A 56,466-nucleotide genomic window follows, 5' to 3' on the forward strand; every position below is an offset into this window, starting at 1 on the left:
AATCAGGTTGATAGGTTCGGGATGGAAGCACAGCGATGTGTGGAGTTGACGAATACTAATAGGTCGAGGACTTAACCAAATATATTTTCATATCAAGTTTTATCCAGTTTTGAAAGAACAATCTTTCATAGTCTAGTAATGATGGCAAAGAGGTCACACCTGTTCCCATGCCGAACACAGAAGTTAAGCTCTTTAGCGCCGATGGTAGTTGGGGGTTCTCCCCCTGCGAGAGTAGGACGTTGCTAGGCGAGTCATTAGCTCAGTTGGTAGAGCATCTGACTTTTAATCAGAGGGTCGCTGGTTCGAATCCTGCATGACTCATAGTAAAGCACTCAAACAAAATGTTTGAGTGCTTTTTTTATATGAAAAAATACACAAAAAATATTCAGAATAGTTAAACATTAACAAATGGTGCATAATAATATTTTTCAGGGGGTATAAAAAGATATACATTTTAATTTATTTTATGTAATTAATTTAATATAATAAAATGTAAGCGTTTCCAAATTATAGATATTAGATGAAGAGGTGAAGATTGTGGAGAAAATAATATTCAGTGATGTTGGGGAAGGGTTGCATGATGGTGAAATTTTGCAATGGTTTGTTAAGAGTGGAGATCAAGTAAAAAGAGATGAGCCACTCGTTGAAATTCAAACAGATAAAGTTGCTATTGAAGTTACTGCAACGAAAGAAGGCTATGTTCAGTCTACATTTGGGGATGTAGGAGACAAAATTATCGTCGGAGATGTATTAGTCGAATTAAAAACGAATGATCACAATGAAGAATTGCATAGTGAAAAAGAAGAACCATTCGTAAAAGAAGTGTCCATAGAACGAGAGCCTATCGTAGAACAACAAAATATAAAAGAACAACCTTTAGCACTACAAACACGTGTAAAAGCAGCACCGAGTGTCCGTAAACTGGCAAATCAATTAAATGTGAATTTGCAAAATGTTTCAGGGACGGGACCTAAAAATAGGATCACAAAAGAAGACGTTCGAAATAGTACGAATGGAAAGAAACAAAGTCATTCGAAGCAATCTGAAGTGACGACAAATACAATATCTCAAAGTAAGCCTACAGAACATCGTGAAAAAATTGTCGGTGTTCGTAAACAAATGTATCAAAACATAGCAATCGCACAAAGTACGATTCCTCATACGACAGCTATGTATGAAATAAATGTTACGGAGTTAATTAATTTAAGAGCAGACTTAAATCAATATGTTGAAAATCCAATGACATATTTACCGATTTTCGTGAAAATTGTTGATTTAGTGTTAAAAGAATATCCTATTTTCAATGCGAGAATTGATGAAGAGAAAGAAGAAATTGTTTATCAAAGTACTACGAATTTAGGTGTTGCGATGGCGACGAAACAAGGATTAATCGTTCCAGTATTAAAAGACGTACAAACGCAAACATTAGAAGAAATTGCGGTTAACTTACAGCAATTGACGACAGCTGGTAAAACGAATAAATTAACATTTGATCAGCTGAAAGGCGCAACGTTCTCAATTTCAAGTACGGGAATGAAAGGTGGTATTTATGCGACGCCAGTTATGACACCACCGCAAGTTGCCATTTTAAGCTTGCATGCAATGGTTGAAAAACCTGTTATTTTGAAAGATAGAGCGATTGGGATAGGAACCGTAATGGGTGCGAGTCTGTCATTTGATCATCGAATTATTGATGGTGAAGCAGTTGGCTTGTTTATGGATGCTTTCCAATCTTATATTGAAAATCCAAACAAATTGTTGTTGAAATTATAGGGGGTGACATGATGGAACTAGTAAAATGGCTAAATGAAGATGGTACTTTAACAGGGCAGTATGAATTACCATCAGATGAAATGTTAAAAACGATGTATGCGGAAATGAAACGTGGTCGTATGATTGATTCTAAAATGTATAAAATGCAAAGGCAAGGTAGAATGGCACTCGTTGCGCCTTTAAGTGGGCAAGAAGCGATTCAAGTAGCGAGTGCGCTCGTCTTAAAAGAAACAGACTGGATTGCACCGAGTTACCGAGATTCTGTAGCTACGATGTTGCATGGTGTCCCACTTGAAACGATTATTCGATATTTTAAAGGATATAGCGACGGAAATGAAATTCCTGAAAATGTGAATGTTTTGCCAATCCAAATTATTATTGCAGCACAATTACTACACGCAGTTGGAATTGGACTAGCATCTAAAATTAAAAAGGAAGATGTGAAAACAATTACATTTTTCGGTGATGGTGCAACGAGCCAAGGTGATTTTCATGAGGCACTCAACTTTGCGAGCGTGTATCAAGTACCTGTGATTTTTATTTGTCAGAATAATCAATATGCCATCAGTACACCTGTGCACAAACAAATGAATACAGAAACAATTGCAGAAAAAGCGAATGCGTACAATATGGCATATGAGTACGTAGATGGTAATGATGTTTTAGCTTGCTATGATGTAATGAAGCGAGCCTATGAGAAGGCGAATGAAGGTCCAGTCCTCGTTGAAGCCGTTACGTATAGACAAGGTCCTCATACGACGTCTGATGATCCGAAAAAATATCGTCAACAACAAGAAGAAATGAATTGGGCGGAAAAAGATCCGATCGTAAGGCTCCAACGATTTTTATTACAAAAAGGGCTATGGGATGAGCAATTTGAGAGTAGAATCGAGAAAACGGTTTCAGAAGAAATAGAAGAGGCTGTTTTGGCTGTCGAAAATACACCTGCTCCAACATTAGCCGAAATGCTTCATCATGTTTATGAAGATGTACCACTCGTTATTCAAGAACAAATTGATGCGTTAGGGGGAGCCTAGATGACACAGAAAACCATTGTAGAAGCGATCAATGAAGCACTTATGCAAGCGATGAAACAAGATGAGACGATTGTTATGCTCGGAGAAGATGTAGGAACGAACGGGGGCGTTTTCCGCGCGACGGATCGATTAAAGGAGACGTACGGGGAATTGCGTGTCATGGACACTCCATTAGCGGAATCAGCTATTATTGGGACAGCAGTTGGAATGAGTTTAAATGGCTTAAAACCGGTTGCTGAAATTCAATTTTTTGGGTTTGCCTATGAAGCGATGGATCAAATTGTCAATCAGGCTGCACGTATGAGATATCGTTCGAAAAGCAGATATCATGCACCACTTGTTATTCGAAGTCCTTACGGGGGAAACGTCAATACACCTGAATTACATGCAGATAGTTTAGAAGCGTCTTATAGTCATTCCCCAGGGCTTAAAATTGTCATGCCTTCTTCTCCATATGATGCAAAAGGATTATTGTTGAGCGCTATTCAAGATCCAGATCCCGTTCTTTTTTAGAGCCGATGAGTATTTATCGTTCGATACGAGAAGAAGTGCCGGATGAGTTTTATGAAGTACCGATTGGTAAAGCAAAAGTAGTGCAAGAAGGTACGGATGTAACGGTCGTTTCTTGGGGGCCTCCAGTCGTCCTTCTTAAGCAAATAATTGATAAAATGAAATCTAAAAACATATCGATAGAACTAATTGATTTACGAACTGTGGCACCACTCGATATTGAGTCAATTGTTACATCTGTTGAGAAAACAGAACGTTTATTAATTGTACATGAGGCGGTAAAAACGAATGGCATAGGAGCTGAAATCGCCGCATTAGTAGCGGATCGAGCGATTTTATCTCTCGTCGCACCAATTAAAAGAGTGACTGGGTACGATTCACCATATCCGGCTGGAACAATTGAAAGACAATGGATGCCGAATGAACAAAGAATTGTCGCAGCCATTGAAGAATTATTAACATACAATTAATTTTTTTGAAGAATAAAAGAAAAATTAACAATTAAAATTTTCAGAAAAACATTGACAAAAATTTTTAAGCTTGTTACGATGAGTGCGTTGTTCAAAAGGGAAGTCGAATTCGAGTGAGTCTTTCCGAGCAATGATTATTTTGACCACTCTTTTAAAGAGTTAAGGCCATACGGACAGCCGGGTCAACTGCCGCTTGGTGGAGCCATCCACCTATTGATTGAGTTAGAAGCTCAAGTTTTATAAGTTGGTTACTTTACAACCAGTGTGTATAAATGATACACATCAACTTGTGAAATTGGTCAATATGAGTAGTAAAAAGTAATTATTTGCTAATAGACTCTAAAACCATGATCGAATTTATTTCGAATACGAATCTTTTTAGATGATTTTCTGTTTTTTTGATGACGCCTAATTATGATTTTTTTCGGTATTTATAAATTCAAGAGCAAGTGATGCGTATGCATTACTTGCTCTTTTTTTGTTGGAGGTATGGCGTTGGAGAGAATAAAATTATATGGGTTTAACAATTTAACGAAAGCACTTAGCTTTAATATATATGATTTTTGTTATACACAAACGCTAGAAGAACAACGTGCGTATATTCAATATATCGACGAGCAATACAATGCAGACCGTCTAACTGTTATTTTAAAAAATGTGACGAATATGATTGGCGCGGAAGTATTGAACGTATCGAAGCAAGATTATGATCCTCAAGGTGCCAGTGTAACGTGTTTAATTGCAGAGCAACCAATTGCTACATACGGGGCAGATACGTTAGTTGCGCATTTAAATAAAAGTCATATTACGGTTCATACGTATCCGGAATATCATCCTGAAAATCATTTAGCTACTTTTCGCGTAGATATAGACGTTGCAACTTGTGGTGAAATTACACCATTATCGACACTCGATTATTTAATAGACTCTTTCGATTCGGACGTAATTACGATGGATTATCGCGTTCGAGGCTTTACGAGAGATGTTCACGGTAACAAGGTGTACATTGACCACCCGATTGACTCAATTCAACAATTTATTTCAAGTGATACACGACAGAAATATGATGCGATAGATGATAATTTGCAACGTGTTCACTTATACCACACTCGAATGCGTTTAAAGGAACTGAGCTTGGAAGAATATATTTTTAACCAGTCAATGGAGCAAATTTCACACTCGAAACAACAAGAAATGCTTCAGGCACTAACGATTGAAATGGATGAAATTTTCAAAGGGAAGGATGTTAAACGGTCGTGATCACAAAAGTAACGACACAGCAAAAAGCACCACTTTATGATGCACTAATAGGTTTTAAAGAAAAAAGAATTGTTCCTTTTGATGTACCAGGACATAAACGTGGACGTGGTAATCCGGAATTACTTCATTTTTTAGGACAAAAAACATTATCTGTAGATGTGAATTCGATGAAACCACTCGATAATTTATGCCATCCTGTATCGGTTATTAAAGAAGCGGAAGACATTGCAGCACAAGCGTTTAAAGCAAAAGCAGCTTTTTTTATGGTCGGTGGGACAACATCGGCTGTGCAAGCGATGGTTTTTGCAACGACGAAACGTGGAGAGGAAATTATTTTGCCGCGAAATGTTCATCGTAGCGTCATCAATGCACTCGTTTTAAATGGGGCTATTCCTGTTTATGTGAATCCAGACGTGGATGAACGGTTAGGTATTGCACTCGGGATGTCTTTGAAACAAGTAGAGGAAGCGATTCAAGAACACCCTCATGCGAAAGCTATTTTTGTGAACAATCCGACGTACTACGGCGTTTGTTCAGATTTGAAGGGTATCGTCGAACTAGCACATGAAGCCGGTATGAAAGTGTTAGCAGATGAAGCGCACGGGGCACATTTTTATTTTGGTGAGCATATGCCGATTTCTGCTATGGAAGCTGGAGCTGATTATGCAGCTGTTAGTATGCATAAATCAGGTGGTAGTTTAACGCAAAGTTCTTTTTTGTTAATGGGAGACTCCGTCAATGCCGATTACGTTCGACAAATTGTTAATTTAACGCAAACGACGAGTGCTTCGTATTTGTTAATGGCGAGCCTTGATTTATCAAGACGGCACTTGGCATTAGATGGCGAGGCAATTTTTTCACAAGTCGTCTCGTTCACGCAGTACGTTCGAGAAGAATTGACGAAAATCGGTGGTTATTACGTATTTGGTGAAGATTTAATAAATGGCGATAGTATTTATACGATGGATCCGACGAAACTGTCGATTCATACGCTTGATATTGGATTAGCTGGCATTGAAGTATACGACTTATTGCGTGATGAGTATGATATTCAAATTGAGTTTGGTGACTTAGGCAATATTTTAGCGTATGTGTCTGTTGGGGACCGTGAACGAGACATTGAACGACTCGTTGGTGCACTTGTCGACATCAAAAGACGTTTTTCTAAAGAGAAAAGAAATTTATTGCGTCAAGAATACATTGAGCCAATCGTTGCCTATTCGCCGCAAGAAGCTTTTTATCGTACGAAGCGCTCGGTTTTACTAGAAGAGGCTATTGGAAAAGCGAGTACGGAGTTTGTCATGTGTTATCCACCAGGCATTCCGATTGTTGCGCCTGGCGAAATGATTACAGAGCCCATTGTGCAGTATATTCAATATGCGAAAGAAAAAGGCTGTCAATTGACGGGGACGGAAGATTTAGACGTTTTAAAAATAAATATAATGGAGGACGAACATGGAATGTTGGTATAGCGAATTTCATACGGACAATGTAAAGTTCTCAATTCGTGTAAACGAACAACTTTATAGCGGGAAAAGTGATTTTCAACGGATTGATGTGTTTGAAAGCCCTGAATTTGGACGGTTTTTAACGTTAGATGGTTTTATGATGTTAACGGAAAAAGATGAATTTATCTATCATGAAATGCTCGTGCATGTACCGATGTCCGTACATCCAAATGTAAAAAAGTATTGGTTATTGGAGCTGGAGATGGAGGGGTTTTACGAGAGTTAAGTCAATATCCAGACATTGAAGCAATCGATCTCGTTGAAATTGATGAACAAGTTATTGACGTATGTAAAAAATATCTTCCACAAACGGCTTGTGGTTTTCAAGATACGCGTGTCCGTATCCATATTGCGGACGGGTTAAAATTCGTTCGCTCTGTTGAAAATACGTACGATTTAATTATCGTCGATTCTACCGATCCGTTTGGACCAGGAGAAGGATTATTCACGAAAGAATTTTACGGTAATTGTTATAGTGCTTTACGCGAAGATGGCATTATGGTCAATCAGCACGAAAGTCCGTTTTATGAAGAAGACTGCATGGCAATGCAACGCGCACATAAACGAATAACAGAAAGTTTTCCAATTAGTCGCGTGTATCAAGCACATATTCCAACGTATCCGTCTGGGCATTGGTTGTTTGGTTTTGCATCGAAAAGCTATCATCCAATTCGAAATCAGCGAAAAAACGACTTTAAAAAATTGAAAATTCAGACTAAATATTATAATGAAAATATACATAAAGGTGCATTTTACTTACCGAATTATGTAGAGGAGTTGTTACGAAATGTTGAGCAAAAATAATGTCCAATTTATCGGATGTGAAGCAAATTTTGAAGAAGCGACACACGTATTATTCGGTGCACCTTTTGATGGAACGACAAGCTATCGACCGGGAACTCGCTTCGGACCAGCAGCGGTCAGAATGGAATCTTTCGGGTTAGAGACATATAGTCCTTATCAACAAAAAGATTTAGTTGATGCATCAATTTTAGATAGTGGTGACTTAGAATTTCCTTTCGGGAATACTAAAAAAGTATTGGAACAAATTGAAGAGCGTACGACACATATTTTACGTGCAGGGAAAGTACCTATGATGATTGGGGGAGAACATTTAGTAACACTTGGAGCTGTAAGGGCGGCACATCATCAATACGAAAATTTACATATTATTCATTTTGATGCGCATACAGATTTACGAGACGATTACTTAGGAGAGCGATTATCTCACGCGACGGTTTTACGACGTTGTCATGATTTAGTAGGAGACGGTAAGATTTTTCAATTTGGTATTCGTTCAGGCGATCGTCCAGAGTTTGATTGGGCAAATGAAGGGCATACGACATTACAAAAATTTAATTTTGAACAGTTGCAAGAAGCGTTGCATACGATTGGCGATGCGCCTGTTTATTTTACGATTGATTTAGACGTATTAGACCCGTCTGAATTTCCGGGGACAGGGACGCCAGAAGCTGGAGGCGTTCGTTTTACAGAATTGTTGCACGCGATGATCAACGTTTGTACGTCCGTGAATGTCGTTGCGTGTGACGTGAATGAATTAGCACCTATTTATGATCCAACAGGTCGTTCGACGGCACTAGCGGGTAAAGTGATTCGTGAATTTTTACTAGCATTACAAAAATAGAAAAGAGGTTATTAAAATGGGAAAAGCGTTAATTATCGGATGTGGGGGAGTCGCTTCTGTAGCGATTCATAAATGTGTACAAAATAGTGAAGTATTTGAAGAGATTTGTATCGCAAGTCGCACGAAATCAAAATGTGATGCGTTAAAAGAAAAATTAGACGGGCGAGGAACGATTATTACGACAGCACAAGTCGATGCAGATGATGTAGACCAACTAATTGCGTTAATTCAAGACGTACAACCAGATATCGTTATGAATTTAGCGTTACCGTATCAAGATTTAACGATTATGGATGCGTGTTTAGCGACAAAGACACATTATATGGACACAGCAAACTACGAACCAGAAGATACAGCGAAATTTGAATATAAATGGCAATGGGATTATCAACAACGCTTTGAAGAAGCGGGGATTACAGCGTTATTAGGTTCAGGATTTGACCCAGGTGTAACCGGTGTTTTTCAGCACATGCATTGAAACATCATTTTGATGAAATTGAATACATTGATATTTTAGATTGTAATGCAGGGGATCACGGCTATCCATTCGCAACGAATTTCAATCCAGAAATTAATATTCGTGAAGTAACGGCAAAAGGTTCATATTGGGAAGAAGGAGCATGGATTGAAACCGAACCGATGGAAATTAAACGTGTGTATGACTTCCCGGAAGTCGGAGAGAAAGACATGTATTTATTACATCACGAAGAAATCGAGTCACTCGCTTTACACATTCCAGGAATTAAGCGCATTCGCTTCTTCATGACATTTGGAGAATCGTATTTACGTCACTTACAATGCCTTGAAAATGTCGGCATGACATCGATTGAACCGATTATGTACGAAGGAAAAGAAATCGTACCATTACAATTTTTAAAAGCGATGTTACCAGACCCAGCATCTCTTGGACCTCGTACGAAAGGTCAAACGAATATCGGCTGTATTTTCCAAGGAATTAAAAATGGCGAAAGAAAATCATATTATGTTTACAATGTGTGTGACCATGAAGCGTGCTACGAAGAAGTTGGTTCGCAAGCCGTATCGTATACGACAGGTGTACCTGCGATGATTGGGGCAAGCTTAGTTATGGACGGAACGTGGCAAAAACCAGGTGTATTCAATATTGAACAGTTTGACCCAGATCCATTTATGGAAGCACTTAATAAATGGGGACTTCCTTGGAAAGAAACAGAAACGCCGGAGCTTGTAAAATAATGAACATGAATGAGATTCAAACGCCTGCTTACGTTGTGGACGAAGCACTCATTAAAAAAAATGTAGCCTTACTTAAAACAATCATGGATGAAACGGGATGTAAAATACTATTAGCGCAAAAAGCATTTAGTATGTTTAGTTTGTATCCATTAATTGGACAATATTTGAGTGGGACAACGGCAAGTGGATTATATGAAGCGAAATTAGGACAAGAAGAAATGGGGAAAGAAAATCATATTTTTTCTCCAGCATATAAAGAAAGTGAATTTGAAGAAATTGTCTCACTTTGCGACCATATTATTTTTAATTCCTTTTCTCAAATGGAACGATTCGGACCTGCAGTGCTGCGCGCGAATAAAAAAATAGGTCTTCGTATTAATCCAGAACATTCGACGCAAGTCGGTCATGAAATTTACGATCCATGTGCTAAAGGCTGTCGTTTCGGTATTCGAGAGGAAGCTTTTGAAAAGGATAAATTACACAACGTATCAGGACTACATTTTCATACGTTATGTGAGCAAGATAGTTTGGATCTTTGGACGACTATTCAAGCAGTAGAACGTCGCTTTGGGGATGTGCTGTACGATATGGAATGGATTAATTTTGGTGGTGGGCACCACATTACAAAAGACGGCTATGATTTGGCATTGTTAAAAAAATGCATTACGTACGTACAACAAAAGTATAATGTCATCGTGTATTTAGAGCCGGGAGAAGCGATTGCGTATGAAGCGGGCTATTTAGTAACGACCGTACTAGATCGTGTGAACAATGATGGCGACATATTGATCGTAGACACATCCGCAAGTTGTCATATGCCGGACGTACTCGAAATGCCTTACCGTCCACCGCTTAAAAATAGTGGTGAGAAAAATGAAAAGCTCCATATGTATCAAATTGCGGGCCCGACTTGCTTAGCAGGTGACGTCATCGGCCATTATTCTTTTGATGAAGAAATTCAAGTAGGCACGCGACTCGTTTTTGAAGATATGGCCATTTATTCAATGGTCAAAAATAATACGTTCAATGGTATGGCCTTACCAGACATCGTTATTTTAAAAGAAGACGGCACGTGTCATGTACAAAAAAGATTTCAGTATGAAGATTTCAAAAATCGATTATCTTAATGAAAAAAAGTCGCGATTTCGCGACTTTTTTCACGTTTACAATATGATTTATGATAGGATGGAAACAACTGTGAAAAATGAGGAGCAATTTGAATGAAGAAATATACCCACGTACTATTCGATATTGATAACACTATTTTAAATTTTGATGCAACAGAAGAAGTGGCTTTATCAATCATTTTAGAAAAATACGGTCCAACATTAGATCAAGAACGATTACATCGTACGTACCAAAAAATTAATCGTAGCCTGTGGCGTGCTTATGAAAAAAATGAAATGACGAAAGAACAGTTGTTACATACACGTTTTTTTGAAACGTTTTATATTTATGACATTCGAGTAGATGGAGAAGCGCTTGCTAATGAATATCAACAATTATTAGCCAAGGGAAAAGATCCGGTCATTGGGGCACAAAAAGTGTTAGATACTTTGAAAAATATTCCGAAATACATCGTGACAAATGGTGTTCAACATACGCAACGTAGTCGTCTTCAAAATGTAGGATGGACGTCTTATTTTGAAGCGATTTATATTTCAGAGGAAATAGGATACCATAAACCACAAATCGAATTTTTTGATACCGTTTTTGAACGTTCACCTGAAATTGTGAAAGAGACGACGCTAATTATCGGAGACTCATTAACGAGTGATATCCAAGGTGGAATTACAGCAGGAATCGATACGTGTTGGATTAATTTCCATCATGAAGAAAATACGACAGCGATTCAACCGACGTATACGATGGAAACGTTAGAAGAAGTACTCCAATTATTTGCCTAATAAAAAAAGCTCGAAGTCATCACGACTTCGAGCTTTTTTATAAATAGTTACGCTATTTTTTGTTGTTTTTGAATTAATACTTTCAACATCGGTGGTGTAACAAGCGTCGATACGACAATTGCAATAATCATTGGCGTATAATATTCTTGTGAGAAGAGGCCTGCTTCAAATCCGATAGCAGAAGTGATTAAAGCGACTTCACCTCGCGAAATCATAGCTGTACCAATTAATAAAGAAGAGGACATCGAATAACCTGTAATTTTAGCACCGAACCCAGCACCGATGACTTTCGTAATGATAGCAACGAGACAAAGAACGATAATGAGCCAAATATGTTCACCGACACCGTTTAACGAAACGACTAAACCGATGCTCGTAAAGAATACCGGGATAAAGAGAACATTAACAGAAGGTAGTAGTTTTCCTTCGAGTTGTTCACGAATAGTATCGTTATTAGCGAGTGCTAAACCGGCAAAGAATGCACCGATGATATTGCTAATTCCCATAGCATCTGCAAACCATGAATAAAGGAAGCAAAGAAGTACCCCGTAAACGAGTGAAAAATCAGGAATCGGTAATTTCACAGCAATCTTTGTCACTATCGGTAATAGTTTGTGTAAGGCTATAATAACAGCAAAGAAAATAACTTGTTTTAGAAGCACGATTGAAATACTCGTATCTCCACCGACTGTTAAACTAATCATTACAGCTAAAATGATTAAGCCAATAATATCATCGGCAATTGCTGCACCAAGAACAGTGGCACTCTCTTTCGTATGCATGTAATTGAGTTCTCTGAATGTTTGTACGGAAATACTAACCGATGTAGCCGTTAGAACAACACCTAAAAAGGCGGCATGAAGAGTATCCATACCAAATGAAATCCCGACGATATAGCCGCCGATAAAAGGTAAGATGACGCCCATTGTTGCGACAGTTAGGGCAGAGCGTAAACTACTCGTTAAATCTTTTAAGTTCGTTTCTGTACCAGCAAAGAACATTAAGAAGATGACGCCGATTTCGCTAAATAAGTGTAAAAAATCATTCGTTTCTACAAGACCGAAAACAGCCGGTCCAATTAAAATCCCGGCAATAATTTCACCGAGTACGCTAGGTTGCCCGAAACGAGAGGCGATTGTACCGCAAATTTTTGCGGCAACAATAATGATGATTAGTTGTAAAATGAGCTCCATAAATACCCTCCTGAAATTGAAAGAAAATTCTAAAAATTTAACTGAAAATTGTTTATTGTTTGGCGATTCTGACAATATGTCGATAGTATGTATTCGTCGAAACTGTTTACTATTATATCATAATGTATGTAAGCTGTCTGAAAATGAACGACTCAAGGAAGAACTAAAAATTTGTCGAATAGAAATTTTATTTATTCTATATTAAGCATAAAAATTCATTTTATATATTTATTGAATGATATAAATACACGACTTTAATGTTCGGTATTCAAACGATTTATTTAGATTTAAGTATAAAATTGTTCGTGTATGAAAATACGAAAAAATGTCGAATTGTCGAAAATTGTATGAAGTACAAGATAGCAGTGCAATATAGCGATAAATAGAGTGGACTAAATTTTCGGAATTATTGTAATTATTTTACTTTTTATATAATGAGGTGACGTATTGACGGCGCTACAGTGAATTGATATTGTATATTTACAACAATATTATTTCCGATTGAGCTGAAATGATACTGCTATAATAGACGCGTGATTTATTTTCACAGAGGGGAAGTTGTTTATGACAGTAACAATCGAATTAACAAATGCTTTACAAATTGAGGCATTACGCAGCAATGGATTTACAAATGATGAAATTTTGTACAAATTGAAACGCCAACAATTGGCAGCATTCCAAGGGAAAGTAGCTAATATGGAATTTGATTCTTTACTTTCTTTATTTGAGAAAAATCCAGCACAATTTGAACGTGCGCTACGTACAGGCTATAAAGCAGAAACGATGACTACGGAAGCAGCAAAATTTTTATTACAATGCTTGTTCTCTGCAAAAGAAGGCGATCATTTTGTTATCGAAAACGGGGAAATAGTAATTAAACGATTAACGAATAAACAACGTGAGCAATTTAACGAGATTCTTCCAGAAACATGGAAATCTGTCGTTGCATAACGTATGATCTATATAAAAAAAGGAACGATGCTAATAAGCGTCGTTCCTTTTTTATATAGATTATTAAAATGGCTATACGGCGCGAACGAATGCCATAATAGCAACACCTGCAATAACGGTGATTGATAAACTTTTTGTCCAAATAGCGATGATGACCGTCGGAAGAAGGACACATAAATTGTTAAGGCGAATCGTCGTGAAGGTTGCCCCTTGAACAAAAATCGATTCAAATATAAGGGCGCTTAAAATACAAATTGGAATGTAAGCTAAAAATTTCATGACCGACTGAGGAAGTGGTGTCCTTTTAACGATTATAAAAGGAATGATTCGTGGGAGCCATGTCACGAATGCACATAAAAGAATAACGATAAACATAGAAGATGAAATCATCGATCTGTCCACACTCCAATCAATGCAACGATAATTGTACTAATAAGAATGGCAAGGTGACTCGGAAACAACTGAATCATTATGTACATACAAATCCCCATAAGGATAATTAACATCAAATAATGACGTAGACGAGATTTTGTGACGGTTTGTAAATTTAAAATTAATAAAGCGACAAACATAGCGGTTAGTGCAAAATCTAGTCCCCAACTTTCAGGATTCGGGATCCATTTTCCGACGAGCGCACCTAAAATAGAAGCTACAAACCATGCGCTATAAGCTGTTATATTTAAGCCATCCATCCAATTGCCTTTCAATGTTTCTCCTTGTGCTAGTTTAGTCATGGCGACACTGTATGTTTCATCAGTTAGTAGTGTACCGAAGCCGATGTTTCGAACAGTTGAATAGTGTTTAAAAGAAGGAGCAACCGAAAAAGCCATAAGAAAATGGCGCAAATTAACGATGAACGTCGTTAAAATAATGGCAGTCATCGGCGCACCACTTACGATTAAGCTACAAAAGATGAATTGAGCAGCGCCTGCATAAATGAGTAAAGATAATAATGTGATTTCTATTAATGATAAATGGGAAGCAATCCCGACAACACCAAAAGCGAAGCCGATGCTAATGTAGCCAATTAAAGTAGGTACACAATCTTTAAATCCTTCTGAGAACGTCGTTGTTTGTTGCAAATGTATCACACTCCTACGAATAGAATACAGAATTGTCAGAAAATTATCTAGCTATTATAATAGGTAGACAAAGTTCTTTTTATTTTGTACAATTGTGAAATATAGTTAAAGGAGGAATTCAGTATGAATATTTTTGAATTATTAGCGCAAGTACAAGCGATTACAGGCGGAAAATTTGGCTTGTCAGATTTATTGTCTGAAGAGTTTGTAGAAGAGCATACGAAGTTCTCATCGATTCCAGAGTTAATGAAAGCTTTACCAATCGATTTAAGTGATTTATCAACGCTTCAAAATTATAGCGAATCCGATTTGAATGAATTTGTAAAAGAACATTCATCGTACGATTCTTGGAAAGCTTTATTGCAAGCTGCTGTAACGTTTATTCAAAAGTAAAATAAAAGAGACGAGAACAAAATCCTCGTCAATAAGAAAAAACATGCACGATTTTATTTAAATCATGCATGTTTTTTTGTCTGTTCCATAGTTTTTTCGCCGACTTCTCCGTTCAAAAGAAACAGGCGTCGCATTCATACTATAAACTTAAAAAACACGCGATATGGAAGGGTAATTCCCGTATCGCGTATAAAAATAGAGGATGAATGTGTATTTTTATCCGAGCTTCTTACTTAAGTTAACCTACTTTTACGTAACGATAACGATCTTTAATAAATTTAACGAAAAATACACCTTTAGAATTTGCATCGAGAAAATCTTCAAAAACGAGTTCAGGTACACCGTAATATTCAAAGGCACCATCTTTAATAAATTCTACACGTAAAATCATCGGACTTGCTTCATAACCGATTGCTTTTATTTTTGTTGATTCTACAGGAATCATATTAGATAACATGTGTATTCCTCCTTCTTTATGAAAACGCTTTCATTTATTTAAATATAAAGTTTTCTATTCAAAATGTCAATTTTGTGACAGGAGAATTTTTCGACAAAAAAACACTTTCTAAAAGTCAGAAAGTGTTTGCTGAAAAGCGTGAGTAATTAATCTTGAAAAGATTGATCTTTTTCAATAACTGCATGAACAGCTTCATGAACAGCGTGTTCAAATTGATTGGCTTTTAATGCCATAACACCTTCAATTGTCGTCCCACCAGGTGAGCAAACTTGGTCAACTAATTCAATCGGATGCGTCTGACTTTCTAAAACCATTTTGGCACTCCCTAGTACAGCGTCTGCTGCAATTTGAAGAGCGATATTTTTAGGCATGCCTTCTTTAACGGCAGCACGAGCAATAGCATCCATGTATAAATAATGGAAAGCAGGAGAGGCACCAGCAATCGAAGAGAAAATACCGAACTGATCTTCTTCTAATTCAATCATTGAACCCGTTGCTTGTAAAAGTTGTACCGCTGCGTCTTTTTGTGGGGCAGATACTGCTTCTGCAACAGCATAAGCAGTCGTTGAATGATGAACGGCTGCATTCACATTTGGCATAATACGCATAACATTAGGATGGTTGAATAGACGTTGTAATGTTTCAATAGACGTTCCGGCAGCCATCGAAATGATTAATTGATGTGGTTTTAAGTGACCTTTCAATGTAGGGGCAAGTTCTTCTATTTGATGTGGTTTTACACCGATAAATAGAAAATCTGTTTCTAACGTTTCTTCTAATGTAGAAGCGACGTGAATCGCTGTTTCAGCAGCTAATTGTTTTGATTTCGTAATCGTACGGTTAAACCCGATTATTTTCTCGGCATTTGTTGAATCGCTCGCTACGATTCCACGGATAATAGCAGAGGCCATATTGCCGAGACCAATAAAACTGTAAGACATAATAAAAGACTCCTTTCAAATTCTTCACTAGTATAACGAAATGTAGGACAAATAGGTAGATTTCTGTATCAGAACGATTAAAATAGCCATAAATGAATTCGTGTCTTTTATGTGAAATCGTCAAATAGGATAGGACATTGTTCTATTTTTTGATATGATAGGAGTATTGAAAAGTGTCGTGAATGGAAGTCACTCGTTAAAAATAATGAAGTATTTGTTTTGAAAAGGAATGAAACACATGCGAAGTCATCAAAAGACAAAAAATACAGCGAGTCAACATATCGTTATGGATGAAACACCTACGTGGAGTAAAATTATCGCACAAACGATTAAAACCGGTATTATTAAGTCGAATTTAATTACGATGTTTGCTGGTTTAGCGCTTGCTATGTACACATATAAAGTGAATCCGTTAGACGAATGGCTCGCTGTTATATGTGCAATTATTGGAACCGGAGCTGTTATTGGCGGCGCGGGAGCATTTAACAATTGGTACGATCGAGATATCGATGCCAAAATGAAACGTACGCAAAAAAGACCAACTGTCACCGGAGAAATTTCACCGAATATGACGCTGATTTTAAGCGTCGTATTACTCGTAGCAGGAGTAGGCATTTTATTTGTCGCTTCTCCAATGGCTGCTTTACTAGGATTTATCGGTTGGTTTTTATATGTCGTTCCGTACACGATGTGGACGAAACGTCATACGGTTTATAACACCGAAGTAGGCAGTTTATCAGGTGCAATGCCACCTTTAATTGGTTGGGGTGTTGTGAGTAATGACATATTCCATCCAGCAGTTATTAGTTTGTTTATTATTTCTCTTATTTGGCAAATGCCACATTTTTACGCAATCGCGATTCGTAAAATGGAAGATTATCGTGCGGCGAACGTACCAATGTTACCCGTAGCAAAAGGGTTGCATAGAACGTATGTCATGACGAATGTTTATTTAGTTATTTTAACAATTTGCTGCATTCCACTCGGATTTTTAAGCATTGGATTAATGCTCGTAGCGATGATTTTAAGTGTATGTTGGCTTGTCATGAATATTTATGGCTATCGTAAGAAAGATCCTAAAAAATGGGCGAATATTTTATTCGTATATTCTCTTTTGCACATGGTTATATTATTCTCGACTGTCATTATATATGCGGTTATCGGTATTTATATGGAATTTTATGCGTAACGAAAGGAGCCGTAGCACATACGGCTCTTTTTTATACGTAATTATGTTCAAATCGTGAACAGAAAAAGAAAAGATTACTGATTTTATAAATAATTGTTTTCTTCTCAGTCTTTTCCATGGCATCATAAAATGGATAAATAAAAAGGAGTGAAGATCATGGAAACAATTCCAAATTGCCCGAAATGTGAATCGACGTACACGTATGATGATGGCTTGGCATTTGTTTGTCCAGAATGTGGGCATGAATGGACAGCCTTTGAACAAAAAGAAGCTGAAGAAGCTGCTCTAATTCGTGATAGTGTAGGGAATGTTTTGAATGAAGGAGATAGCGTTACGATTATTAAAGATTTAAAAGTAAAAGGCGCGACTTCGGATTTAAAAGCCGGAACGAAAGTGAAAAGCATTCGCTTTTGTGGTGATGTAGACGGACATGATTTAGAAGCGAAAGTAGAAAGTTTCGGAACGCTTTATATTAAATCAAAATTCGTTAAAAAAATTGTTCTAACAAAAAAACTTCGAAGTGATTCATTTCGAAGTTTTTTGTTTTTATAAAGAAGCGTAGTAAATCGTCATAGCGTCTGCTTCCGTAACGCTTGCGAAATTGCCGAACGTACCGAGGCGCATCGCACGGTCTATAATGATGTTCATCGTATTTTCTGTAATACCGTATGTTGATAATTTGCTAGGAGCGCCAATACTCGTCCAAAATTGTTCGAGTTTTTCGATGCCTTTTAATGCAACTTCTAAGTCAGATAAACCAGAAGTATCTACGTGGAATACACGAGTAGCAAGCTGACGGAAGCGGTTCACGTCTTCTTGTACGAAGTGACGCATCCAATTAGGGAATAAAATAGCGAGTCCGCCACCGTGTGGAATATCGTGCACAGCTGAAACAGCATGTTCTAAATTATGCGTAGCCCAATCGCCTCGGAATCCCATATTAATCATGTTGTTTAGCGCCATCGTACTGCCGTACATTAACGTTGCACGTGCATCAAAATCGTCAGGGTTTTTTAACACGTCAGGAGCTGCTTCCATAATCGTTATTAAGAGAGATTCACACATGCGATCTTGAAATTCAGTATGGGCCGTTGTATGGAAATAATGTTCTAATACGTGACTCATACTATCGACAATGCCATAAATCGTTTGGTCTTTCGGAACCGAAAATGTATAGCTCGGATCTAAAATAGAAAACTTCGGAAAGACGAGCGGAGACCCCCAGCCATATTTTTCTTTCGTTGACCAGTTCGTAATGACAGAACCTGAATTCATTTCAGAACCAGTTGCTGCAATTGTTAACACGACACCGAATGGGAGTGCTTGTTCTACTTTTGCTTTTTTCGTCACGATGTCCCAAGCAGGTGCTTTTGTATGGACACCTGCAGCTATTAGTTTTACGCAGTCGATGACAGAACCACCACCGACAGCTAATATAAAATCAACTGCCAAATCTCTGCATAGTTGAATCCCTTTTTCGACGGTTTCCACACGAGGGTTTGGTTCTACACCGCCAAACTCGATAATGTTGGCGTTCAAAGAAGAGAGTGTTTCGTATACGTCATCGTAAATACCATTGTTTTTAATACTTCCACCGCCGTAAACGAGCAAAATATTTTGTCCGTATTTAGGAATCTCTCTTTTTAATTTTCAATTTGGCCTTTACCAAAATGAAGTTTCGTTGGATTGTAGTACGTAAATGAATCCATAAAATCACTCCTTTTTTTCATCATAAGTAATAGAGTGGAATTGTTCAACTGAAATAGATGGAAAATTTTATCTACTATAAAAATAAAACGTACATTGTAATTTTTTCAAATTCATTGTATAACTAAGAAATGATGATAATCGGCGAAGGAAAGGGAAAATGATGAAACAATTATTGATTCAACTTATTTGGATCGTAATTATGATTAGTTATTTCATTTATTGCGATCTAGATATTTTTAAATTAAATGGGGTCATTACGACGATTTTACTAGGACTATGGGTTCTTGGTACGGCTATGATGATTACATTGTATCGAACGAAAAGAATGTAAATAAAAACGATCAAGAAAAATTCTTGATCGTTTTTTTGTATGGAAAAGTGATTCATTTTAAATAGCGGGCGTATAGTTATATGTCGTATTTTTTAATTGAATAAGAACGAGTAATTCATCTAAAGCATTTTCTAATTCTTCGATTGTCGTATTCGCATCAAGGAAATAAAGTTGTTCGTCTTTTACATCATATAACCGTTTATTTTGTGTTTGCATCATCATTTCCTCCTTGTCGCTTTTCTTAAATTATATATAAATAAACAGAAAATTTCAAACTTTTTTTGCAAAATAATTTGTAAATATTTCAAAGGAAATTTGTAAATAGAAAACGTGTATGTTAGAGTAGAAATATTTAAATGAAAATAGAAGAACGGAGTGATTTTTTGTCTCGGTTAGATATGGAAATGAAGCGGTTTTTGAAAAATGTATTTGAAGATTTACACGCGATGCCGGAAGTAGGTTGGCAAGAATATAAAACGACCGCCTATTTAGCCGACTTGCTGAAAAAGCAAGGCTTTCATGTTACAACATTTGAAGGCTCCACAGGATTGTATGTAGAAATAGGAAAGGGAAAAGAAATTGTCGGGCTTCGGACAGACATTGACGGTTTATGGCAACAAGTGAATGGGGAATTTAAAGGCGTTCATTCATGTGGTCATGATGCCCATATGACGATGGCAATCGGTGTACTATTTTTACTGCAAAAGACGTTGAAACCGAATGAGGGGAGAGTACGTGTATTATTTCAACCGGCTGAAGAAAAAGGAAATGGGGCACTTTCGTTCGTTGAAAGAGGGCTTGTAGATGATTTAAGTTTTCTTTTCGGTATGCATATCCGTCCCATTCAAGAAATGATTGAAAATACGTATAGCCCGGTCTTATATCACGGAGCGGCACGATTAATCGAAGGAACGATTTTTGGACAAGAATGTCATGGTGCTAGGCCACATCTCGGTAAAAATACAATCGAGATTGGTGCGAGCTTAGTAGCAGCACTTTCTCACATTCATATTGATCCGATGATTCCCTCTTCTGTCAAGTTAACGAGCTTCCAAGCAGGTAATGTTCAAAATGCGAATACGATTCCTGGTATTGCACATTTTACGATCGATGCACGTTCCCAAACGAATGAGGGGATGGAACAACTAATGCATCAATTACAATTAGCCATTTTAGGTGTAGAACAAGCACATCGCGCTCAAATTGAATTTGAAACGAAAGCGACGATTGTTGCGGCACAAGTAGATGATACAGCCAAACAATTAATGAAACAGTCTATTATTGAAGTTTGTGGTGTACGAGGACTCGCTGAAGATGTCGTAACACCGGGTGGGGAAGATTTCCATTATTACACGCTAAAAAGACCTTCTGTAAAAGCGACAATGCTCGGCGTCGGATGTGGAGCAACCCCGGGGCTACATGATCCGAATATGACGTTCCAATTCGATGGATTGTATCCAGCCATAGAGATTATGACACAAACAATTGTGAATGCACTTCGTTTCACAGCGCAGCGAAATAAGTCGACGGATGCGATTGTTTATTAAAAGAAACATACAATTCTTATATAGAAACGCAAAAAGAGACGCAGAACGAAAAGTTCTGCGTCTCTTTCAATGAAAGGATTACTTCGTTTTTTCTACTTCTTTAACAGCTGCGTACAATAGATCAAATAATTCTTCGATGCCTTCTTCTTCAATGCAAGAGAAAGCGACACGTAAATCCGTTTCACCTAATGCAATCGCACCAACACCGAATTGTTCAAGTGCTACTGGACGAAGCGCATCGGCAGAAACGGTTTTTAATTTCAAACACATAAAGTAACCTGAGTTGAATGGGTAGTAATCCCAGGCATCATCGTATTTACCACTATCTAAAACTTCTTTCGTTTTGAGTGCACGACGTTTCATAATGTCGAATTTTTCTCGTTTTTGTACGTCAAATTGATCGCTTTGTAATGCTTTTAAAACGAATGTTTGAGAAGGGTGTGGACCAGAAGAAATGGTTGCACGTATAATACCACGCGTTTTTTCTTCAAGTGCTTTTAGAACAGCGGCATCTTTTGCTGCATATGTGATGAACCCTACACGGAAGCCCCATACGTATTCTTCTTTCGTTGCACCGTCAATTTTTACGGCTAATACATTTTCATGAATGTCTGCTAATTGACCGAATAAAGATTGTGTAATCGAGTTTTCGAAAAAATAGTGAGAAGTAAGCGTCGTCTGTTACGGCTACAACGTTTACGCCTTCTTCAGCCGCTTCTTTGATTGCTTGTACGATCGCTTCTCCTTCTTCAGCAGTAGGAGTATAGCCTGTTGGGTTGTTAGGGAAGTTTAATAGAACAATCGCTTTCCCAGTTTCTGATTTTTGAGCAATAATCGTTTCTTTTAGTGCAGTTGCATTAAAAGAACCTTGTTGATCGTAAAGAGGATATGTAACGACACGAGCACCGCGGCGAATACCGAACACCATGTCATAGTTTTCCCAGTTCTTATCTGGAATGATTAAGGCATCGTTTGTATCTGCAAATAAATCTGCAATGATTGATAAACCATGTGTTAATGCATTCGTTACGATAGGTGTGCTAAATGATTTCCCTTGAAGTGAAGGGTTTTCTTTAAGCATTTTTTCGCGCCAAGCATGACGTAATTCAGCTTTTCCTTCTGGGGGTGCATATAAGTATAAATCTTTCGGTTCGTAAGCACTTAGCGTATCTTGAATTACTTTTAAATGCATAGGTTTGCCATTTTCTAAAGCTGTACCGATTGTTGCATTGTATTTTTTCGCTGATTTTGCTTCAGCAGATTGCGATAAAATGCCTTCAGTAGGGTAATATAATTCTTTCCCTAAGTTAGAAAGCATATGAAATACTTTCGGAGCTTTTTCTTGTAATGTGTCGTTTAATTGAGCTGCTAATTTATGCATAAACGTCGCCTCTTTTTCAATATTTTTGCAAAAGATTACGGAAAATAACGAACAGATAACGAAAAGATTGTACGATTTATTCGCATTTTCACACAATTTGCATGACTACATTCATCATAATGTCAAAAGAAAGGAAATGCAATCATATATATGAGAGAAAGAAGATAAAAATGCAAGAAACTACATTGGTTGTTCGAGTTCGTTAGTGAAAGAGCTACGTATGTTTTGGAATATGTAAAAGGGTTAGTATACATTCATTTTGACAAACTAAATGCGGTGACGTATATTATATATGAACATATAATCATATATGCACATAGGAGGTGTTTCGTATGGGAAATCACGATTTTTCGTCGCTGCATACGCCATTAGATGAAGAAACATTATTTCTCGTTTCTCAAACGTTTAAAGCGATTAGTGATCCGACGAGAATCCGCATTTTGTATTTGTTGTTTGAAAAAGAAATTACAGTAAATGAAATTGCACAAACGCTACAATTGAAACAATCGACGGTTTCTCATCAACTTCGTTTCTTGAAAAATATGAGACTCGTTCGCTCGAGAAGAGAAGGAACGAACATATTTTATAAACAAGCAGACGAACATGTGATGTTAATTTTAAAAAAAATGATTGAGCATGCCGCTCATTGCTAGGAGGAATTTTATATGGGACATCAACATAGTCACGGACATGACCATGCAGGGCATGATCATACGCATGGAGCAAATAAAAAAACGTTAATTATCGCGTTTATTTTAATTTCAGCGTACATGGTTGTAGAAGTTATTGGTGGGATTTGGACGAATAGTTTAGCATTATTATCTGATGCCGGTCATATGCTAAGTGATGCGATTTCACTTGGTGTTGGTATAGTTGCCTTTACGATGGCAGAAAAAGTAGCAAATAATCATAAAACATTTGGATACAAACGATTCGAAATACTTGCTGCTGTATTTAATGGCGTTACATTAATTGCCATTGCTATTTATATTTTTATTGAAGCGATTCGTCGCTTTAGAGAACCTGTGGAAATTGCGACACAAGGTATGATGATTATTGCGATTATTGGGTTACTCGTAAATATTTTAGTCGCATGGATTATTATGCGCGGTGGCGATACGAAAGATAATTTAAATATGCGTGCTGCTTTTGCGCACGTTATTAGCGATATGTTAGGTTCTGTTGGTGCGATTATCGCAGCCATTTTAATTATGGCATTCGGCTGGTCTTGGGCGGATCCATTAGCGAGTATTATCGTTGCCCTATTAGTATTACGAAGCGGTTTAGCTGTTACGAAGGATTCTGTTCATGTTTTAATGGAAGGTACGCCAATGAATGTTGATTTTGATCAAGTAGCTGCAACGATTTTAGAAGTAGAAGCGGTCAAAACGATTCATGATTTGCACATTTGGACGATTACGAGCGGGACGAATGCACTAAGCTGCCACATTGTCGTAGAAAATGATTTGACGATTGGCGAAATGCAACCAATTTTAAATGATATCGAACATCGATTGCTTCATCAAAATATTAAGCACATTACGATTCAATGTGAATCAAGTGATACACCACATCACGATGGGCTGCTTTGCGATTTGAATGAGGAAGAACATCATCATCATTAATTGTCGTACGTAACAACGATTTTCAGAACGATTCGTCGTTTTGAAAGTCTTTTTTTGTTTTTCATCGTGTATCGTTATGAAAATGTCAGAAGTTGTTCATATTCTATTCATCTTTCTTCGTTATACTGAACAGAGGAGAAAGGTGGCGCTTTGACGTGAAATTAAAATGGACAATGGCGATTGTAGCAACGAGTGTGTTGCTAACTGCTTGTAACCAAGCACAAACAGAAAAAGAAAATACAAATTCAAAAGAAACGCATTCTATGATGCATACGAAACAAAACGGTGCAATGGATCATGAACAGAAAAAACTTCAAAATAATACAGGTGAAAATACGTTAACTTTCCCAGCTGTATTGCAACCAGATGCTAAAAAAGGCAATCACGTAACGTATACGATTACTGCACAAACTGGTAAGAGTGAGTTGTTTAAAGGTCATCAAACGGAAACGTTCGGTTATAACGGCAGCTTATTAGGACAAACGTTACGATTAGAAGAAGGGCAAGACGTGACGATTCATTTGAAAAACAAATTGAAAGAAGCGACGACTTTCCATTGGCACGGTTTAGAAGTTTCGGGAGATGCAGACGGCGGTCCACATAAATTGATTGAAGCGGGTGGAGAACAAACAATTCATTTCAAAGTGACGCAACAAGCGGCGACTTTATGGTATCATCCACATCCAATGGGAAATACGGCACAACAAGTGTATAAAGGACTTGCGGGCCTTTTATATATTGACGATATGAAATCAAAAGCACTTGACATACCAAAAACGTACGGAGAAGATGATTTCCCAATCATTTTACAAGATCGTACATTTACGAAAGATCAACAGCTCGTCTATAAAGATGTAGCGAACATTGATGGTACTTACGGCGATACGATGATGATTAATGGCGTAGTGAATGCGGCACTTCATACGGATAAGAAACTCGTTCGTCTACGTATTTTAAATGGATCGAACGCACGAAATTATCACGTTCACTTTGATCAAAACATTGCATTCACACAAATTGCAACAGATGGTGGCTTTTTAGAAACGCCTAAAAAAATGTCTGATTTATTGCTAGGTGCAGGAGAACGTGCTGAAATACTCGTCGACTTCTCGAAAGTAAAAGGAAATTCACTAAACTTAGTAGATCAAGATGGCACGGTGCTGATGCCAATTCAATTATCAAAAAATGTCGTAACGTCTAGTGCAACGACGAAATTAAATACGATAAATACCGATGAAAAATTATATGAACAAGAAGCATCAAAAGTTGTGAAGATGGAAGGTATGGGAGAGAACGTTACAATCAATGGACAAAAATTTGACGAAAATCGTATTGATTTCACTCAAAAACAAGGGGCAACAGAAGTATGGGAAATTGAAAATGCGATTACAGATGAAGGCGGAATGATTCATCCATTCCACATTCACGGAACGCAATTCCAAGTGCTTTCTATTAACGGAGAGAAACCAGAAGCAAGTTTACAAGGATATAAAGATACGATTACGTTACAACCTGGACAAAAAGCAAAAATTGCTGTGACATTTCCTTATAAAGGAACGTACATGTTCCACTGTCATATTTTAGAACATGAAGATAACGGTATGATGGGGCAAATTCAAGTGAAATAAGTGAATTGTGTCTATTTCTTAAAAAATACTCCATTGTTCAAGCATATTTACGATGTATAATGTAGAAGAATAGTTATATGTTGAAGGAGAGAATGAAATGAAATCATTAAAATGGGGTATGATGACGTTTGCTATGTCAGCACTTTTATTAGCAGGTTGTGGAGAAGATCTGACACAGCCTCCAAAAGGTGAGATGTTAACGACAAATCATAAAGAGAAAGCAGTTATCGGTGATTACTGCTGGACAGTAGATGGCGAGAAGACGTGTGAAGAAGCAGACAAAACACCACAAGAAGCATTGAAAAAAGCAGAAGCAATTCCTGTAACGATGGAAACAGCTGTTAGTTTTAAAGTAGATTCAGATGACAAACCATCTGCCGCTAAACTTTCATGGGTGACAGAAAAAGGTAAAAAAGGTGAACAAAAAATGGATTCGACTTTATTCATCGCTCCGAAAGAAAAAGGGATTTACTATTATACGATTGAAGCAACTTGGGATGGATCGGGCGAAAATAAATTTGAAGGTACAGCCGAGTACAGCTATAAAGTAAAAATTCAATAAATGATATAAAAAAGAAGTTGGTTTTTAAACAACTTCTTTTTAGTACGTATTCATTCATTTTGAAATTTATTTACAAAAGGAAGTGCCATATGGCATCATAAAGATGAATTGCTAAAAGAAGGATGCGTGAACATGGAAAATAAATATCAAGTAAGCAACATATTAACGAATAAAAATACAGGCGAAGTAACGAAGATTTATGCTGTAACGAAAGATCGCCAACCATTTGATTTATTAGACGTCAGCATTTTTAAACACTTTAATATACTTACAATGGATGGATTGAAAGAAAAAATGGTTGAACATCATATTGAAGGAAATCTCGTTGAAAAAGGATTTAGTATTTCATTAACACTTGCAACACAAGCAGATGCGGACAAATTTATCGAGCATATTGCACCGCTTTATAATGATGTATTGCAATAAATGAAAAGAGGCTGAGACATATTGTTTCATACTTCAAGTAAAAAAGGCACTGTCATCTGACAGTGCCTTTTTTATTAGACTAGTATAGTACGCTAATCTGTTTTAGTATCATGCTTAAAATGCTAGCATGATAGGCTCGAATTCCGTCAATTGCTCAAGTTCAGTGTATGTGACGATTCGTTCGACGACTTGTGCATGTAAAGATGCTGCTTTCTTTTCAGCTTGCTGTAAGTTCGTAAAAGCATAAGCGAGTTCTTCGTCTTCAGTGTATGAAGCAAAGTGATCATAAAATAATTGTTCTTTTAAAATTAAATAATATTGAATGCAATCCATTGCTTCCATCTGAAACTTCCTCTCCGTTCATATAAAAAGACACAAAGATTAATTTAACATATTCAGAAATAAAAAGAAATATCGAAATGAAAGTTTCTTGAATAACGTGAAAAATTAGCGATATATAGAGTAGAAAGTATAGGAGGTGCTAAAATGGATTATTTTAATAAATTACGAGAAAAAAGAAGCATACGGAATACGTATAATACAAGTGGATTTGATGCGGAAGGCTATCATTTAAATGGAACGAAGTACGATTATGAAGGATTCGATGCACGAGGACTTAATCGTCATAATGAGACGCGTCAAATACTTGCTTCTAATAAAAAAATAAAAAAACGCAAAAGAACAAAAAAAGACACAAATCGTCTATGAAAAATAAACGTGTTGTAATACATCTCGCAGAGGAGGAAGTGAAGAAACACAAAATACCGAATCAGCCACTTGCTCAATCGATTCAACAAAAACTTGTCATTGTAGAAAAATTACAACAAGATGTCGCGTTGAGTAATGAAACGTTATCAAACAATCCTCCTTCATTATTAGAGCAAAAGTTAGTTCATTTAAAAAAACAAGCGGAGAAAACACAAAATGTGTATAATCGCCATCGTATTCTACCTCCAAGTGGACGTTTAAATGGACCATTCGATGAAAAAGGATTTAATGCTTTCGGCATGCACCGTAATGGAACACCTCTTGATACGGAAGGTTTTTCGAAAAAAGGGTACGATCAACACGGATTTGATCGACAAGGATACAATCAAAAAGGTTTGAATGAAAGAGGACAACAAAAAGAATAGATTTTTAAATAAATATAGTTGACACACTAAAAACTCCATGATAATATTTTAGTACATTAGTGATTTAGCAGACGAAAGTATTTAAAAACAGAGAATAGTTAGCAATCGAGGAGGATTTTTAGTATGAAACGTATATTTTCATTATTAGTACTATTAGTTGGTGTAATGGCTGTATTAGCAGCTTGCGGATCAAAAGAAGATGCCAGCGATAAAAAAGAATTAGTTATTGGGATTGACGATAAATTCGCCCCACTTGGTTTTAGAGATGATAAAAATGAAGTTGTCGGTTTTGATATTGATATGGCAAAAGCAGCTGCGAAAGAAATGGGCGTAGAAGTGACATTCCAACCGATTGATTGGTCAACGAAAGAATCAGAACTTGCGAGTGGACGTATTGATCTCATTTGGAATGGTTACACAATTACGAAAGAACGCCAAGAAAAAGTGTTATTTACGAAACCGTATTTAAAAAATGCACAAGTCATCGTGACATTGAAAGATTCTAACTTAACGACATTCAATGATTTAACGGATAAAAAAATGGGTGTACAAGCACAATCTTCAGCTCTTGAAGCATTCAATGCGAGCGACATTAGTAAAAAAGTGAAAAATGTTTCGGAATTCAAAGACAACGTATTAGCGTTAAATGATTTAAAAGCGAAACGTGTCGATGCGGTAGTGATTGATGAAGTAGTGATTGATTATTACATGACGCAACAAAAAAATACGTTTAAAGTTATGGACGAAAAGTTAGCACCGGAAGAATATGGTGTCGGAATTAAAAAAGGAAATGAAGCGTTACAAACAAAATTACAAAAAGCTTTAGATGCCATGATGAAAGATGGCACTTCAGCTGAAATTTCTAAAAAATGGTTTGGCGAAAATAAAGTAATCGATTAAATAATCACTACTTCACTTCAAAAGCGGAAGAGTTTCCAACATTGTCATTGGGAACTCTTCCATTTCTTTTTGTATCCGTTATAATGAATAAATGCGTCCGATTTTGGAAGTAAAAGAAACAACGTCTTAAAAGGAGGATTTATGATGGCAGATTATTGGTCATCCGTCATTTTACCGATGCTCGATGGAGCAAAAATGACTATTTTATTATTTTTAATCGCCATAATTGTATCTGTTCCACTAGGCTTTTTATTAACATTAGCAGTGAATAGTAAAATCAAGCCCCTATCATGGCTAGCAACGATTTACATTACGATTATGCGTGGTACGCCTCTATTACTTCAATTATTAATTATTTGTTTTGGTTTACCAATGATTCCAGGAATCGGAGAATATTTAGTTATTGATCGTTTTACAGCAGCGTGCTTAGGGTTTATTTTGAATTATGCAGCCTATTTTGCAGAGATTTTCCGTGGTGGCTTATTATCAATTGATAAAGGGCAATATGAAGCGGCAAAAGTATTAGGATTATCGAAAAGTCAAACGACTAGAAAAATCATTTTACCTCAAATGTTCCGTGTTGCATTGCCTTCAGTAGCAAATGAATCAATTACACTAATTAAAGATACAGCATTACTTTATGCTGTAGCTGTTCCAGAATTACTTCACTTTGCTGAAACAGCAGTAAACCGTGATTTCTCAATCATGCCTTACTTCATTGCAGGTGTTATTTACTTAATTATGACGATTATTTTAACGATTTTCTTCAAGTGGTTAGAAAAACGTTTTAGATTTGAATAGAAGGAGGTCTACAAATGCCAATTATTGATGTACAACATTTAAAAAAATCATTCGGCGACAATGAAGTGTTAACAGACATTACATTCCAAGTTGAAAAAAATGACGTCATTGCCATTATTGGACCTTCTGGTTCAGGTAAAAGTACGATGTTACGTAGCTTAATTCACCTTGAAGAAATTAACGGGGGAACCATTTCAATAGATGGCGAAGCGTTTGTTGAAAACGGTGTGTATAAAAAAGTAGACACTATTAAACGCGTAACATCAAAAATGGGTATGGTGTTTCAACAATTCAACTTATTCCCGCACTTAACGGTAAAAGGAAACTTACAATTAGCGCCTAAAATGCTAGGTGTAAAAGAAGATGTAGAAGCTCATACGAAAGATTTATTAATGAAAGTAGGATTATCATCGAAAGAAAATGCGTATCCGAAAAGCTTATCGGGTGGGCAACAACAACGTGTAGCAATTGCACGTGCTTTAATGATGAACCCGGATATTTTACTATTTGATGAACCGACGTCGGCACTTGACCCAGAATTAACGGGTGAAGTATTAAGTGTTATGAAAGAATTAGCTGAAGAACATATGACGATGATCGTCGTAACGCATGAAATGGGCTTTGCGCGCAGCGTTGCGAATAAAGTCGTCTTTATGGACGGCGGAGAAATCGTGGAAGCTGGAACGCCAGAAGAACTATTTGGCAATCCTCAACACGAACGTACAAAAGCGTTTTTAGCAAAAAATTTAAAATAATAAACGACGTCCAAAAATTTCTCGTAAACGTATTTTACGAGAAATTTTTATTTTATTGAATCCGTTTCATTCGAATGAATAACAATCGTATTGAATTAGATGGACTTTTTTCTAACATACGATGAAAAAATTCTATAAAAAAAGCATTTATTTCTATAAAACGTGTGTTGTACAATATAAATATGAAGAAGGAGGCTCTAAATATGGAAAAATCACAATTGATGAAACAAAAAATTGACGAGCTTTCAGAAATGCAAGCGAAAAATTTATTACTAGATTTATTTTCGGAGTTGGATGAGACAGATGAGTTGTGGTTTGAAGATCATTTAAAGCACCAACAAATTTTGCATACGAAAACTGTACATATCGTTTTTGGACGAACAGCTTCACAAAGTTTAAAGCAAGCAATTGATGAGCATGTCATCGCCTTTCCAGATGTCCTTTCAATGGGACCTATTCGTGAAGTAAATACGTGGAAAGGAATGGAGGCACGCTTTCATTGGTTTAAAGAAAACTTAACGGATCCGTACAATGAGTTTAAGAAAATGAAGCGTCATATGATGCAGTCATTTCGAGATTTGCGACGTATTACACCGGAACAAGAAGTTGTGTTATGGGTTTGTCCGAATGCAGCGGAACGAATTGGGGCAGCAATTGTTTTAGCAACTTTAGGGAATGTTCAAACGGTTAAATGGATTAATACGTACGAAGCGTATCGTCAAATCGAACAACATGATATTCCAGGATTCCCTAGAACAACAGGTGAAGTGACGCCCGAACTATTAAGTGAGATGAATAAACTTTCAATTGAAGCGTTGTCAGAGGAAGAAGTGGAAACGTTAAAAGAACAAGGAAATCATTGGTTAGAAAGTGACAGTTTATTGCGCTTAAAAGATGGCGAAGATGTTCAAATTTATGAAGTCGATAGTTTAGATGCCTTTATTATTGAAACGGTTCAAACGATGCAACAAGACGATTTCGTTTCTGCCGGTCTCGTACTCGGGGAAGTGTACGGTTCTTTAACAGATTATACAGGAGATGCCTTTTTTAGAATTCCGGTTACGCATGTTGATTGAAAAAAACATTCTTTCTGCTCAAGGAGATAAAGATGATATCGCTATTTGTGAAATTCGTTACGAACAACCGAAAGAAGATTCTATCCAATCGTAGCATTCATAGAGATTTATGGAGAAACAATGAAGTGCGAGTCATTGTATTTGTCACACGTTATCCATTGTCCGAATACGTGTTTATTGATATGATAAAAAAGAAATTTATATACGTTTAGAACAGGGGACTTAATTAATGAGTATTATCGTTTTACTCGTATTTTACTTAGTGTCAATTTCTTTAGGGATGCTCGCTATTTACTTAGGTGTACCAACACAATATGCGGTCGGTTTCTTTGCTGTTGTAGCGGTCGTATTAGTTGCAGGTTATTCTTATGTCATTACGTCTAGTAAAAATACGAAATTAATTATGCGTCTTATGCGCATGCAAAAATCAGATCCGATGTTCCAGTACAATATGGCTGTTATGAATGGAACGAAAGAAGACCAACTCGATGAAATCGAACGTGTTTTACGCAAAAACAAAAAAAGTAAAGATACAGTTGCAGACTTTCTTTTTAAAAAAGCATTGCTTGAAAACAACTTAACGGAAGCAAAATCTATCGTAGGTGGTATGAAAAAAAGTCCGTTAAAACGTTACAATCAAGCACAATGTGAGATTTTAATGGGCAAGTACGGATTGGCACGTGAAATTCCACAAACCGAACAATGGATGAAGCATTCAATTGAAGCCTTTATTGCTTACGAACAATGGGATCAAGCGAAATACATTGAAGAAATGGATGCTTCAATTGCGAAAGCGAAAGGCTTGTACCGTGTACAACAATTAGCATTAAAAGAAAGAGCGTTACGTGAGTGGCCATCGAAAAAACCTTCTCGAAAACGTTTTAATTAATAAAAAGGACATGAATAATTATTCATGTCCTTTTTTTATTTCCTTTATAAAAAGTTTGACTTTTCTGTTAATTCATTTTATTTTAGTAAGAGAAATAGAAGGAGAAGGGAATGACGAATAATGAAAGCAATCGAACAGTTGCCGACAACGGCAATTAGTGATGCGTTGAAAGGAAAAAATCATTTACCGGCATCGATTAAACCACTAGCTGCCCATTATCGATTGATTGGGAAAGCAGTTACTGTAAAACTGCCTATTTATGAAAATGGAGCTGTAATGGAAGCGATGCTCGTGGCTTCTCCAGGCGACGTTCTCGTTGTTGATATTCAAAATGATACGACACGTGCTATTGCAGGAGATTTTGTCTTATCTATGATGCAAAAATTAGGGCTCGCGGGTGTTGTTGTTTACGGGGCAATTCGTGATGTGGAAGCTGCTAAAAATCTCGATTTCCCTATATTTGTGACGGGTACAACGACTGCTGCTGGTGTGAAAAATGGCGGTGGTCAAGTGAACGTACCATTAACGATTGAAAAGACGACCATTCATCCAGGCGATTTAATTGTCGGGGATGCCGATGGGGTTGTCGTCGTACCAGCGATGATTGTAGACGAAGTGATGCTAGATGCAAAAGAGAAAATGGAAAAAGATACACTTCGTGAGCAAACGGTGTTAAAAACGACTGAAACGATCCAAGCACACTTGCGAGAAGTGACAAGTAAATTTTAAACCGATATACTTACTTTTGAGGTGTATGCAATGAATCGTCAAGGAATCATTTCGGTAACGATCGGATTACTTTTAGTTATCAGCTTATTTTTATTAAGTGGTGTACGTGTTAATAGCCTACTTTTTGGCCTTATGTTTATTCCCTTAACAATTGTCGGGCTTACGTTAGCGATTAAATCAAAAAAAGGGATATATATAATTGTCGGAGGACTTTTAAATGGTCTTCTTTTAATTTATAGTTTTCTTTTATTTTTAATTGGAATGAGTGCGTAGAGAACTCTTTCAGAAGCGGTGAGACGAATTCGTTTCACCGCTTTTTTAATGCGTATAGATTGGTTTTAATTCGATATGGTTTAAATTGGCATAGGTCATTGTTAGATGATAAAATTTTAATAAGAAAATGTTTAGGAGGGGTTTTATGGGCTTAATTAAAGCTGGTATTGAAGCGACAAAAGGGGTATTAGAAGACCAATATCGTGATTATTTTTATTGTGAAGGATTAACATCGGACGTACTCGTTAAAAAAGGGGTACGCCGTCAAACGAAACGTGGTACGAATAAAGGAAACGAAAATATTATTTCAAATGGTTCGATTATTGCGGTAAATGATGGGCAATGTATGATGATCGTCGAACAAGGGAAAGTCGTAGAACTTTGTCAAGAATCGGGCGAATTTATTTATGATACGTCTACAGAGCCTTCTATTTTTTACGATGGAAATTTCATGGATAATTTAAAAGAAACGTTTAAACAAATCGGGAAGCGTTTTACATTTGGTGGAGAACCAGCGAAGGACCAACGTATTTATTTCTTTAACACGAAAGAGATTATTGGCAATAAATATGGAACACCTGCACCGATTCCATTTCGTGTAGTCGACCGAAATGTCGGATTAGATATCGATATTTCAATTCGCTCTCACGGAGAATACTCATATCGTATTACGAACCCTTTATTATTTTATACGAACGTAACGGGAAATGTTGAAAATGAATTTACACGTGATACAATCGATGGACAATTAAAATCGGAGTTTATGACGGCTTTACAACCAGCTTTTGCTCAAATTTCAGCTCTCGGTGTTCGTTATAGTGAAGTACCTGCACATACGATTGAATTAGCAAATGCTTTGAATAAAGTATTATCAGATAAATGGCAACAAACACGTGGTATTCAAGTAGGAACAATCGGTGTGAGTACGATGAAGGCATCTGAAGAAGATGAACAAATGATTAAACAACTTCAACGTAATGCCGCTTTTCGTGATCCATCGATGGGTGCGGCACAAATTACAGGTGCGCAAGCAGATGCGATGATGAACGCAGCGAAAAATGAAAACGGTGCAATCGGTGGCTTTATGGGAATGGGTATGGCACAAAATGCTGGCGGTGTAAACGCGGGTGATTTGTATAAGATGGGTGCTCAAAATCAACAAAAAAATGAAGAACAAGCATCGAAAGACACCGGTTGGGCCTGTTCATGTGGCACACGTAATACAGGTAAATTCTGTTCGAACTGTGGGAAACAAAAACCTGAAAAAGTAACGTGGCAATGCTCATGCGGTAAAGAAAATGAAGGGAAGTTTTGTTCGGATTGTGGCAAAGCGAAACCAACAGCGACAACGTGTTCAAATTGTGGGTATGAAGTCGTTGGGAGTCAAATACCTAAATTTTGTCCGGAGTGTGGGCAAGCCTTTGAACAATAGGAGGCGAGTCGGATGAATGAACGACAACGAGTTGCGGAACAGGAAGAAACTCAAAATCAAGTAAAGGTGGATTTTGATACTGAGTGTCCGATGTGTAGTGCTTCTATTCAATTTGACCCTTCTTCGGGTAAATTAATTTGCCCGTACTGCGGCTACGAAACAGAGATTGCTGAACCAGATGTAGAAGATCAACGAACAGCACAAGAAATGGATTTTTCAGCCGCTGAAAAACGAGAAAGCTACAATTGGGGTGTCGATAAGAAAACGGTCATTTGTGAAGAATGTGGGGCAGAATTGATTTATGATGCACTGCAAGTAGCAGATACGTGCCCGTATTGTGGTTCTAATCAAGTAATGGAAGCTGCAACCGTAGATACACTTGCTCCGAATGGCGTTTGTACGTTTCAAATTACAGAAAAGCAAGCGGGTGAAAATTTTCAACGATGGATTAAAGGAAAACTTTTTACCCCGAGTGCCGCAAAGAAATCAGCTAAACCCGAATCTTTTCAAGGAGTGTATATACCGTACTGGACATTTGATTCTCATACGGTGTCTCATTACCAAGCGATGTACGGTATTGATCGGGTCGTGAAAGACCGAGAAGGAAATACGCGCGTGGAGACGAATTGGTTCCCAACATCGGGCATTTTCCAGCGATTCGTTGATGATGAGCTCGTTTTAGCTTCTACGCGCTATGATCGGTCGCTTTTACAAAAAGTTGAACCATTTCAAACGACGGACAACAAAGCGTACAAACCCGATTATTTATCGGGATTTTTAGCAGAACGCTACAGTATCGGTTTAGATGAAGGATGGACGATTGCACAAAATCAAATTCATCAAATGTTATCGTCCGAAATTTCGAGCCAAATTCGAAGGAGACACGGTGCGACGCACGTGATGAATTTACATTTTTCAACGACGCACGATCAAATTACGTATAAATATTTAATGTTACCGATGTGGTTGTCTTCTTTTCGATATAAAGACAATGTCTTTCAGTTTATGGTGAATGGACAAACCGGCAAAGTCGGAGGGAAAGCACCTATTTCGCCATTACGTGTGACAATTGCGGTAATTTTAGCGACAATCGTCTTCATTTTATTGTATATGTACACGCAAAATTCTTGAACTTTGATACAATAGAAGAAACTGTGAAAAGGAGTTATCCCTTTGATTTTGTTTAAACGTATTTTCTTTTCGATTTTAGCGATAATGGGGCTCGTTCTAACAATTATTTCATTTGATCATCTAACGACAGAGGCGAATCAAATCATGCATTTAACGGCAGCAGCATTGTTAGCAATTGGCGTAGCTCAAGTTTACTTTACTTTTGATAAGAAGAAAAAATAATTAGTATGTGAACAGCTTATTCTCAAAAAGAATAAGCTGTTTTTTTGTTTTCTCCTCTTTATTACGCTTTTTCAAACAAATTATCTCGACAAAGAAACAGCTCCTGTTTAGACAATGAATACGTTTAACTAGATAGAATTAGGAAACAACGCTCGATGGAAAGGACGTTTTTTTAAAGTGTATTAAGAGAACGAGCGTATGTTTCTGTTCCAATCTTTTACAAAATTGTGTAAAATAATAGTTATATTCGTGTTTTAATTAGTATTTTACGTTTATTAGGGGGATGGGTATGAATACAATTACAGCTTTAGAGATGAATGCTTTACGCATACCAAACGAAGAAAGTTTAGAGTTTAATGGGAAAATCTATACGTGGAAACAACTCGATGAAGAAGCGAATCGTTATGCTAAAGGGTTAATGGACCGCGGTGTAAGAAAAGGGGATCACTTTGCCGTCTATTTACGTAATTCGGATCATTTTGTTATCTTGAGCTATGCGATTTGGAAAATTGGGGCGGTACTCGTACCCATTCACTATCGGTCGGCATTACCGGAAGTTATACACATATTAGAAAATGCACATATTATGGGGGCAATATGTGAAGAAGAGTATGTAGACATAATGCAAAAAGCAAATGAGCAATTGACGAAGCCGCTTCGCTTAATCATTCATCGTGGGGACGTTGAACGAGAGCATATGGAACCGTTAAAGGTACTACGAACAGATTCAATAAAAGCGAATGGTACGCATCTACAAGCGTCAGACTATGCAGAATTATTATACACACAAGGCACACAGGTCATCCAAAGGGTGCTTTATTTACACATAGTCAAGTAATGGACGGAGCGGTCATATACGAGCGAATAAGTTTAATGACTCGTGGAGATTGTTATGCGGTAAGCGTTCCATTATGTCATGGTTTAGCACTCAACGCAATCGTTCTGATGGCGGCTGTCGTAGGTGGAAAAATATGCATTCAAGAAAGCTTTGATGCAGATGAAATTTTAACATGGATGCAACAAGAACGTGTTACACACTTTTTCGGTGTTCCATCCATGTACGTGGCTTTGACAGAGAAAAAGACAGCCGATATGCAGATGCCGTCGATGAAAGTCATGTGTTACGGAGCAGCACCTATGCCTATACCGCTTTTAGAAAAAATGATGGATACATTTCCGACCGTTAAATTTTTCAATGCGTATGGCACGACAGAAAGCGGTCCGACGGGACTTGTCCTTTTACCATCCGTTCAGGCAACGAAAAAAGGAAAGACAGGTAAGCCGATGCCTTTGACAGCTGTACGTATCGTCAATGATTATATGGAAGAAGTAGCTCCGGGTGAGCAGGGAGAAGTTATGATTAAAAGTCCAGCGATGATGACGGAATATTATAATGATCCAGCTGCGACATTTACGATGATGAAAAATGGTTGGCTATTTACGGGTGATCTCGCTATAGCGGATGAAGAAGGGTATATTTCTATCGTCGGACGAAAAGATAATACGATTATTTCAGGTGGCGAAACGATTCACGTCGTAGAAATCGAACAGCTGTTAAATGAACATCCGAAAGTGAAGGATCTCGTCATTATGGGTGTACCAGATCCTTTATGGGGGGAAATGGTTGTCGTTACCGTCGTGCCGGTAGAAGGCAGTCCTCTAACGGAAGAGGAATTAATCGCATATTGTAAAGAGAGAATGGCAAGTTATAAAATTCCGAAACGCTTCGTGTTTATCGACGAATTACCACGAAGTACGTCTGGAAAATTATTAAAAGACCATTTAAAAGAACGCATTATGAAATAAAGGTAAAAAGCTACGAAACTTTTCGTAGCTTTTTTCGTTTAGTTGAAAGATGTAGTAAAATAAATGAAATGAATAAATGAAATGAACGAGATAAAAGGAGTGACAATCATACGTGAAAACGATTTTTAAACTACTCATCATGATTTTAATTGTCACATTAGGCTATCGGTACATTACGACAACGTATCCGGATTTTATGCAAGAGACAAAAAGCATCTTGCAAAAAGCGAAAAGTGATGGGGAAAGTTTAGTTGAAAGTGTGGAGACGACTATTGATTCTTACAAAGAAGATACGGCGACCCCTGAAAAAATTAAAGTAGACACCGTTAAAAAAGTAACGACACTTCCGAGTGAATACGATGCAGATTGGGTCGTTTCACATGACCAATACACGAACTTTACGTTGAAGTTAGAAGATGAACAAGCAGGTTATGCTACAGGGAAAGGTAGAAAACTTTTAGGTATTACTATTGGAGAAACGACAGCGGAGCAAGTGAAAAGTAAATGGGGAACGCCTTTAACGAGTATGCAACTAGGCATTACAAATTATCGCTTTGCGGATGAAGATGCAAAAGAGCAACTCATCTATAAACGAGATGGCTATTATATTTGGTATTTTATTGATTTGCACAATGACTCTAAAGTACGCGCTGTGAAATACGTTGCTGTTTCCCTTGAAAATACTAAAAAACAATATTACGTAACACCGAGTGATGCATGGCGTAATGGGGAAGAGAAACTTATGGTGTTATTAATGAACCAAAGTCGTGTAGCGGCAGGGTTACAGCCACTTATTTATGATAAAGGGTTAACAGAAGAAACGCGTGCGCACAGTCAAGAAATGGCAGACAAACATTATTTTTCTCATACAGGATTTAACGGCTCTCAACCGCAAGATCGTATGAAGGCAGCGGGATACACGAACGAGCGATTGTATGCGGAAAATTTAGCGTACGGACAAGTTAGTACGATTTTCGCACATGAAGGCTTGATGAATAGTTTAGGCCATCGAGAAAATATTTTAAGAAAAGAAGCAACACATGTCGGAGTCGGTATTGCATACGATACCGAAAATAAACCGTATTATACGATTAATTTTTATACGCCGATGACAAACTAAAAATAGCTAAAGAGTTGGAACTGAACCACGAAAGTGAAACAGTGAAAAAGACACTTCTTTTAAGCAGAATGTGACGGACGCTTTCCTGGGGCATGGCAGAGGCCTCCTCGTTCGCAAGCTCACTGCTGAGGTCTTCTGCTTATGCTTTTCCCCTAGGAGTCGCCGTCAAATTCTTATTAAACCATCTTTTTCCGATATTGTACTGGAGAAAGGTGGTTTAACTTTGCCAATTTTGTTTCGTATGAATATACTTGTTTTTTTCATCAAAAAACACCTCCAAAGATTTTATACCCTCGAAAGTGTCTTTTTCTTTTTATGTTGTCTCAGATTTTTAGGTCCGTTCCGTTCAACTTCATAAAGTTGAGCTCTTTTTATTTGCTTAATCGTTTTAACACGTATTCAAACTATGATACAATAAAAATAAATAGTCTTTTTAAACTATCATCCAAAGAAATAAAAAGGTCTAAAGTAACTGTATGGGTGGGATAATGGATGGATGTAATACAAGCACAACGTGAAGCAAGAGAATTAATGGTCAATACGCAGTACATATTGAAAAATAAAGATGAACAACTATTTGATGATTTTCAGCCAGCATGGGGGAAAATGCGTGTCATTGCAGCGCGTAAGCAACAGCATTGCTCTACGTGTAAAGAAGCGATTCCATATATGGCACCGATGAGTGTATTTTTAGCGATTTCGGAAGAAGATGGTCATTTTCATCGTCAAAATATGTGTGCATCGTGTATCGTGACACAAAGAAGAAAAACGTCAGAGTTTATTTTAAAGCAAGTAGATGGACCGAGCTATTCGGATGATTTTATTTTGGATCAGACGCATCTACGACATATGACGATTGACCAAGCGACAAATATTGCGGCACAAATGAGAAAAGATGCGATTTATATTCGAGAACACATTTCGATGAATATTATCGCAAGAGATGGTTTGTATTTGTATGAAACAATTATGGCAACGACTTCAAAAACGAAGCATTATTGTCATCGTTGTAGTGCCATCGTACCGCCAGAAGAAACGACTTTTTCCATTCCGACGAAGCAAAAACATCTTCATCGTGCAGAATACCAATATTTATGTCAAACGTGTGCGACAAAATCGATTCGGGCTTCTCAAAAAAGAATCGATCAATATAAACGGGAGCAAAAATTATAAATAGTAGCGTATTTCATGCTATTCATTTCTTTATTTTTAAAACATCGTATTTTTGTACGATGTTTTTTTGATTTCTCTTCTCCCTCTTTTTTGGAATAAAATAAAGAACATTCTGAATAATCGGTATTTTAATTTTTAAATTGTAATTAATTGGATGTTAGAATTATTTACATCAAAAGTAGATTTATTTCATGCTAGATAGAGATGAAAACGCTTTTAATATTCGATTATATGTATAATATCATTCTATTTTTAGCATAAATAGCATAAAATAATAGAAAAATGCGAATAAAATAGATAAAATATTCAAAAAACGATTGACTCTTTTGTTTGAAAACGTAAAATAGGAGTATGAACAAATGTTAGGAAACATTACATTGATTAATTAGATTTCCTGACATATCGAAAGGGAGATGTATATGGATGAAGTAATGTACTTGATGAACAGTCTTTGGACGATGGTCGCAGCTATTTTAGTTATTTTTATGATTGCAGGATTTATTTTATTAGAAGCAGGATCACTTCGTATGAAAAATGCGGGGCACGTTGCGGGTAAAACAATTTTCACTTTCGGACTTTCATCACTCGTTTTTTGGGCAGTTGGTTATGCATTCATTTTTGGTGGAAATGCGAATTTCTTTACAGGTATGACAAACTTCTTTTACGGTGGAGAATTGACAGAAGGTGATGGATTAGCGGCAACTGTATTTTTCGTTTTCCAATTAGCTTTTGCAGGAATCGCCGTAACGATTGCATTAGGTGGTTTTGCAGAACGAGCGAAATTTTCTGCATACGTTATTTTTACGATTCTTTTCGGTATTTTAGTTTATCCAGTCATTGCTCATTGGATTTGGGGGGGCGGTTGGTTAGCAGAACATGGTAAACAAGACTTTGCTGGTTCGACAGTCGTCCATTTAACCGGAGCGATGGCAGCGTTAGCCGCAACTATTTTATTAAAACCGCGTATCGGTAAGTTTAATAAAGATGGTTCTGCGAATAAATTTGCAGGGCATAACCAAGTGTATTCGGCATTAGCTGTACTCATTTTATTCGTTGGATGGTTAGGATTTAATGCGGGTTCAACAGTCGCGGTAGACGGTGCATTTTTTGGCTATGTCGCACTTAATACCGTATTAGCTGCATCAGCTGGAGCCGTCGCAGCTACATTTATTTCATGGGTCGTACTTGGTAAATCTGATATCCCAACGATTTTAAATGGGATGTTAGCGGGGCTTGTTGCTATTACAGCTTCTTGTGCATTCGTTGACGTTTGGGCATCGGTTATCATTGGGTTTATCGCAGGCGTCATTACATTTTATGCAGCACGTTTCTTAGAAGCAAAACAAATTGATGATCCCATTTTCGCTGTATCTGTACACGGTATTCCAGGTGTATGGGGTACGTTGTCGACAGGCTTCTTCGCAACAGGTGCTTTAGCTGAATCAACGGGTGTAGGACAAGCAGGACTTTTCTACGGTGGTGGTTTAGAACAGTTATGGGTACAATTTATGGGCGTCGCTGTTTGTGGTGTGTACGCATTCGTTGTCGCGTTTGGTATTCTTTGGGCTATGAAAAAAGTCATGGGTGGTATTCGTGTGAGTGAAGAGGAAGAAATTATGGGTCTTGATATTTCAGAACACGGTAGCTATGGGTATCCGGAACATATGTCTGGTGAAACGACATTTACGAAAAATGACAAAAAAGACGATATACCGAGTGAACCAAAATCCGTATAATACAACTATAAACGAATAAAGAGGTATCCTTTTGGATGCCTCTTTTTCGTAAAGGAAGTGATATATTGAATACGAATTATGTTAGCGTATCGAAAGAAGTTTTTTGGGGAAAATGTCAGTCAATTCAACAGTTGAATGACTACCATGATGCGCAGATGAAACATGTAATTGATGTGACGTTACAACAAATGGATGCAGCTCCGCCTTGTGAATTTTCTTTGTTTATTACGGGCAGCGGCGGTCGAAGAGAACAAGGTTTTTTTAGTGATCAAGATCATGGATTGATTTTTGAAAATCCGGAAGAGCACGCTTATTTTTTAGAGTTTGGCATACGGTTCTCAAACAATTTAGCAGCAGCAGGCTATGTGTATTGTAAAGGGGGAATTATGACGTCTAATACGATGTGGAACCAATCTTTAACGGATTGGCATGATCAAATTGGACGCTGGCTCCATTCAGCAGAATGGGCAGATGTACGCTATGCACAAATCTTCTTTGATGCACGTGTCCTTTATGGAAAGACACAATGTATGGAAATTTTAAAAGATAAAATAATCGTATTAACGAAAGATAACCCGTATTTAATGCATCGATTCGTTGAAAATATGATGCATATTAAACCTTCTTTAGGGCCTTTCGGTCAACTTTTAACAGAACGTTACGGGGCGCATCAAGGGGCGTTGGATTTAAAATATACAGCATTTGTACCGTATGTGAATTGTGTGCGTATACTCGCTCTTCATAACGGTGTGAAAGAAACGTCTACGTTAGAACGTATTGTAAAATTACAGCAACAAGAACCTATTTTAAAAGGGGCTGCCATTCAATTTGAACAGTTGTTAACATTACGCTTTTTATATAGTAGAAAAGAACACGAGACAGAACGTCATTTTATATCGTTGGACCAACTAACACCATCACGTCGTAAAAATTTGAAGAATATCTTAAAAAATATACGTAAAATTCATAACAATCTTATGAAGCGTTTTTCGTAAAGGGTGAAGTATATGTATGTATTTGAAAATTTTTCACAACTCGTTCGAACGTTAACTGGAAGAAAAGATTCTGATACGATTAACGACATACAAAGTTTAGGGCAACGTGCTTTTTTAAGAGATTTACAAAAGCGACCGGCGAATCCTAATAGTTCGCTTCAAACGCCTCTTTTGCAATTAGAACTCGTCATATTTGATATAGAAACGACCGGATTTCGTCCACATAAAGGCGATGAAATCATATCGATTGGTGCAGTGAAAATGAAAGGAACGAAGCGACTCGCAGAAACGTTTTATACCGTCGTAAAACCAGAGAGGAAAATTCCTCGGAATATCGTTCAATTAACAGGAATTGATGAGAAATTGGTAGCCAATGCGCCATCTTTGAGAGAAGCGTTATATCGTTTCGCGCAGTTTACGGAAGGGTGTACGCTCGTAGCACATCATGCGAATCACGAACGTACATTTATGAAGCATTATTTTCCACTAGCACTAAATACGCCATTTCAGCAGCGTATTGTGGATACGGCATTCATTATTCAAATTTGTGAACGAAATGCGTCATTAATTACATTAGATGATGTGTGTGAACATCAACAAATTAAAATTGAAAATCGGCATCATGCGCTAGGAGACGCAAAAATGACCGCTATTTTATGGGAACTGTATGCACAAAAAGCAACATCGATTGGCTGTGAAAATTTACAAGATATTTACGAACGTTTCGCAAGAATTTAGCTTGTAATATATGTTTTAAGTTTACTTTTTTCTATTTCGTGTTATAATTCTTGTATCATCTAATTTGTAGATGTGTTTTTGAAAATTGATACAAGGAGTGGATAATATGTTAAATGTAACCGTCTCAAAGGGTGAAAAACATTATATCGTGGATTATGTTTCGGATAATTTAATTAGCCAAATGGAACATACAACTGAATCATTTTTAGAAAGTATTTATACATTAGGAAGAAAAATACATTTAAACGATGTTCATTTTGAAATTCCGAAAGAATTGGCTAATAAAGTGACGGCCTTTTTAAAAATTGAATTCCCAGGCGAATTGTACGAGCATAAAATCTCAGTCGTTTAATATATTGCTGCGTAGCCATAAAAAAACAAATTATTATTCTGAAGGGTTGAACGGAAATGCAGATGATGTGCTTTGCACTGAATACGATAGCTATTGATCATGTCGAAAGTTGAGTTGTTCATTTCGATAGGTTGATAGCTATTTTTCGTTGTAGACAAATAGTAGGCATCAATCTAATGCATACAATCCTATTAATATACATATTTTTCTTATATATATATATTTCTTTCGATTATTGGAGATGATGAGATGGATCAACGAATAGAAAGAGAAAGTACCGTATTTGAACAAGAAGAAAAAGAACAAGGGGAAGCCTTTCGATAAGATTTTTTAGAGAAAATGGGGTAAGGGGATCGAGCGTTCAATACATTTCTTAAAAAAATTCTTCGTTACAAACGAAGAGGAGCGTAAACGAATCCAAATGAACTGTACGTATTCGGAGACGTTAAGTGATTAGGATAAAAGAATCTATAAAGCAAAATTAAAGCAATTTGAACAAAGCGATGACATGTCCAAACACTTTCCGGTTATAATCGCGTTATTAATGGTCATGGTTGTGCTGCTTGCGATTCTTTCTAAAAGTGTCATAAAAAGTAGCGACGTTATGCCGCTCGCTATATTCGGAGTGGAATAGAGATACAGGGATTTATATCAATGTATTATATAGAATATGTATTTAAAGAAAAGCATCCAAGGAGGCTTTTCTTTCGGATAAATTGAAGAAGGTACTCTAGAACTTATTAGTTTTTGTATACAAATACTGACAAAAAAGAATATAATGGATACGATACATAGAGAAAGATAAGGGGATGTATATGGAAAAACAGCGTATTATTTTATTTAGTTATATCGTGACGTTTATTTGTGGCATTTTATTTGTCTTAACCGTAGCGAAAGCACCGATTTCTCATTCTGGAGAAGCGGCGAATCAATGGGCTTCACCGGCGATGTGGTTAGCAATCATCATCTTAGTGTTATTATTCGTTATTGGGCTCGTTTTATACATAGTAGCAATGGACGCAAAAGGGATTCATATTATTTGGAAGTTAGTAGGCATCGTTGTCTTTGCTGTGTTAGGGATCATTTCAGCAATCGATGCAATGGGGAAAGAATCGTCAACACTTGGCATGACGTTGTACGTTTTAACAGCGCTGATTGTTTTAAGTAATCTCGTTGCAGTGTTCTTACTAATGAAAAAAGAAAAAAGAAGTACATATGGTAGTTATTCATCGTACCGATAAAAAAACGCACAAGCTTATCGCTTGTGCGTTTTTTTAAAGTTCAGCACCAAATACGTTTCCGGGTTGTACAACTTCTCGTGAAATCGTAATTGCACCGAATCGGCGTAAGTGGACGATACATTCAGGGGTAGAATTGATGATTTTATCAATGTAATAATCTTGTTTCGCTTCTTCGATTCCCATACCGTTAAATTCATCACGAAGGGCATACATATAAACGTTTTTTTCATCGTTTGTCAAGACGCTAGGATTTTTGGATGTTTCCATACTATTAACTCCTTTAAATCAATCTATTTTTAGTATATCACACGTAAAAGAGAACATTGAATGAACATTTTATACGTATATTGCAATTTTAACCTGCTCTTTGGTAGAATAGTCAAGACGATACAGTTCAATTTAAGCTGTCGTATAGATTATAGATCATTTCAGGAGATGACAATATGAAGAAAAAATCTTTATTCGCTGCGGTTGCATTATCAGCTGTAATTTTAGCTGGTTGTGGAGAAAAAGCTGTTACATCTGAACAAGTGAAAGAATCAGCTGTAGCTGACTTTGCTACTGAGTACTTACAAGATGCGAAAAAAGCTGACGAAAGTGGCTTAATCGTAATCGAAAGTGCGACAAACCAATACTTATACTTTAAAAATGCAGAAGGCGAAGCTGTAAAAATTAAAGATATGAAATTTACGAAAAAAAGTGATACACGTAACTCAAACTACCGTGTAGATATTACAACAGAAGCTGCTAAAGATGCAGCTGATGGTGATGCGGTATATGAATTCCAAAACGCTAAAAACTTAGAAACACTTGATATTTACGTAGATGGTAAAGAAACACCTGTTTCTAAAGTATACGCAAACCACTAATATTCGTTTAATCAAAGGGGATCCAATCGGATTCTCTTTTTTTATTGAAAGAAAGGAAAATCGTATGCATAGCCGAAGCGCGGTAGTCTTAGTAGAAAATAATAAAGTGGCACTAATCAAACGAAGAAAAAACGGACGCACGTATTATACATTTCCCGGTGGTAAAGTAGAAAGCGATGAAACGATTGAAGAAGCGGCCGTGAGAGAAGCGTATGAAGAGTTAGGTGTACACGTTCGCATTGGTGAATGTGTTTTAGCATTGCCGTATAACGGGACGCAGTATTATTTTACGGCAACGAAGGAGCATGGTGTTTTCGGAACGGGACAAGGCGAAGAATTTCAACATCAAAACGCCCACAACTCGTATGAAGCGGTATGGTTATCACTTGGTGAAATCGCATCGATTGACCTTATCCCACTAGAAATGAAGCCGTGGTTAGCAAGATTAAATTAATATGAGTGAAATAAAAAAATCCTAGCGTGCAGTTTATGCATTCTAGGATTTTTTCGTGAAGAAATGGTTTAATGGAAATAATCGTACGTATTTTTTGATAATAGGGCGATGGTAACGATGATAAATAAAATACGTACGTAGCCACTTCCGTGTTTTATCGCAAACTTCGTGCCGACAATGGCACCGAATACTTGTGCAGCCCCCATGGCAAGTCCGTATACGTAATTGATTTGTCCTAATGAAGCGAACAACAAAAGTGCGGCGATATTACTGCCGAAGTTTAAAAAACGTGCGCTCGTAGCGGCTTTTAAAAAGTCGTAGCCGATCATTAAGAAAGCGAAGATGAAAAACGAACCTGTTCCGGGTCCGAGAAATCCATCGTACGCTCCGATGAAAAAGACGACGATGCAAAAAATAGCGTATCGTTTTTTCGTTAATTTTTCATATGTTGAAATCGTACCCCAATCTTTTTTCAATAACGTATAAATTAAAACGATGACAAGCATAATGAGCATTAAAGGTTTCATCACTGTCGGGTCCATTAAGTGAACGGCATAAGCACCTAAAAGCGAGCCGACAAAAACGATTGGAAATAATTTTTTGACAGAGGAAATGTCTAAGTTTCCAGAGCGGTAGAACGTAATGACGGACGTCAGAGAGCCCATTGTGCCTGCTAATTTATTTGTAGCGACGGCTGCTGCAGGTGAAAGACCAGCGAAGAGAAGAGCAGGCAAGCCGATTAGACCCCCGCCCCCAACGACTGAATCGATAAAAGCGGCTAGAAATCCGAATAAAACGAGTATGAGTAACAATTGAAAATCAATATCTATAAACACATTCCCATCCCTTTCTTATGTGTTACTACCGTAATAGTAACATAGTATGTTATGATTGAACATAATAATATTTTAAAAGGAGGACGCTATGGAACAATTAATTATGCAACTCAAAAATATGGGGTTTACGGAATATGAAGCAAAAGTGTTTGTTTCACTCGTCGAACTAGGAATTGCGAGTGCTTCTGACGTTAGTAAACATTCTACAGTGCCACGTGCACGAGTGTACGGCATTTTGGACCAACTAGTAGAGAAAGGTATCGTATTCAAAGTCGAACGTGAAAAAGCGACGTTGTACAATGCAATCGCTATTGATTTGTTGATTGAGCAAACAGCTCAAAATTTTGAACGTAATTTACAGAGAGCAAATGAACAATTGAAACAACTCGAACGGAAAAAGAAAGCACCAGTCGAACCACAAGTACGGTCGTTACAAGAGAAAGAAACAATTGTACAGTATTGTATTCATTTACTTGAAAAAGCTCAACATACGATTTTAATTTCGATGTGGGGAGATATGTATGAGACGCTTCAACCGCATATCGAGAAAGCGAATGAACGGATTGGTGTGAAAGGTTTAACGATTCAAGCAGAGCATACGATTGAATCGATTGATCACCATCGTTCCACGACGTATACGAAAACAGCGATGAATCCGCATTGGTTTATTATTTCAATTGACCATGAAGAATGTTTGTATGGGTCACCCGTTTCTGAAAGGAGTTCGGCTTTTTTAACGGATGATCCGATGCATGTGTACATTTTAGAAGATTATATTTGGCATGATGTGTTAGTGAACCGATTAGTGAATCGTATGGATGAAGAAACAGACAGTTGGATTAAGGAAGAAAGAAAGGCATTCTTTAATCAAAAAAACCGCTAACGAATTCGTTAGCGGTTTCTTGCTTAGAAACCATTTTGTTTTTGGAACTGGGCAAGTAGTTGATCTAATTTTTCTTTTTCTTTTAAATATTGTTCAGGTGTTACAGACGTATCATTTAATAATGAGGCTAGGCGAGTGATTTCTTGTTGAATCATCTCTTTTGTAATTTGTTCTGTCATCATGTTAACTCCTTTATGTGTATGTAACGTAATTGTACTATTAGTCTCATGTTCTGTCATCTTAGAATAATGGTTGCAAATTCGTGACAATGTGTATTTTTCGTCGCTATTTTAAAGTGAGTTATGCTATTGTTAAATGGATAGAAAGTGAAGGTGTTCGATAGATGATGGAAGGTAAATTAAACTGGTTTGGTTTTATTGGTGTATTTGTAGGTTTATTTTTATTAGCACAACCATTTGAATCTTCACTGCGCGTTAGTGCCTTATCGAATTGGTATGCAGTAGGTGCAGGATTTTTCATTTATTTCATAGGTGTCGTATTTTCAACATTCGGCTTCTTGCGTGAAAAAACGAATTTGCGATGGATTAATATGATCGGAATTTTCGTCGGTTTAGCTATTTTATCTGTATTTATGTTTTAATAATGTGTAGAACGAGAAGTTACTTAGTAGATAAGTAACTTCTTTTCCTATTGTCGGAACAATTTTTAGAAGAGGGTGACTCAAAGGTGAGTAGGGAAGAACAAAAAAGAGAGCGCCGAAATAACATTATTGCAGTCGCTAAAAAACAGTTTTTATTACACGGTATGCAAAATGTGCAGTTGCAAGATATTGCGAAAGATGCGGGTGTGGGGATTGCGACATTATATCGTTATTTTCCAAATAAAGATCAACTCATTATTGCGGTTAACAATGATATTATGCAAGAGATGACGAATACGATTCATCAGATTGTCAGCGAATCTTTGACAGCTTTTGAACAATTAGATCGTTTACTAACATATTATATAGACTTAGCGGATGAGCCTGCGCATCAATTCGTTAAATTTTTTAAGACGTTTGAAATTTATAAAGACGAAGTATTAAATGATTCTGAAAATTATCAAATGTTTTTACATATCCGAAGAAATTTTGCAGATGTTTTATTACAATTAGTGGAAAATGGACAGCAAGATGGCTCTTTTCGAAAAGACATCGATTTAGAAGTGTTCGTATTTACAGCAGTACAAAATGTTAGTTACTTCGTTTCAGAAGCGGTGCTAGTAGAACATGATCCAACATTAACCGTTGATTTGAATCCGAAAAAGCAACTGCAACTTTTGAAAGATATGTTTTTACAATATGTAAGACCTTAAGTTTGACTTGTGTACGAAAAACATGGTACTTTTAATTATGAAAAGTGATAGTTGACTATCACTTTAATAAGGAGGAAATAAATTATGTCTCGATTATCAGGTAAAGTTGCAATTATTACAGGTGCTGCTCAAGGCATGGGTGCTTCTCATGCGAAAAGATTTATTGAAGAAGGCGCGAAAGTCGTTCTTACAGATTTAAACGAAGAAAAAGGTTTAGCATTCGCTAAAGAATTAGGCGAAAATGCACTTTTCGTTAAACAAAACGTAGCTTCAGAAGAAGATTGGAAAAATGTAATCGCGAAAGCGGAAGAAACATTCGGCCCAGTAAATGTATTAGTAAATAACGCTGGTATTACGTATGCGAAAAGCATTTTAGATTTATCTTTAGATGATTACATGAAAATTGTAAACATCAACCAAGTTTCTGTATTTTTAGGTATGCGTGAAGTAACAGCTTCTATGCAAAAAGCAGGTGGCGGTTCAATTGTCAACATTTCGTCAATTAACGGTTTAGTTGGTGGTGCAGTAGGTTACACAGATACGAAATTTGCTGTTCGTGGTATGACAAAAGCAGCAGCTCTTAACTTATCTGGATACGGTATTCGCGTAAACTCAGTACACCCTGGCGTTATCGCAACACCAATGATTATGCAAGAAGATGCAAAAGATAAAATTGAAGAATTCGCAAAACATATTCCATTAAAACGCGTTTCTCAACCAGAAGAAGTATCACAATTAGTTGTATACTTAGCTTCTGACGAATCAAGCTACTCAACAGGTGCAGAATTTGTTGTAGATGGTGGACTTACAGCTCAATAAGATCGTCTATATATAAAAGAGAAGCTATAGGCTTCTCTTTTTTGCGTAAAAAAACCTTCTCACTTTTTATAAGTGGGAAGGTTTTTCACTAATCTTTTTTAGGTATGAAAGGAATCTTATACCAAATGTTAACGAAGAATGATGTAATTGGCTCCATAATGAAGCGAATGCTCACGATAATACTTGCTGCAATGAAGCCTACGACGATTCCACCGAGTACATCACCAGGATAATGGTTTCCTACATAAATACGAGAAAAACCTGTTAAAAGGCCAAATAACACGGCTAGCGTGCCCCATTTACGGTGACGTAATAATAAACCGAATGCAATACCAAGTGCGCCAGCTGTATGATCACTCGGGAAAGAAGCATCGGCGTCATGTGGAACGAGTAAATTGATGTCTGCATGTGTAACGAATGGGCGTGCTTCAAAATAGAAGTGCGCAATAATTACATTAATCACGATTGCTAAAACACCTGCAATCCCTGCATACAATGCCGATTTTTTCGTATATGTATTTCCGAAGAGCCACATGCAAGCAAGAATCACCGCAAAAACGAGTAGTGCGCCGTTTGTCGTAGCAATCATGAACTTATCTAAAAAGGTCGTCCCATCTCCAGCGAGTCCATTAATTGACTTTAATAAATCGTAATTCAAAACATAACCTCTTTTCTAAAGTATATACAATCACTCAGTTTAGCATATACATTGCATTTTGCAATAAAGTAAACGAAACTGTCATAGGAAAAGTTTCTATGGAAGGATTGTTTCTTTTTGAGGATCATGTTTTTTAAGCAAAATGACGAATAAACTACCGAAAAGACAAAAAATACCGGCAAGGACAAAAGTGGAAACGTATGAATTTGAAAAGCTATACAATAAACCGCCACCATACGTTGCGACTGCTGCACCTACTTGGTGAAAGGCAACCATCCATCCGTACATCATCGCCGATTTTTTCATGCCGAATTCACGGCGTGTTAAGCCAATCGTTGGTGGAACGGTGGCAATCCAATCTAAACCGAAGAAAATAGAAAAAATAATGAGTAACGGAATCGAATTTTGTTCTAAGGCAAGAGGAAGTAATAAAAGAGATAAACCGCGGAAACCATAATAAATAAAAAGCAACCATCGATTGTCAAAGCGGTCGCTTAACCAACCTGATAAAGTCGTCCCAATCAAATCAAAAATACCCATAAAGCTTAGCATCGATGCGGCTAATACAATTGGAATACCGTAAGACATGCAAAAGCCGATAAAATGTGTACCGACAAGACCAGTCGTTGATAAGCCACAAATAAAGAAGCTACTAGCTAATAACCAAAAGGCACGGCTTCTCATACCTTCCATTAAGGAGAGCCAAACGAGTTTAAAAGGATTAACTTTTTTCTTCGTAGAAGTTGTCTTTTGTTGTTTTTCGATGTAGATGTTTCACCTAAAGCGTTCGTCCCGATTTGTTCAGGCCAGTCTTTCATGAAAAGGAGCAACAGTAAAAGTGTGACGATGCTTAAAAATAAAATAAGACCAATAGCATAGCTCCAATTATAACGAGCGATTAACGTCGCGAGAACAGGTAGTAAGACGAGCTGTCCCGTCGCGGTAGCGGCTGTGAGTATTCCGACTGCGAGCCCGCGTTTTTTAACGAACCAACGATTGGCTACTTGCGTACTTAAAACGGTTAAAAATAAACCCGAACCAATGCCGATCATAACGCCCCAAATGAGAATCAAATGCCATGTTTTCGTCATAATGAACGTTAAGCTCAAACCGACGGCTAAAAGTGCCATTGAATAAATCATCATTTTCTTTAGTCCAAATCGTTCGACAAATGCGGCCATAAAAGGACCTGAAAAGCCGTATAAAAATAAGCCGACAGCAAAAGCGAATGAAATCATCGAGCGACTCCAACCGAATTGTTGTTCAAAAGGCTCGATAAAAACACCAGAAGAAGAACGGATAATTCCAGCGACAATAATCGAGAAAAAACTAATCGCTAAAATAATCCAACTGTAGTGCATCTTTTTCATCATATGTATGCCTGCTTTCTTAAAAAATAGTATATGAAGAAAATATTATTAGATAATTCAAAATAATTCAATATTTATTTTTAAAAGTTTATTTTATAGGTATAAAAACTTAATTTGAGGGTATATGTCTTTTGTCGGACTTTTTCTCCTAGAAAAATTCAATAAACAGGTAGAGAAGAGTTAACTTTTTTCGACGATTAGTGTTATTATGAATTACGTTATCGATACATGTGAATTGTTCATCGGCTCACATGGAAGCAACTAGAAATGTTACATGGAAGGAATGTACCCATTTGAACTATAAATATAAACTCGCAACAGCAACACTTTTAGCTTTAACGACTATGACTGCACCTACAATGTCTCATACATACGCTCAGGCGGAGACAGTGAACGAAGTAACTAAACAACAAGTAAGTGATGCACTGACTTCAAATGCTTTTTTGAATAGCATTGCAAATGATGCTGCAACGATTGCAAATGATGCCGGTTTGTATGCCTCTGTTATGATGGCACAAGCAGCGCTAGAAAGTAACTATGGTCGAAGTGGGCTAGCAAGTGCACCTAACTTCAATTTATTCGGAATTAAAGGGCAATACAACGGGCAAAGTGCGTCTTTCTCTACAAAAGAACAAACGAAAGATGGCGATGTGTATCAAACTGTTGCCAATTTCCGTCAATATGCCTCATATGAGCAATCCCTGCAAGATTATGCAGATTTGCTATCAACAACACCTTATTATGCCGGTACGTTAAAAGCGAATACGATGTCATATAAAGACGCATTAAGTGTTCTTCAAGGAAAGTATGCGACAGACCAACAATACGCTTCGAAACTACAAGATGTGATCGATACGCATGATTTAACACGTTTTGATCAAGTAGCGGGGAAAACAATCATTACGAATGAAGATGGGACGACAACGACAAACTACGTAGCGAAAAAAGTGATTGCTGTCGTGCAAGGGGATTCATTGTCACGCATCGCTAAAACGTATGATGTAACAGTCGAACAGTTGATGGAATGGAACGGTTTGAAATCAACATTGCTTGCCATTGGAGATGAGTTGATCGTTTCGATTGATTCGAATTCAAAAGAAACTGTCGCGACAACAGTAAAAGAGCCGGTTGCGGCAATCGTTGAAAAGAAACCGGTTTATAAAGCAACGAAGAAATACAAAGTGAAACGTGGCGATTCATTAACGAGTATTGCGAAAAAACACCGTGTTTCTTCGGATGATTTAAAAGAATGGAATGAGTTAACGACTGCTAAATTAACGAAAGGTCAACAGTTAATTGTAGCGATTAAGCGTGTAGATACGAAAAAGGCGACTAAAAAATCATCTCCAGCTAAAGTAGAAATCGTGAAAAAAGATATGCCTAAAAAAGAAGCGAAAATTAAGCCACGTTATTATACGGTCCAACAAGGTGATTCTTTAGCATCTATTGCACGTGCTTTTACGACGACAGAAACGAAATTAAAACAATTAAATGAATTAACGACGAGTCTTGTGTACACAGGACAAAAAATAAAAATTCAATAGTAAGCCTAAAGCGAGAATTTTCAACGTTCTCGCTTTTTATTTTCTTTTTTAATAGCGAAAAATACATATTTTTTTGAAATAGGCATGTATAGCCTATAATAGAGATAAAAGAAAAAATGGTAGGTGATGATATGGAAGCAGAACGACGGAAAGACGTTCGTTTTACGAGAGATGTGCGGAAATATGATGCACGTGGATTTGACCGAAGAGGAAGGCATGAAAACCAAACGCCGTACGATGAAGATGGTTATGACGTGAGTGGCTACGATTTTGAAGGATTCAATCGGAATGGATTTAATCGTAGTGGCATTCATAAAAATGGCACCGCATTTAATCGTCAAGGTTATGATGTAAGAGGCTTTGATCACAATGGGTTTAATCGTAAAGGATACAATGTATCTGGATTTAATTCAGAAGGCTTTGATGAATATGGCTACAATGAACAAGGTTTCAGTTTGTCTGGGAACCACCGGAACGGAACTTTTTATGACGAAACTGGATATGATGTACATGGATTTAATCAACAGGGGTTTAATCAATTTGGTTATGACATGTCTGGCTATGATGCAAAGGGTTTTAATAAAAAAGGGTATAACGAAGCGGGATATGATGCAAGAGGCTTCAATAAAAAAGGACGTCATACGAATACGACGAAATTTGATGATGAAGGATACAACAAAAAAGGCTTCAACAAAGCAGGTTATAATCGAGCCGGTTTTAATAAAAAAGGGTTTAATGAAGCAGGGATTCATGAAAATGGGACAACGTATAATAAGAAAGGTTATGATGTGCGTGGATTTGACGCGCTTGGCTACGATAAAAAAGGATATAACGAAGACGGATTCGATATGTCTGGTTATAATCAGCACGGCTTCAATACATCTGGCATCGATCGTTTTGGGTTTGCAGAAAATGGTTTCTCAGAAAATGGCTTACATCGAAATGGGACATTTTGGGATGAAGCAGGTTTTGGTAAAGATGGCTACAATCAAAGTGGGTACAATCGCGATCATTTAGACAGAGGTGGCTTCAATGAACAAGGCTTTAATGAAGCGGGATTCGATGCGTCTGGCTATGATGCATTAGGCTATGCGAAAGATGGCTACAATCGAACAGGATATAATGAAGATGGATTCGATCGGTTAGGCTATGATGACGAAGGGTTCAATGAACAAGGCTTTAATGAAATGGGTTACGATCGTCGGGGGTATGATGCAGCAGGGGACTATCGACCATTTATGCACGATTATTTATCAACATATCATTATACGTTAGCCGATGTTACTTTTGAAACGATTGAATGGAAACACATTTTATGGCAGTTTTTTGAATTAGAACAGCCTTTTTACGTGTACGATCAAGAGAAGAGAATGGAATGTGTACAGCAACTCACACAAAATATCGTCGTAGAATTGCTGCGGATTGAACCGTACAGTAAAGGATTTGCACATCCGACGATTGCACTTGATTATTTAAAACGACGCCGAATCCTAACAGAAAAACAATATAAATTACTCATTTTCATGCAACGCAATGAGCATGTAACGCCGATCCATATTCATAATTTACGGAAAATCGTATTCCAAAAAATCGCAAAAATAAATCGAATATAACGAATAAGCCCTCGAAATCAAAAAAGATTTCAAGGGCTTATTTTAATAGTTTACATATTTATATTATGTAAACTATTAAATGCGAGTTGTCCAATTAAGCGGGGCTTCTAATCGACCGGTTTGCATATTTGTTAACGTATCATATAAAAATTGTGCGGTTTCTCCGATTTCTTCATTATGAATAATAAGTTCTTCTCCTTGCCAAAGAAGACGTCCGACAGGCGAAATGACAGCAGCTGTTCCGGTGCCGAATACTTCTTCGAGCGTACCTGCATCATGTGCTTGAATAATTTCATCAATGGTAATGGCGCGTTCTTCAATCGGGATATTGTTTTGTTTTAATACGTGAATCATCGATTCCCGCGTAATGCCAGGAAGAATACTGCCTGTTAAAGCGGGCGTGATGACTTTCCCTTCTATTTTGAAGAAAATATTCATCGAACCGACTTCTTCTACGTATTTATTTTCCTTGCCATCTAACCAAAGTGTTTGAGAAAAACCACGCGCATGCGCTTCTTTTGAAGAAATTAAACTAGAGGCATAATTGCCACTTGTTTTAGCTTCGCCAGTCCCGCCAACTACAGCACGTACGTATTTTTCTTCAACCATAATTTTGACAGGATTAATGCCTTCTTTGTAGTAAGAACCGGAAGGGGACATAATGATAACGAACTGATATTCCGTCGATTCATCGACGTCTAAACTCGCCTCTGTCGCAATAATGAAAGGGCGTATGTAAAGCGATGTACCAGGTTGCTGCGGAACCCAATCACGGTCAATTGAAACGAGTTGTTTTAACGCTACAAGTGCAAATGTTTCATCGATTGGGGGAATGCAAAGCCTTTCAGCAGAGCGATTTAAGC

At 37.2% G+C, this 56,466-nt stretch carries 62 protein-coding genes, 1 tRNA gene, 1 rRNA gene and 5 pseudogenes; 53 read left to right on the top strand and 16 right to left on the bottom strand.

The window, feature by feature from the left end; genetic code table 11:
* Window positions 1-131 precede the first annotated feature (131 nt).
* The 13 genes and pseudogenes from rrf to KSHG_RS00320 all read left to right on the top strand — a co-directional run bounded on the left by rrf (window position 132) and on the right by KSHG_RS00320 (window position 11,325).
* Window positions 132-248 (top strand): 5S ribosomal RNA (gene rrf, locus KSHG_RS00265).
* A tRNA-Lys gene (locus KSHG_RS00270) sits at window positions 249-321 on the top strand. It abuts the rRNA gene before it with no gap.
* Window positions 322-537: 216 nt separating this feature from the next.
* Entirely contained in the window at window positions 538-1,773 is a 1,236-nt protein-coding gene (locus KSHG_RS00275; RefSeq protein WP_010300173.1) for a dihydrolipoamide acetyltransferase family protein, read from the top strand.
* A gap of 11 nt (window positions 1,774-1,784) precedes the next feature.
* Window positions 1,785-2,810: a pyruvate dehydrogenase (acetyl-transferring) E1 component subunit alpha gene (gene pdhA, locus KSHG_RS00280; protein ID WP_010300177.1), complete on the top strand. Its 1,026-nt coding sequence runs from the start codon at window positions 1,785-1,787 to the stop codon at window positions 2,808-2,810.
* Window positions 2,811-3,790: pseudogene (locus KSHG_RS15700) on the top strand (alpha-ketoacid dehydrogenase subunit beta). It begins immediately after the preceding gene.
* Between the two features lie 489 nt (window positions 3,791-4,279).
* Window positions 4,280-5,050 (top strand): adenosylmethionine decarboxylase, encoded by a 771-nt coding sequence (gene speD, locus KSHG_RS00290; RefSeq protein ID WP_042231194.1) that lies wholly within the window; start codon window positions 4,280-4,282, stop codon window positions 5,048-5,050.
* Window positions 5,047-6,522: an aminotransferase class I/II-fold pyridoxal phosphate-dependent enzyme gene (locus KSHG_RS00295; RefSeq protein ID WP_010300185.1), complete on the top strand. Its 1,476-nt coding sequence runs from the start codon at window positions 5,047-5,049 to the stop codon at window positions 6,520-6,522. Before speD ends, KSHG_RS00295 begins: the two co-directional genes overlap by 4 nt.
* Window positions 6,506-6,784 (top strand): hypothetical protein, encoded by a 279-nt coding sequence (locus tag KSHG_RS19315; RefSeq protein ID WP_315970489.1) that lies wholly within the window; start codon window positions 6,506-6,508, stop codon window positions 6,782-6,784. The genes KSHG_RS00295 and KSHG_RS19315 overlap by 17 nt, the downstream gene beginning before the upstream one ends.
* Window positions 6,742-7,362 (top strand): polyamine aminopropyltransferase, encoded by a 621-nt coding sequence (gene speE, locus KSHG_RS15705; RefSeq protein ID WP_315970490.1) that lies wholly within the window; start codon window positions 6,742-6,744, stop codon window positions 7,360-7,362. Before KSHG_RS19315 ends, speE begins: the two co-directional genes overlap by 43 nt.
* On the top strand, window positions 7,346-8,203 hold the full coding sequence (gene speB / locus KSHG_RS00305; protein WP_010300188.1) for an agmatinase: 858 nt from the start codon (window positions 7,346-7,348) through the stop codon (window positions 8,201-8,203). The genes speE and speB overlap by 17 nt, the downstream gene beginning before the upstream one ends.
* A 16-nt stretch (window positions 8,204-8,219) precedes the next feature.
* Window positions 8,220-9,418, top strand: a pseudogene (locus KSHG_RS15710) (saccharopine dehydrogenase family protein).
* The gene (nspC, locus tag KSHG_RS00315) at window positions 9,418-10,545 is read left to right on the top strand and encodes a carboxynorspermidine decarboxylase (RefSeq protein WP_010300190.1); all 1,128 of its coding nucleotides are present in this window, start codon (window positions 9,418-9,420) and stop codon (window positions 10,543-10,545) included. Before KSHG_RS15710 ends, nspC begins: the two are co-directional and overlap by 1 nt.
* 93 nt (window positions 10,546-10,638) lie before the next feature.
* Complete coding sequence (locus tag KSHG_RS00320; RefSeq protein ID WP_010300192.1) at window positions 10,639-11,325, top strand: YjjG family noncanonical pyrimidine nucleotidase; 687 nt, start codon at window positions 10,639-10,641, stop codon at window positions 11,323-11,325.
* A 47-nt stretch (window positions 11,326-11,372) separates the two neighbouring features.
* Here KSHG_RS00320 and KSHG_RS00325 read toward each other — a convergent pair whose 3' ends face one another.
* Entirely contained in the window at window positions 11,373-12,518 is a 1,146-nt protein-coding gene (locus tag KSHG_RS00325) for a cation:proton antiporter (RefSeq protein WP_010300195.1), read from the bottom strand.
* Window positions 12,519-13,082: 564 nt separating this feature from the next.
* On the opposite strand from KSHG_RS00325, the gene KSHG_RS00330 reads away from it, so the two are divergent.
* Window positions 13,083-13,469 carry a hypothetical protein gene (locus tag KSHG_RS00330; protein ID WP_010300198.1) on the top strand — a complete coding sequence of 129 codons (387 nt, stop codon included), beginning with the start codon at window positions 13,083-13,085 and terminating at the stop codon, window positions 13,467-13,469.
* A gap of 72 nt (window positions 13,470-13,541) precedes the next feature.
* Here the strand turns inward: KSHG_RS00330 and KSHG_RS00335 are convergent, their stop codons facing one another.
* Together KSHG_RS00335 and KSHG_RS00340 are read right to left on the bottom strand one after the other, a co-directional pair.
* Window positions 13,542-13,859 carry an AzlD domain-containing protein gene (locus tag KSHG_RS00335; protein ID WP_010300200.1) on the bottom strand — a complete coding sequence of 106 codons (318 nt, stop codon included), beginning with the start codon at window positions 13,857-13,859 and terminating at the stop codon, window positions 13,542-13,544.
* A complete protein-coding gene (locus KSHG_RS00340; protein ID WP_010300202.1) occupies window positions 13,856-14,551 on the bottom strand; it encodes an AzlC family ABC transporter permease in 696 nt (231 codons plus the stop codon). Before KSHG_RS00340 ends, KSHG_RS00335 begins: the two co-directional genes overlap by 4 nt.
* Window positions 14,552-14,674: 123 nt before the next feature.
* On the opposite strand from KSHG_RS00340, the gene KSHG_RS00345 reads away from it, so the two are divergent.
* The gene (locus KSHG_RS00345) at window positions 14,675-14,944 is read left to right on the top strand and encodes a hypothetical protein (RefSeq protein WP_010300206.1); all 270 of its coding nucleotides are present in this window, start codon (window positions 14,675-14,677) and stop codon (window positions 14,942-14,944) included.
* A 238-nt stretch (window positions 14,945-15,182) separates the two neighbouring features.
* Here the strand turns inward: KSHG_RS00345 and KSHG_RS00350 are convergent, their stop codons facing one another.
* The gene (locus KSHG_RS00350; protein ID WP_010300209.1) at window positions 15,183-15,401 is read right to left on the bottom strand and encodes a KTSC domain-containing protein; all 219 of its coding nucleotides are present in this window, start codon (window positions 15,399-15,401) and stop codon (window positions 15,183-15,185) included.
* A 146-nt stretch (window positions 15,402-15,547) separates the two neighbouring features.
* Window positions 15,548-16,342 carry a pyrroline-5-carboxylate reductase gene (proC, locus tag KSHG_RS00355; protein ID WP_010300210.1) on the bottom strand — a complete coding sequence of 265 codons (795 nt, stop codon included), beginning with the start codon at window positions 16,340-16,342 and terminating at the stop codon, window positions 15,548-15,550.
* Between the two features lie 238 nt (window positions 16,343-16,580).
* On the opposite strand from proC, the gene cyoE reads away from it, so the two are divergent.
* Both cyoE and KSHG_RS00365 read left to right on the top strand, forming a co-directional pair.
* Window positions 16,581-17,531, top strand: coding sequence for a heme o synthase (cyoE, locus tag KSHG_RS00360; RefSeq protein WP_010300214.1), 951 nt, complete (start codon window positions 16,581-16,583; stop codon window positions 17,529-17,531).
* Between the two features lie 156 nt (window positions 17,532-17,687).
* Entirely contained in the window at window positions 17,688-18,083 is a 396-nt protein-coding gene (locus tag KSHG_RS00365; RefSeq protein WP_010300216.1) for a zinc ribbon domain-containing protein YjdM, read from the top strand.
* On the opposite strand, the pseudogene KSHG_RS15715 reads toward KSHG_RS00365, so the two are convergent.
* Window positions 18,078-19,240: pseudogene (locus KSHG_RS15715) on the bottom strand (iron-containing alcohol dehydrogenase). The gene KSHG_RS00365 and the pseudogene KSHG_RS15715 sit on opposite strands and share 6 nt — an antisense overlap.
* A gap of 158 nt (window positions 19,241-19,398) precedes the next feature.
* Between KSHG_RS15715 and KSHG_RS18170 the strand changes: the two are divergent.
* Window positions 19,399-19,572, top strand: coding sequence for a hypothetical protein (locus KSHG_RS18170; RefSeq protein WP_154646857.1), 174 nt, complete (start codon window positions 19,399-19,401; stop codon window positions 19,570-19,572).
* A 57-nt stretch (window positions 19,573-19,629) separates the two neighbouring features.
* On the opposite strand, the gene KSHG_RS18175 is transcribed toward KSHG_RS18170, so the two are convergent.
* Window positions 19,630-19,788 (bottom strand): hypothetical protein, encoded by a 159-nt coding sequence (locus KSHG_RS18175; RefSeq protein ID WP_187119957.1) that lies wholly within the window; start codon window positions 19,786-19,788, stop codon window positions 19,630-19,632.
* 182 nt (window positions 19,789-19,970) lie between these two features.
* Here KSHG_RS18175 and KSHG_RS15720 point away from each other — a divergent pair, with 182 nt between their 5' ends.
* Window positions 19,971-21,119: an amidohydrolase gene (locus KSHG_RS15720; RefSeq protein ID WP_010300222.1), complete on the top strand. Its 1,149-nt coding sequence runs from the start codon at window positions 19,971-19,973 to the stop codon at window positions 21,117-21,119.
* A 78-nt stretch (window positions 21,120-21,197) separates the two neighbouring features.
* On the opposite strand, the pseudogene KSHG_RS15725 reads toward KSHG_RS15720, so the two are convergent.
* Window positions 21,198-22,500 (bottom strand): annotated as a pseudogene (locus tag KSHG_RS15725) (aminotransferase class I/II-fold pyridoxal phosphate-dependent enzyme).
* Window positions 22,501-22,832: 332 nt separating this feature from the next.
* Between KSHG_RS15725 and KSHG_RS00395 the strand changes: the two are divergent.
* The 5 genes from KSHG_RS00395 to KSHG_RS00415 all read left to right on the top strand — a co-directional run bounded on the left by KSHG_RS00395 (window position 22,833) and on the right by KSHG_RS00415 (window position 26,741).
* Window positions 22,833-23,153 (top strand): ArsR/SmtB family transcription factor, encoded by a 321-nt coding sequence (locus KSHG_RS00395; RefSeq protein WP_010300231.1) that lies wholly within the window; start codon window positions 22,833-22,835, stop codon window positions 23,151-23,153.
* 12 nt (window positions 23,154-23,165) lie between these two features.
* On the top strand, window positions 23,166-24,125 hold the full coding sequence (locus KSHG_RS00400; protein WP_010300234.1) for a cation diffusion facilitator family transporter: 960 nt from the start codon (window positions 23,166-23,168) through the stop codon (window positions 24,123-24,125).
* 173 nt (window positions 24,126-24,298) lie between these two features.
* Complete coding sequence (locus KSHG_RS00405; RefSeq protein ID WP_147630465.1) at window positions 24,299-25,753, top strand: multicopper oxidase family protein; 1,455 nt, start codon at window positions 24,299-24,301, stop codon at window positions 25,751-25,753.
* A 97-nt stretch (window positions 25,754-25,850) separates the two neighbouring features.
* Entirely contained in the window at window positions 25,851-26,315 is a 465-nt protein-coding gene (locus KSHG_RS00410; RefSeq protein ID WP_010300240.1) for a hypothetical protein, read from the top strand.
* 132 nt (window positions 26,316-26,447) lie between these two features.
* Complete coding sequence (locus KSHG_RS00415) at window positions 26,448-26,741, top strand: hypothetical protein (RefSeq protein ID WP_010300244.1); 294 nt, start codon at window positions 26,448-26,450, stop codon at window positions 26,739-26,741.
* Between the two features lie 114 nt (window positions 26,742-26,855).
* Here KSHG_RS00415 and KSHG_RS00420 read toward each other — a convergent pair whose 3' ends face one another.
* The gene (locus KSHG_RS00420) at window positions 26,856-27,083 is read right to left on the bottom strand and encodes a hypothetical protein (RefSeq protein WP_010300246.1); all 228 of its coding nucleotides are present in this window, start codon (window positions 27,081-27,083) and stop codon (window positions 26,856-26,858) included.
* Between the two features lie 144 nt (window positions 27,084-27,227).
* On the opposite strand from KSHG_RS00420, the gene KSHG_RS15730 reads away from it, so the two are divergent.
* The 21 genes and pseudogenes from KSHG_RS15730 to KSHG_RS00535 all read left to right on the top strand — a co-directional run bounded on the left by KSHG_RS15730 (window position 27,228) and on the right by KSHG_RS00535 (window position 45,243).
* Window positions 27,228-27,449, top strand: coding sequence for a hypothetical protein (locus KSHG_RS15730; protein ID WP_010300249.1), 222 nt, complete (start codon window positions 27,228-27,230; stop codon window positions 27,447-27,449).
* 38 nt (window positions 27,450-27,487) lie between these two features.
* On the top strand, window positions 27,488-27,874 hold the full coding sequence (locus KSHG_RS17280; protein WP_010300252.1) for a hypothetical protein: 387 nt from the start codon (window positions 27,488-27,490) through the stop codon (window positions 27,872-27,874).
* Between the two features lie 123 nt (window positions 27,875-27,997).
* The gene (locus KSHG_RS00435) at window positions 27,998-28,774 is read left to right on the top strand and encodes an amino acid ABC transporter substrate-binding protein (RefSeq protein ID WP_010300257.1); all 777 of its coding nucleotides are present in this window, start codon (window positions 27,998-28,000) and stop codon (window positions 28,772-28,774) included.
* A 141-nt stretch (window positions 28,775-28,915) separates the two neighbouring features.
* Window positions 28,916-29,575 (top strand): amino acid ABC transporter permease, encoded by a 660-nt coding sequence (locus tag KSHG_RS00440; RefSeq protein ID WP_026022464.1) that lies wholly within the window; start codon window positions 28,916-28,918, stop codon window positions 29,573-29,575.
* A 14-nt stretch (window positions 29,576-29,589) separates the two neighbouring features.
* The gene (locus KSHG_RS00445; RefSeq protein ID WP_010300263.1) at window positions 29,590-30,330 is read left to right on the top strand and encodes an amino acid ABC transporter ATP-binding protein; all 741 of its coding nucleotides are present in this window, start codon (window positions 29,590-29,592) and stop codon (window positions 30,328-30,330) included.
* Window positions 30,331-30,533: 203 nt separating this feature from the next.
* Window positions 30,534-31,406 (top strand): DUF1835 domain-containing protein, encoded by an 873-nt coding sequence (locus KSHG_RS00450; protein WP_010300265.1) that lies wholly within the window; start codon window positions 30,534-30,536, stop codon window positions 31,404-31,406.
* 229 nt (window positions 31,407-31,635) lie between these two features.
* A complete protein-coding gene (locus KSHG_RS00460) occupies window positions 31,636-32,295 on the top strand; it encodes a hypothetical protein (protein ID WP_010300268.1) in 660 nt (219 codons plus the stop codon).
* 120 nt (window positions 32,296-32,415) lie between these two features.
* Window positions 32,416-33,024 (top strand): RraA family protein, encoded by a 609-nt coding sequence (locus KSHG_RS00465; protein WP_010300270.1) that lies wholly within the window; start codon window positions 32,416-32,418, stop codon window positions 33,022-33,024.
* A 30-nt stretch (window positions 33,025-33,054) separates the two neighbouring features.
* The gene (locus KSHG_RS00470) at window positions 33,055-33,297 is read left to right on the top strand and encodes a hypothetical protein (RefSeq protein WP_010300272.1); all 243 of its coding nucleotides are present in this window, start codon (window positions 33,055-33,057) and stop codon (window positions 33,295-33,297) included.
* Between the two features lie 145 nt (window positions 33,298-33,442).
* A complete protein-coding gene (locus KSHG_RS00475; protein ID WP_010300274.1) occupies window positions 33,443-34,729 on the top strand; it encodes an SPFH domain-containing protein in 1,287 nt (428 codons plus the stop codon).
* A gap of 12 nt (window positions 34,730-34,741) precedes the next feature.
* A complete protein-coding gene (locus KSHG_RS00480) occupies window positions 34,742-35,860 on the top strand; it encodes a hypothetical protein (protein ID WP_010300277.1) in 1,119 nt (372 codons plus the stop codon).
* A 42-nt stretch (window positions 35,861-35,902) separates the two neighbouring features.
* Window positions 35,903-36,082: a hypothetical protein gene (locus KSHG_RS00485; RefSeq protein WP_026022465.1), complete on the top strand. Its 180-nt coding sequence runs from the start codon at window positions 35,903-35,905 to the stop codon at window positions 36,080-36,082.
* Window positions 36,083-36,395: 313 nt separating this feature from the next.
* A pseudogene (locus KSHG_RS18615) lies at window positions 36,396-37,414 on the top strand (class I adenylate-forming enzyme family protein); the annotation flags it as partial.
* Window positions 37,415-37,501: 87 nt separating this feature from the next.
* On the top strand, window positions 37,502-37,888 hold the full coding sequence (locus tag KSHG_RS18620) for a class I adenylate-forming enzyme family protein (protein ID WP_328285313.1): 387 nt from the start codon (window positions 37,502-37,504) through the stop codon (window positions 37,886-37,888).
* A 112-nt stretch (window positions 37,889-38,000) separates the two neighbouring features.
* Complete coding sequence (locus KSHG_RS00500; protein WP_010300286.1) at window positions 38,001-39,008, top strand: CAP domain-containing protein; 1,008 nt, start codon at window positions 38,001-38,003, stop codon at window positions 39,006-39,008.
* A 492-nt stretch (window positions 39,009-39,500) separates the two neighbouring features.
* Window positions 39,501-40,181 (top strand): hypothetical protein, encoded by a 681-nt coding sequence (locus KSHG_RS00510; RefSeq protein ID WP_010300289.1) that lies wholly within the window; start codon window positions 39,501-39,503, stop codon window positions 40,179-40,181.
* Between the two features lie 419 nt (window positions 40,182-40,600).
* Window positions 40,601-41,917, top strand: a complete 1,317-nt coding sequence (locus KSHG_RS00515) for an ammonium transporter (protein WP_010300291.1) — start codon at window positions 40,601-40,603, stop codon at window positions 41,915-41,917.
* Between the two features lie 65 nt (window positions 41,918-41,982).
* A complete protein-coding gene (locus KSHG_RS00520) occupies window positions 41,983-42,912 on the top strand; it encodes a DUF294 nucleotidyltransferase-like domain-containing protein (protein WP_042231281.1) in 930 nt (309 codons plus the stop codon).
* Between the two features lie 12 nt (window positions 42,913-42,924).
* Window positions 42,925-43,650, top strand: a complete 726-nt coding sequence (locus KSHG_RS00525) for an exonuclease domain-containing protein (RefSeq protein WP_010300297.1) — start codon at window positions 42,925-42,927, stop codon at window positions 43,648-43,650.
* A 106-nt stretch (window positions 43,651-43,756) separates the two neighbouring features.
* Window positions 43,757-44,002, top strand: coding sequence for a hypothetical protein (locus KSHG_RS00530; RefSeq protein ID WP_010300300.1), 246 nt, complete (start codon window positions 43,757-43,759; stop codon window positions 44,000-44,002).
* A gap of 815 nt (window positions 44,003-44,817) precedes the next feature.
* Window positions 44,818-45,243: a DUF5391 family protein gene (locus tag KSHG_RS00535; RefSeq protein ID WP_010300303.1), complete on the top strand. Its 426-nt coding sequence runs from the start codon at window positions 44,818-44,820 to the stop codon at window positions 45,241-45,243.
* Between the two features lie 33 nt (window positions 45,244-45,276).
* Here KSHG_RS00535 and KSHG_RS00540 read toward each other — a convergent pair whose 3' ends face one another.
* Window positions 45,277-45,510, bottom strand: a complete 234-nt coding sequence (locus KSHG_RS00540) for a hypothetical protein (RefSeq protein WP_010300307.1) — start codon at window positions 45,508-45,510, stop codon at window positions 45,277-45,279.
* A 176-nt stretch (window positions 45,511-45,686) separates the two neighbouring features.
* Here KSHG_RS00540 and KSHG_RS00545 point away from each other — a divergent pair, with 176 nt between their 5' ends.
* Both KSHG_RS00545 and KSHG_RS00550 read left to right on the top strand, forming a co-directional pair.
* A complete protein-coding gene (locus tag KSHG_RS00545; RefSeq protein ID WP_010300310.1) occupies window positions 45,687-46,112 on the top strand; it encodes a hypothetical protein in 426 nt (141 codons plus the stop codon).
* Window positions 46,113-46,176: 64 nt separating this feature from the next.
* A complete protein-coding gene (locus tag KSHG_RS00550) occupies window positions 46,177-46,566 on the top strand; it encodes an NUDIX hydrolase (protein ID WP_010300312.1) in 390 nt (129 codons plus the stop codon).
* 68 nt (window positions 46,567-46,634) lie between these two features.
* Here KSHG_RS00550 and KSHG_RS00555 read toward each other — a convergent pair whose 3' ends face one another.
* Window positions 46,635-47,402 carry a sulfite exporter TauE/SafE family protein gene (locus tag KSHG_RS00555; protein ID WP_010300315.1) on the bottom strand — a complete coding sequence of 256 codons (768 nt, stop codon included), beginning with the start codon at window positions 47,400-47,402 and terminating at the stop codon, window positions 46,635-46,637.
* 88 nt (window positions 47,403-47,490) lie between these two features.
* Here KSHG_RS00555 and KSHG_RS00560 point away from each other — a divergent pair, with 88 nt between their 5' ends.
* Complete coding sequence (locus tag KSHG_RS00560) at window positions 47,491-48,285, top strand: TrmB family transcriptional regulator (RefSeq protein ID WP_010300319.1); 795 nt, start codon at window positions 47,491-47,493, stop codon at window positions 48,283-48,285.
* 23 nt (window positions 48,286-48,308) lie between these two features.
* Here the strand turns inward: KSHG_RS00560 and KSHG_RS18180 are convergent, their stop codons facing one another.
* Window positions 48,309-48,467, bottom strand: a complete 159-nt coding sequence (locus KSHG_RS18180) for a hypothetical protein (RefSeq protein ID WP_154646859.1) — start codon at window positions 48,465-48,467, stop codon at window positions 48,309-48,311.
* A 161-nt stretch (window positions 48,468-48,628) separates the two neighbouring features.
* Between KSHG_RS18180 and KSHG_RS00570 the strand changes: the two genes are divergently transcribed.
* The 3 genes from KSHG_RS00570 (at window position 48,629) to KSHG_RS00580 (ending at window position 50,418) form a co-directional block, all read left to right on the top strand.
* Window positions 48,629-48,886 (top strand): hypothetical protein, encoded by a 258-nt coding sequence (locus tag KSHG_RS00570; protein ID WP_235728323.1) that lies wholly within the window; start codon window positions 48,629-48,631, stop codon window positions 48,884-48,886.
* A gap of 86 nt (window positions 48,887-48,972) precedes the next feature.
* Complete coding sequence (locus KSHG_RS00575) at window positions 48,973-49,599, top strand: TetR/AcrR family transcriptional regulator (protein WP_010300324.1); 627 nt, start codon at window positions 48,973-48,975, stop codon at window positions 49,597-49,599.
* An 84-nt stretch (window positions 49,600-49,683) separates the two neighbouring features.
* Window positions 49,684-50,418 (top strand): glucose 1-dehydrogenase, encoded by a 735-nt coding sequence (locus KSHG_RS00580; protein WP_010300328.1) that lies wholly within the window; start codon window positions 49,684-49,686, stop codon window positions 50,416-50,418.
* Between the two features lie 88 nt (window positions 50,419-50,506).
* On the opposite strand, the gene KSHG_RS00585 is transcribed toward KSHG_RS00580, so the two are convergent.
* From KSHG_RS00585 to KSHG_RS19050, 3 genes are all read right to left on the bottom strand, one after another.
* Window positions 50,507-51,076, bottom strand: a complete 570-nt coding sequence (locus KSHG_RS00585; protein ID WP_010300331.1) for an undecaprenyl-diphosphatase — start codon at window positions 51,074-51,076, stop codon at window positions 50,507-50,509.
* A gap of 96 nt (window positions 51,077-51,172) precedes the next feature.
* Window positions 51,173-51,769: an MFS transporter gene (locus KSHG_RS19045; RefSeq protein WP_315970491.1), complete on the bottom strand. Its 597-nt coding sequence runs from the start codon at window positions 51,767-51,769 to the stop codon at window positions 51,173-51,175.
* Entirely contained in the window at window positions 51,769-52,449 is a 681-nt protein-coding gene (locus KSHG_RS19050; RefSeq protein WP_315970492.1) for an MFS transporter, read from the bottom strand. Before KSHG_RS19050 ends, KSHG_RS19045 begins: the two co-directional genes overlap by 1 nt.
* A gap of 290 nt (window positions 52,450-52,739) precedes the next feature.
* On the opposite strand from KSHG_RS19050, the gene KSHG_RS00595 reads away from it, so the two are divergent.
* Complete coding sequence (locus KSHG_RS00595) at window positions 52,740-53,990, top strand: LysM peptidoglycan-binding domain-containing protein (protein WP_010300333.1); 1,251 nt, start codon at window positions 52,740-52,742, stop codon at window positions 53,988-53,990.
* Window positions 53,991-54,121: 131 nt separating this feature from the next.
* The gene (locus tag KSHG_RS18585) at window positions 54,122-55,603 is read left to right on the top strand and encodes a hypothetical protein (RefSeq protein WP_187119959.1); all 1,482 of its coding nucleotides are present in this window, start codon (window positions 54,122-54,124) and stop codon (window positions 55,601-55,603) included.
* 75 nt (window positions 55,604-55,678) lie between these two features.
* On the opposite strand, the gene KSHG_RS15750 is transcribed toward KSHG_RS18585, so the two are convergent.
* On the bottom strand, window positions 55,679-56,466 hold a 788-nt coding region (locus tag KSHG_RS15750), incomplete at its 5' end, for a branched-chain amino acid aminotransferase (protein ID WP_010300341.1).

The organism is Kurthia senegalensis (genome assembly GCF_000285595.1).
In the GTDB taxonomy this organism is placed as follows: domain Bacteria; phylum Bacillota; class Bacilli; order Bacillales_A; family Planococcaceae; genus Kurthia; species Kurthia senegalensis.

Excerpts from the sequence above, each read along its gene's own strand:
- pdhA (WP_010300177.1), top strand. The coding sequence starts at position 1,785 with ATGGAACTAGTAAAATGGCTAAATGAAGATGGTACTTTAACAGGGCAG.
- speD (WP_042231194.1), top strand. The coding sequence starts at position 4,280 with ATGGCGTTGGAGAGAATAAAATTATATGGGTTTAACAATTTAACGAAA.
- KSHG_RS19315 (WP_315970489.1), top strand. The coding sequence starts at position 6,506 with ATGGAATGTTGGTATAGCGAATTTCATACGGACAATGTAAAGTTCTCA.
- speB (WP_010300188.1), top strand. The coding sequence starts at position 7,346 with ATGTTGAGCAAAAATAATGTCCAATTTATCGGATGTGAAGCAAATTTT.
- nspC (WP_010300190.1), top strand. The coding sequence starts at position 9,418 with ATGAACATGAATGAGATTCAAACGCCTGCTTACGTTGTGGACGAAGCA.
- KSHG_RS00320 (WP_010300192.1), top strand. The coding sequence starts at position 10,639 with ATGAAGAAATATACCCACGTACTATTCGATATTGATAACACTATTTTA.
- KSHG_RS00325 (WP_010300195.1), bottom strand. The coding sequence starts at position 12,518 with ATGGAGCTCATTTTACAACTAATCATCATTATTGTTGCCGCAAAAATT.
- KSHG_RS00330 (WP_010300198.1), top strand. The coding sequence starts at position 13,083 with ATGACAGTAACAATCGAATTAACAAATGCTTTACAAATTGAGGCATTA.
- KSHG_RS00335 (WP_010300200.1), bottom strand. The coding sequence starts at position 13,859 with ATGATTTCATCTTCTATGTTTATCGTTATTCTTTTATGTGCATTCGTG.
- KSHG_RS00345 (WP_010300206.1), top strand. The coding sequence starts at position 14,675 with ATGAATATTTTTGAATTATTAGCGCAAGTACAAGCGATTACAGGCGGA.
- KSHG_RS00350 (WP_010300209.1), bottom strand. The coding sequence starts at position 15,401 with ATGTTATCTAATATGATTCCTGTAGAATCAACAAAAATAAAAGCAATC.
- proC (WP_010300210.1), bottom strand. The coding sequence starts at position 16,342 with ATGTCTTACAGTTTTATTGGTCTCGGCAATATGGCCTCTGCTATTATC.
- cyoE (WP_010300214.1), top strand. The coding sequence starts at position 16,581 with ATGCGAAGTCATCAAAAGACAAAAAATACAGCGAGTCAACATATCGTT.
- KSHG_RS00365 (WP_010300216.1), top strand. The coding sequence starts at position 17,688 with ATGGAAACAATTCCAAATTGCCCGAAATGTGAATCGACGTACACGTAT.
- KSHG_RS18170 (WP_154646857.1), top strand. The coding sequence starts at position 19,399 with ATGATGAAACAATTATTGATTCAACTTATTTGGATCGTAATTATGATT.
- KSHG_RS18175 (WP_187119957.1), bottom strand. The coding sequence starts at position 19,788 with ATGCAAACACAAAATAAACGGTTATATGATGTAAAAGACGAACAACTT.
- KSHG_RS15720 (WP_010300222.1), top strand. The coding sequence starts at position 19,971 with ATGGAAATGAAGCGGTTTTTGAAAAATGTATTTGAAGATTTACACGCG.
- KSHG_RS00395 (WP_010300231.1), top strand. The coding sequence starts at position 22,833 with ATGGGAAATCACGATTTTTCGTCGCTGCATACGCCATTAGATGAAGAA.
- KSHG_RS00400 (WP_010300234.1), top strand. The coding sequence starts at position 23,166 with ATGGGACATCAACATAGTCACGGACATGACCATGCAGGGCATGATCAT.
- KSHG_RS00405 (WP_147630465.1), top strand. The coding sequence starts at position 24,299 with ATGGCGATTGTAGCAACGAGTGTGTTGCTAACTGCTTGTAACCAAGCA.
- KSHG_RS00410 (WP_010300240.1), top strand. The coding sequence starts at position 25,851 with ATGAAATCATTAAAATGGGGTATGATGACGTTTGCTATGTCAGCACTT.
- KSHG_RS00415 (WP_010300244.1), top strand. The coding sequence starts at position 26,448 with ATGGAAAATAAATATCAAGTAAGCAACATATTAACGAATAAAAATACA.
- KSHG_RS00420 (WP_010300246.1), bottom strand. The coding sequence starts at position 27,083 with ATGGAAGCAATGGATTGCATTCAATATTATTTAATTTTAAAAGAACAA.
- KSHG_RS15730 (WP_010300249.1), top strand. The coding sequence starts at position 27,228 with ATGGATTATTTTAATAAATTACGAGAAAAAAGAAGCATACGGAATACG.
- KSHG_RS00435 (WP_010300257.1), top strand. The coding sequence starts at position 27,998 with ATGAAACGTATATTTTCATTATTAGTACTATTAGTTGGTGTAATGGCT.
- KSHG_RS00440 (WP_026022464.1), top strand. The coding sequence starts at position 28,916 with ATGATGGCAGATTATTGGTCATCCGTCATTTTACCGATGCTCGATGGA.
- KSHG_RS00445 (WP_010300263.1), top strand. The coding sequence starts at position 29,590 with ATGCCAATTATTGATGTACAACATTTAAAAAAATCATTCGGCGACAAT.
- KSHG_RS00450 (WP_010300265.1), top strand. The coding sequence starts at position 30,534 with ATGGAAAAATCACAATTGATGAAACAAAAAATTGACGAGCTTTCAGAA.
- KSHG_RS00460 (WP_010300268.1), top strand. The coding sequence starts at position 31,636 with ATGAGTATTATCGTTTTACTCGTATTTTACTTAGTGTCAATTTCTTTA.
- KSHG_RS00465 (WP_010300270.1), top strand. The coding sequence starts at position 32,416 with ATGAAAGCAATCGAACAGTTGCCGACAACGGCAATTAGTGATGCGTTG.
- KSHG_RS00470 (WP_010300272.1), top strand. The coding sequence starts at position 33,055 with ATGAATCGTCAAGGAATCATTTCGGTAACGATCGGATTACTTTTAGTT.
- KSHG_RS00475 (WP_010300274.1), top strand. The coding sequence starts at position 33,443 with ATGGGCTTAATTAAAGCTGGTATTGAAGCGACAAAAGGGGTATTAGAA.
- KSHG_RS00480 (WP_010300277.1), top strand. The coding sequence starts at position 34,742 with ATGAATGAACGACAACGAGTTGCGGAACAGGAAGAAACTCAAAATCAA.
- KSHG_RS18620 (WP_328285313.1), top strand. The coding sequence starts at position 37,502 with ATGAAAAATGGTTGGCTATTTACGGGTGATCTCGCTATAGCGGATGAA.
- KSHG_RS00510 (WP_010300289.1), top strand. The coding sequence starts at position 39,501 with ATGGATGTAATACAAGCACAACGTGAAGCAAGAGAATTAATGGTCAAT.
- KSHG_RS00515 (WP_010300291.1), top strand. The coding sequence starts at position 40,601 with ATGGATGAAGTAATGTACTTGATGAACAGTCTTTGGACGATGGTCGCA.
- KSHG_RS00525 (WP_010300297.1), top strand. The coding sequence starts at position 42,925 with ATGTATGTATTTGAAAATTTTTCACAACTCGTTCGAACGTTAACTGGA.
- KSHG_RS00530 (WP_010300300.1), top strand. The coding sequence starts at position 43,757 with ATGTTAAATGTAACCGTCTCAAAGGGTGAAAAACATTATATCGTGGAT.
- KSHG_RS00535 (WP_010300303.1), top strand. The coding sequence starts at position 44,818 with ATGGAAAAACAGCGTATTATTTTATTTAGTTATATCGTGACGTTTATT.
- KSHG_RS00540 (WP_010300307.1), bottom strand. The coding sequence starts at position 45,510 with ATGGAAACATCCAAAAATCCTAGCGTCTTGACAAACGATGAAAAAAAC.
- KSHG_RS00545 (WP_010300310.1), top strand. The coding sequence starts at position 45,687 with ATGAAGAAAAAATCTTTATTCGCTGCGGTTGCATTATCAGCTGTAATT.
- KSHG_RS00550 (WP_010300312.1), top strand. The coding sequence starts at position 46,177 with ATGCATAGCCGAAGCGCGGTAGTCTTAGTAGAAAATAATAAAGTGGCA.
- KSHG_RS00560 (WP_010300319.1), top strand. The coding sequence starts at position 47,491 with ATGGAACAATTAATTATGCAACTCAAAAATATGGGGTTTACGGAATAT.
- KSHG_RS18180 (WP_154646859.1), bottom strand. The coding sequence starts at position 48,467 with ATGATGACAGAACAAATTACAAAAGAGATGATTCAACAAGAAATCACT.
- KSHG_RS00570 (WP_235728323.1), top strand. The coding sequence starts at position 48,629 with ATGATGGAAGGTAAATTAAACTGGTTTGGTTTTATTGGTGTATTTGTA.
- KSHG_RS00580 (WP_010300328.1), top strand. The coding sequence starts at position 49,684 with ATGTCTCGATTATCAGGTAAAGTTGCAATTATTACAGGTGCTGCTCAA.
- KSHG_RS19045 (WP_315970491.1), bottom strand. The coding sequence starts at position 51,769 with ATGGAAGGTATGAGAAGCCGTGCCTTTTGGTTATTAGCTAGTAGCTTC.
- KSHG_RS19050 (WP_315970492.1), bottom strand. The coding sequence starts at position 52,449 with ATGATGAAAAAGATGCACTACAGTTGGATTATTTTAGCGATTAGTTTT.
- KSHG_RS18585 (WP_187119959.1), top strand. The coding sequence starts at position 54,122 with ATGGAAGCAGAACGACGGAAAGACGTTCGTTTTACGAGAGATGTGCGG.